General features: G+C 70.4%; 42 protein-coding genes, 1 tRNA gene and 2 pseudogenes (1 of these 45 only partly in view). 21 read left to right on the forward strand and 24 right to left on the reverse strand.

Annotated features, from left to right (window positions below; all coding sequences use genetic code 11):
- From AXW62_RS01270 to AXW62_RS45325, 7 genes and pseudogenes are all read left to right on the forward strand, one after another.
- Nucleotides 1-754, forward strand: partial view of an ATP-binding protein gene (locus AXW62_RS01270; protein WP_060942828.1) — the 3' portion only. It extends 251 nt beyond the left edge of the window; 754 of the gene's 1,005 nt are visible here — the last part of the coding sequence; its start codon lies beyond the left edge, outside the window; its stop codon occupies nucleotides 752-754.
- Between the two features lie 1,000 nt (nucleotides 755-1,754).
- Nucleotides 1,755-2,741, forward strand: a pseudogene (locus tag AXW62_RS01275) (carbonic anhydrase); the annotation flags it as partial.
- Nucleotides 2,742-2,857: 116 nt separating this feature from the next.
- Nucleotides 2,858-4,819, forward strand: a complete 1,962-nt coding sequence (gene acs, locus AXW62_RS01280; protein WP_060942858.1) for an acetate--CoA ligase — start codon at nucleotides 2,858-2,860, stop codon at nucleotides 4,817-4,819.
- A 353-nt stretch (nucleotides 4,820-5,172) separates the two neighbouring features.
- Nucleotides 5,173-6,564 (forward strand): Na+/H+ antiporter NhaA, encoded by a 1,392-nt coding sequence (gene nhaA / locus AXW62_RS01285; protein WP_030838023.1) that lies wholly within the window; start codon nucleotides 5,173-5,175, stop codon nucleotides 6,562-6,564.
- Nucleotides 6,565-6,731: 167 nt separating this feature from the next.
- Nucleotides 6,732-7,193, forward strand: a complete 462-nt coding sequence (locus tag AXW62_RS01290; RefSeq protein ID WP_030838021.1) for a phage holin family protein — start codon at nucleotides 6,732-6,734, stop codon at nucleotides 7,191-7,193.
- On the forward strand, nucleotides 7,190-8,116 hold the full coding sequence (locus AXW62_RS01295; protein WP_030838019.1) for an alpha/beta fold hydrolase: 927 nt from the start codon (nucleotides 7,190-7,192) through the stop codon (nucleotides 8,114-8,116). Before AXW62_RS01290 ends, AXW62_RS01295 begins: the two co-directional genes overlap by 4 nt.
- Before the next feature lie 154 nt (nucleotides 8,117-8,270).
- Complete coding sequence (locus AXW62_RS45325; RefSeq protein ID WP_079080366.1) at nucleotides 8,271-8,474, forward strand: hypothetical protein; 204 nt, start codon at nucleotides 8,271-8,273, stop codon at nucleotides 8,472-8,474.
- 153 nt (nucleotides 8,475-8,627) lie between these two features.
- On the opposite strand, the gene AXW62_RS01300 is transcribed toward AXW62_RS45325, so the two are convergent.
- Genes AXW62_RS01300 through nth form a run of 3 tightly spaced genes read right to left on the reverse strand, consistent with a single transcriptional unit; the run spans nucleotide 8,628 to nucleotide 11,368 of the window.
- Nucleotides 8,628-9,827 (reverse strand): MarP family serine protease, encoded by a 1,200-nt coding sequence (locus tag AXW62_RS01300; RefSeq protein ID WP_060942829.1) that lies wholly within the window; start codon nucleotides 9,825-9,827, stop codon nucleotides 8,628-8,630.
- A 12-nt stretch (nucleotides 9,828-9,839) separates the two neighbouring features.
- Complete coding sequence (locus AXW62_RS01305; RefSeq protein WP_030838016.1) at nucleotides 9,840-10,526, reverse strand: NUDIX hydrolase; 687 nt, start codon at nucleotides 10,524-10,526, stop codon at nucleotides 9,840-9,842.
- Nucleotides 10,523-11,368 (reverse strand): endonuclease III, encoded by an 846-nt coding sequence (gene nth, locus AXW62_RS01310; protein ID WP_060942830.1) that lies wholly within the window; start codon nucleotides 11,366-11,368, stop codon nucleotides 10,523-10,525. The genes AXW62_RS01305 and nth overlap by 4 nt, the downstream gene beginning before the upstream one ends.
- Nucleotides 11,369-11,616: 248 nt before the next feature.
- Between nth and AXW62_RS01315 the strand changes: the two genes are divergently transcribed.
- Nucleotides 11,617-12,291 (forward strand): Crp/Fnr family transcriptional regulator, encoded by a 675-nt coding sequence (locus AXW62_RS01315; protein ID WP_014061749.1) that lies wholly within the window; start codon nucleotides 11,617-11,619, stop codon nucleotides 12,289-12,291.
- Nucleotides 12,292-12,660: 369 nt separating this feature from the next.
- On the opposite strand, the gene AXW62_RS01320 is transcribed toward AXW62_RS01315, so the two are convergent.
- The 4 genes from AXW62_RS01320 to sp36 form a co-directional block, all read right to left on the reverse strand.
- Nucleotides 12,661-13,491, reverse strand: a complete 831-nt coding sequence (locus AXW62_RS01320; RefSeq protein WP_060942831.1) for an MBL fold metallo-hydrolase — start codon at nucleotides 13,489-13,491, stop codon at nucleotides 12,661-12,663.
- Complete coding sequence (locus AXW62_RS01325) at nucleotides 13,488-14,510, reverse strand: NUDIX hydrolase (protein WP_060942832.1); 1,023 nt, start codon at nucleotides 14,508-14,510, stop codon at nucleotides 13,488-13,490. The genes AXW62_RS01320 and AXW62_RS01325 overlap by 4 nt, the downstream gene beginning before the upstream one ends.
- 108 nt (nucleotides 14,511-14,618) lie before the next feature.
- Nucleotides 14,619-15,089, reverse strand: coding sequence for a RidA family protein (locus AXW62_RS01330; protein WP_060942833.1), 471 nt, complete (start codon nucleotides 15,087-15,089; stop codon nucleotides 14,619-14,621).
- Entirely contained in the window at nucleotides 15,089-15,247 is a 159-nt protein-coding gene (sp36, locus tag AXW62_RS42285) for a Sp36 family protein (RefSeq protein ID WP_017947820.1), read from the reverse strand. The genes AXW62_RS01330 and sp36 overlap by 1 nt, the downstream gene beginning before the upstream one ends.
- A 72-nt stretch (nucleotides 15,248-15,319) precedes the next feature.
- Between sp36 and bagA the strand changes: the two genes are divergently transcribed.
- Together bagA and bagB are read left to right on the forward strand one after the other, a co-directional pair.
- Entirely contained in the window at nucleotides 15,320-16,297 is a 978-nt protein-coding gene (gene bagA / locus AXW62_RS01335; protein WP_030829781.1) for an ATPase BagA, read from the forward strand.
- 52 nt (nucleotides 16,298-16,349) lie between these two features.
- Nucleotides 16,350-17,690 (forward strand): ATPase BagB, encoded by a 1,341-nt coding sequence (bagB, locus tag AXW62_RS01340; protein ID WP_060942834.1) that lies wholly within the window; start codon nucleotides 16,350-16,352, stop codon nucleotides 17,688-17,690.
- 747 nt (nucleotides 17,691-18,437) lie between these two features.
- Here the strand turns inward: bagB and AXW62_RS01345 are convergent.
- Nucleotides 18,438-18,773: a WhiB family transcriptional regulator gene (locus tag AXW62_RS01345; protein ID WP_030829787.1), complete on the reverse strand. Its 336-nt coding sequence runs from the start codon at nucleotides 18,771-18,773 to the stop codon at nucleotides 18,438-18,440.
- 386 nt (nucleotides 18,774-19,159) lie between these two features.
- On the opposite strand from AXW62_RS01345, the gene AXW62_RS01350 reads away from it, so the two are divergent.
- Nucleotides 19,160-21,436 (forward strand): transglycosylase domain-containing protein, encoded by a 2,277-nt coding sequence (locus AXW62_RS01350; RefSeq protein ID WP_060942835.1) that lies wholly within the window; start codon nucleotides 19,160-19,162, stop codon nucleotides 21,434-21,436.
- Between the two features lie 464 nt (nucleotides 21,437-21,900).
- Here AXW62_RS01350 and AXW62_RS01355 read toward each other — a convergent pair whose 3' ends face one another.
- Nucleotides 21,901-22,371: a GatB/YqeY domain-containing protein gene (locus AXW62_RS01355; RefSeq protein ID WP_060942836.1), complete on the reverse strand. Its 471-nt coding sequence runs from the start codon at nucleotides 22,369-22,371 to the stop codon at nucleotides 21,901-21,903.
- Between the two features lie 77 nt (nucleotides 22,372-22,448).
- On the opposite strand from AXW62_RS01355, the gene AXW62_RS01360 reads away from it, so the two are divergent.
- The 4 genes from AXW62_RS01360 (at nucleotide 22,449) to AXW62_RS01375 (ending at nucleotide 26,948) form a co-directional block, all read left to right on the forward strand.
- Complete coding sequence (locus tag AXW62_RS01360) at nucleotides 22,449-23,378, forward strand: metallophosphoesterase (protein WP_030829795.1); 930 nt, start codon at nucleotides 22,449-22,451, stop codon at nucleotides 23,376-23,378.
- 151 nt (nucleotides 23,379-23,529) lie between these two features.
- Nucleotides 23,530-23,603: transfer RNA gene (locus AXW62_RS01365), tRNA-Pro, on the forward strand.
- A gap of 658 nt (nucleotides 23,604-24,261) precedes the next feature.
- Nucleotides 24,262-26,439: a PrsW family glutamic-type intramembrane protease gene (locus AXW62_RS01370; protein WP_060942837.1), complete on the forward strand. Its 2,178-nt coding sequence runs from the start codon at nucleotides 24,262-24,264 to the stop codon at nucleotides 26,437-26,439.
- An 8-nt stretch (nucleotides 26,440-26,447) separates the two neighbouring features.
- Nucleotides 26,448-26,948 carry a hypothetical protein gene (locus tag AXW62_RS01375; RefSeq protein ID WP_060942838.1) on the forward strand — a complete coding sequence of 167 codons (501 nt, stop codon included), beginning with the start codon at nucleotides 26,448-26,450 and terminating at the stop codon, nucleotides 26,946-26,948.
- Nucleotides 26,949-27,292: 344 nt separating this feature from the next.
- On the opposite strand, the gene AXW62_RS01380 is transcribed toward AXW62_RS01375, so the two are convergent.
- The 3 genes from AXW62_RS01380 to AXW62_RS01390 all read right to left on the reverse strand — a co-directional run bounded on the left by AXW62_RS01380 (nucleotide 27,293) and on the right by AXW62_RS01390 (nucleotide 30,182).
- On the reverse strand, nucleotides 27,293-27,898 hold the full coding sequence (locus AXW62_RS01380; RefSeq protein WP_060942839.1) for a DUF6508 domain-containing protein: 606 nt from the start codon (nucleotides 27,896-27,898) through the stop codon (nucleotides 27,293-27,295).
- Nucleotides 27,899-28,035: 137 nt separating this feature from the next.
- Entirely contained in the window at nucleotides 28,036-29,619 is a 1,584-nt protein-coding gene (locus AXW62_RS01385; RefSeq protein WP_060942840.1) for a hypothetical protein, read from the reverse strand.
- Nucleotides 29,620-29,777: 158 nt separating this feature from the next.
- Nucleotides 29,778-30,182 carry a pyrophosphohydrolase domain-containing protein gene (locus tag AXW62_RS01390; protein WP_060942841.1) on the reverse strand — a complete coding sequence of 135 codons (405 nt, stop codon included), beginning with the start codon at nucleotides 30,180-30,182 and terminating at the stop codon, nucleotides 29,778-29,780.
- 372 nt (nucleotides 30,183-30,554) lie between these two features.
- Here AXW62_RS01390 and AXW62_RS01395 point away from each other — a divergent pair, with 372 nt between their 5' ends.
- The 4 genes from AXW62_RS01395 to AXW62_RS01410 all read left to right on the forward strand — a co-directional run bounded on the left by AXW62_RS01395 (nucleotide 30,555) and on the right by AXW62_RS01410 (nucleotide 33,187).
- Complete coding sequence (locus AXW62_RS01395; protein ID WP_060942842.1) at nucleotides 30,555-31,130, forward strand: TerD family protein; 576 nt, start codon at nucleotides 30,555-30,557, stop codon at nucleotides 31,128-31,130.
- 192 nt (nucleotides 31,131-31,322) lie between these two features.
- The gene (locus AXW62_RS01400) at nucleotides 31,323-32,129 is read left to right on the forward strand and encodes a hypothetical protein (protein WP_060942843.1); all 807 of its coding nucleotides are present in this window, start codon (nucleotides 31,323-31,325) and stop codon (nucleotides 32,127-32,129) included.
- On the forward strand, nucleotides 32,126-32,716 hold the full coding sequence (locus tag AXW62_RS01405; protein WP_030829812.1) for a TerD family protein: 591 nt from the start codon (nucleotides 32,126-32,128) through the stop codon (nucleotides 32,714-32,716). Before AXW62_RS01400 ends, AXW62_RS01405 begins: the two co-directional genes overlap by 4 nt.
- A gap of 54 nt (nucleotides 32,717-32,770) precedes the next feature.
- Nucleotides 32,771-33,187, forward strand: a complete 417-nt coding sequence (locus tag AXW62_RS01410) for a DnaJ family domain-containing protein (RefSeq protein ID WP_060942844.1) — start codon at nucleotides 32,771-32,773, stop codon at nucleotides 33,185-33,187.
- Nucleotides 33,188-33,277: 90 nt separating this feature from the next.
- On the opposite strand, the gene AXW62_RS01415 is transcribed toward AXW62_RS01410, so the two are convergent.
- Nucleotides 33,278-33,664: a VOC family protein gene (locus AXW62_RS01415; RefSeq protein WP_030829818.1), complete on the reverse strand. Its 387-nt coding sequence runs from the start codon at nucleotides 33,662-33,664 to the stop codon at nucleotides 33,278-33,280.
- 335 nt (nucleotides 33,665-33,999) lie between these two features.
- Nucleotides 34,000-34,770, reverse strand: a complete 771-nt coding sequence (locus AXW62_RS01420; RefSeq protein ID WP_060942845.1) for a VOC family protein — start codon at nucleotides 34,768-34,770, stop codon at nucleotides 34,000-34,002.
- Between the two features lie 296 nt (nucleotides 34,771-35,066).
- Here AXW62_RS01420 and AXW62_RS01425 point away from each other — a divergent pair, with 296 nt between their 5' ends.
- Nucleotides 35,067-36,344 carry a cytochrome P450 gene (locus AXW62_RS01425; RefSeq protein WP_060942846.1) on the forward strand — a complete coding sequence of 426 codons (1,278 nt, stop codon included), beginning with the start codon at nucleotides 35,067-35,069 and terminating at the stop codon, nucleotides 36,342-36,344.
- Between the two features lie 370 nt (nucleotides 36,345-36,714).
- On the opposite strand, the gene AXW62_RS01430 is transcribed toward AXW62_RS01425, so the two are convergent.
- Nucleotides 36,715-37,089, reverse strand: a complete 375-nt coding sequence (locus AXW62_RS01430; RefSeq protein ID WP_030829826.1) for a nuclear transport factor 2 family protein — start codon at nucleotides 37,087-37,089, stop codon at nucleotides 36,715-36,717.
- 107 nt (nucleotides 37,090-37,196) lie between these two features.
- Between AXW62_RS01430 and AXW62_RS01435 the strand changes: the two genes are divergently transcribed.
- On the forward strand, nucleotides 37,197-39,044 hold the full coding sequence (locus AXW62_RS01435; protein ID WP_079115411.1) for a S9 family peptidase: 1,848 nt from the start codon (nucleotides 37,197-37,199) through the stop codon (nucleotides 39,042-39,044).
- On the opposite strand, the gene AXW62_RS01440 is transcribed toward AXW62_RS01435, so the two are convergent.
- From AXW62_RS01440 to AXW62_RS44980, 9 genes and pseudogenes are all read right to left on the reverse strand, one after another.
- Nucleotides 38,950-39,840, reverse strand: a complete 891-nt coding sequence (locus AXW62_RS01440; RefSeq protein WP_037646062.1) for an SURF1 family protein — start codon at nucleotides 39,838-39,840, stop codon at nucleotides 38,950-38,952. The genes AXW62_RS01435 and AXW62_RS01440 overlap by 95 nt on opposite strands.
- A gap of 567 nt (nucleotides 39,841-40,407) precedes the next feature.
- Nucleotides 40,408-41,871 (reverse strand): DUF4232 domain-containing protein, encoded by a 1,464-nt coding sequence (locus tag AXW62_RS01445; RefSeq protein ID WP_107406193.1) that lies wholly within the window; start codon nucleotides 41,869-41,871, stop codon nucleotides 40,408-40,410.
- On the reverse strand, nucleotides 41,868-42,443 hold the full coding sequence (locus tag AXW62_RS01450) for a SigE family RNA polymerase sigma factor (protein WP_030829843.1): 576 nt from the start codon (nucleotides 42,441-42,443) through the stop codon (nucleotides 41,868-41,870). Before AXW62_RS01450 ends, AXW62_RS01445 begins: the two co-directional genes overlap by 4 nt.
- 503 nt (nucleotides 42,444-42,946) lie before the next feature.
- Nucleotides 42,947-44,056 carry an aspartate-semialdehyde dehydrogenase gene (locus AXW62_RS01455; protein WP_060942848.1) on the reverse strand — a complete coding sequence of 370 codons (1,110 nt, stop codon included), beginning with the start codon at nucleotides 44,054-44,056 and terminating at the stop codon, nucleotides 42,947-42,949.
- The gene (locus AXW62_RS01460; protein ID WP_030829846.1) at nucleotides 44,053-45,333 is read right to left on the reverse strand and encodes an aspartate kinase; all 1,281 of its coding nucleotides are present in this window, start codon (nucleotides 45,331-45,333) and stop codon (nucleotides 44,053-44,055) included. Before AXW62_RS01460 ends, AXW62_RS01455 begins: the two co-directional genes overlap by 4 nt.
- Nucleotides 45,334-45,826: 493 nt before the next feature.
- Complete coding sequence (locus AXW62_RS01465; protein ID WP_060942849.1) at nucleotides 45,827-46,492, reverse strand: DUF5063 domain-containing protein; 666 nt, start codon at nucleotides 46,490-46,492, stop codon at nucleotides 45,827-45,829.
- Nucleotides 46,485-47,084: a recombination mediator RecR gene (recR, locus tag AXW62_RS01470; RefSeq protein ID WP_030829853.1), complete on the reverse strand. Its 600-nt coding sequence runs from the start codon at nucleotides 47,082-47,084 to the stop codon at nucleotides 46,485-46,487. Before recR ends, AXW62_RS01465 begins: the two co-directional genes overlap by 8 nt.
- 363 nt (nucleotides 47,085-47,447) lie before the next feature.
- Nucleotides 47,448-47,783, reverse strand: coding sequence for a YbaB/EbfC family nucleoid-associated protein (locus AXW62_RS01475; protein ID WP_079105524.1), 336 nt, complete (start codon nucleotides 47,781-47,783; stop codon nucleotides 47,448-47,450).
- A 204-nt stretch (nucleotides 47,784-47,987) separates the two neighbouring features.
- Nucleotides 47,988-48,422: pseudogene (locus AXW62_RS44980) on the reverse strand (DNA polymerase III subunit gamma and tau); the annotation flags it as partial.

Here is a 48,422-nt window from a genome sequence, read left to right on the forward strand (position 1 = left end):
CAAGACCACCCCGCCCGGCGAGGGGTCGCGGCTGCTGCGGATCGGCGAGGACAACCCCGTCTTCCAGGCGTGCGCCCGGACCCTGTCGCTCGACGACGGCACGGTGCGGCTGATGGCGACCGGTCCCTTCACCGAATCCGATCTCGGTGTCGCCTGCTACCACTCCAAGGTCGGGGCGATCGAGCTGTGCCTGAACCATCTCGTCGACGGACGCGGAGAGTTCATCGTCGTCGACATGACGGCGGGCAGCGACTCCTTCGCCTCCGGCCTCTTCACCCGCTTCGACATGACGTTCCTGGTGGCCGAGCCCACACGCAAGGGCGTCTCCGTATACCGCCAGTACAAAGAGTACGCCCGGGACTTCGATGTGGCGCTCCGGGTGGTCGGCAACAAGGTGCAGGGCCCGGACGACCTGGACTTCCTCCGTGCGGAGGTGGGCGATGACCTGCTGGTCGCCTTCGGCCACTCCGACTGGGTCCGGGCGATGGAGAAGGGACGTGCGCCCCGGTTCGAGGAACTGGAGCAGGCGAACCGCGAGGCACTGCGGACGCTGCAGGACGCGGTGGACGCCTCGTACGAGCGGCGTGACTGGCAGCGGTACACCCGTCAGATGGTGCACTTCCATCTGAAGAACGCGCAGAGTTGGGGCAACGCGAAGACGGGCGCCGATCTGGCCGCCCAGGTCGATCCTGCCTTCGCGCTGGAGGAGTTCGCGCCGGAGAAGGGCTCGGCCGCTACTCCCGCTCCCGCTTAGCCGCATACGGGTGCTCGGACGTCCGCTCGCGCGCCGGCCCGCGGTCGGACGTCCACTCGCGCTTCCGCGTGTGGCGCCTCGGATACGCGCTTCCCTTCGGAGACACGGCTCCTTTCGGGCCTGCGCTTCCCCTCGAACGTGCGCTTCCCCTCGGACATGCGTCTCCGACCGCGCGGAAAGGGGAGAACAGCTTCTGTTCGTCCTGGCCGGCGCCGCCCCAGGAGGAGGCGACGAACTGCGGCGGTCTCTCCCCCGGTTCGAGCGGCTCGGCCTTCGGCCGATGGGGCTGGGGCCGGTACCGGAGGTGGACCCGGCGTCGATGAGCCGCCCGTCTCCGAGCCTCGTCCGGATGGTCCAGCGCCTCCGGACCCTTCCGCGGACCGCCCTCGTGGCGCGACCGGCGCGGCACTGTCCGGCCCACGGGTGTGGGTGGAACCACCCGAGTAGTCGCCCTCGCGCGACCGAGGGCAAGACATCAGGGATTGATAAGTCATTTAAATTACTATTCACCCTATAGGTGGAATACAATCCACTTCCTCCCAAAAAGCTTCCCGGCGACTTTACTCGGCATTACTATTCATTTACCAACGCTTGGGACTCGGTTCCGCAGTACGCCGTGACCCACGGCCGCGTCCTTGTCGGCGACCGCGAAGCCCCGGAGGAGACGGGAATGTTGAAGCTCTTGGGCCGGATGCACCGGATCTCCCACCGCAGAGATCTCTCCGCCTCGATCACCCTCTTCCTGCTCACCGTTCCTCTCGCACTGGGAATCGCGCTGGTTGGCGGCGTCCCGCTCCGGGCCGCAGTCATGGCGCTCGTCATAGCCGGAGTCATGGCCGCCGCGGCCATCGCGGTCGTCCTGCGCACGGCGCTCCGTCGCCCCTCGGACTCGGGGCACCTCTCGAAGTCCGAGCACCCCTCGAAGTCCGAGCACCTCGCAGACTTCGGACGCCCTCCGGACTCCAAACGCCTCCCGGACTCCGGGCGCCCCTCGGGCACCGGGCAGGCGGTTGCCGTAAGGCGGTCCGGGCGACTGGCCGAGGAGGCGGGCGCCGCCCTGGCCTGCCGACCGTGGACGCCTTGGCGTGATCACCGGTGCACCCGCCCCGCCCCAGCGGCCGCAGGAGCCGGCGGAGACGCGGGTGGCCGGCTGCTCGGCAAGGACGCAGGCGATCAGTTGCTCGGCGGGGTGAGCGCTTTCCAGCGACATACGGCACCGCTGGTCCGCGATGAGCTGGCCCGACTCGCACGGGAAGGGCAACGACCCAGCCAGCTGTTCCTCACCTGCGCCGACTCCCGCCTGGTGACCAGCATGATCACCTCCAGTGGCCCCGGCGACCTGTTCACCGTGCGCAATGTCGGCAATCTGGTGCCACCGCCGGGCGCCGACGGCTCGTGCGACTCGGTGAGCGCGGCGATCGACTATGCGGTGGAGGTGCTGCGGGTCAGCAGCATCACGGTGTGCGGGCACTCCGGATGCGGTGCGATGCAGGCGCTGCTCGGCTCCTCGGCCCAGATCCTCTCTCCCCCGGCCCTGGCCGGGGCACCCGGCGACGGGGACCGGGCGCCGCTGACGCGCTGGCTGCGCCACGCCGGACCGGCGCTGGCCCGGATGGAGCGGATCGGCCGGCTGGGGCGAGGCGAGGTCGCCCTGGCGGGCCGGCCGGTGGCCGACGATGTGGAACGGCTCGCATTGGTCAACGTGAGACAGCAACTCGACCATCTGATGGAGCACGCCTGTGTGGCACGGCGGATGGCGGAGGGCGGGCTGACGCTCCAGGGCATGTATTTCCACGTGGCGGAGGCCCAGGCGTATGTCCTGGACACCGGTTCGGGGACGTTTCTGCCCGTCCGCCCGGACCGGGGCGCACCGATGACCGCCGCCCGCCCCGCCACCGCGGCCCCCGCTCCGTCCGGAAGCCACCTTTCCGGCGTCGCGGAACGGAGGAGCGACCGCGTTCAGGGGGCTCTGGAGCCGGGACGGTGAGGCATACGGGCAACAGGTCTAAACCAATTTTCGGCGGACAACCCTTGTCAGGGCGTGCCGTGGGCTGATGAGCTATGGCCTGGGACACAACGGACACCCTGGGAATGGGAGATGTCGTGAGTAACGAAAGCCTGGCCAACCTTCTTCGGGAGGAGCGTCGCTTCGCGCCGCCCGCCGAGCTTGCCGCGGACGCCAATGTCACAGCCGAGGCGTATGAGCGGGCGAAGGCGGACCGCCTGGGCTTCTGGGCCGAGCAGGCCCGTCGGCTGTCCTGGGCGACCGCGCCGACCGAGACGCTGGACTGGTCGAACCCGCCGTTCGCGAAGTGGTTCGCCGACGGCAAGCTCAACGTGGCGTACAACTGCGTCGACCGCCATGTCGAGAACGGCCTGGGCGACCGGGTGGCCATCCACTTCGAGGGCGAGCCCGGCGACACCCGCTCCCTCACCTATGCCGATCTGCAGCGGGAGGTCTCCCAAGCGGCCCATGCGCTGATCGAGCTGGGGGTCCGGACCGGCGACCGGGTCGCCATCTACCTGCCGATGATCCCGGAGACCGTGATCGCGATGCTGGCCTGCGCCCGTATCGGCGCCCCGCACTCGGTGGTCTTCGGCGGCTTCTCGGCCGACGCTCTCGCCACCCGCATCCAGGACGCCGACGCCCGCGTCATCATCACCGCCGACGGCGGCTACCGGCGCGGCAAGGCATCCGCGCTCAAGCCCGCCGTCGACGAGGCACTCACCCGGCCCGGCACCGAGAACGTGCGCAGTGTGCTGGTCGTCCGCCGCACCGGCCAGGAGGTGGACTGGAACGAGGGCCGCGACGTCTGGTGGCACGAGATCGTGGGCCGCCAGCCGGAGCAGCACACCCCCGAGGCGTTCGACGCCGAGCACCCGCTGTTCATCCTGTACACCTCGGGGACGACCGGGAAGCCCAAGGGCATCCTGCACACTTCCGGCGGCTACCTCACCCAGATCTCCTACACCCACCACGCCGTCTTCGACCTCAAGCCGGAGACCGACGTCTTCTGGTGCACGGCGGACGTCGGCTGGGTCACCGGCCACTCGTACATCGTCTACGGCCCGCTCTCCAACGGCGCCACCGAGGTGCTCTACGAGGGCACCCCGGACACCCCGCACCAGGGCCGCTGGTGGGAGATCGTCCAGAAGTACGGGGTCACCATCCTGTACACCGCCCCGACCGCGATCCGCGCCTGCATGAAGTGGGGCGACGACATCCCGGCCAAGTTCGATCTCTCCTCGCTGCGGATCCTCGGCTCCGTCGGCGAGCCCATCAACCCCGAGGCATGGATCTGGTACCGCAAGCACATCGGCGCGGACAGCACGCCCGTCGTCGACACCTGGTGGCAGACCGAGACCGGCGGCATCATGATCAGTCCGCTGCCGGGCGTGACCGCGACCAAGCCCGGTTCGGCCCAGGTCCCGCTGCCGGGCATCGCCGCCACCGTCGTGGACGACGAGGCCAACGAGGTGCCGAACGGCCATGGCGGCTATCTGGTGCTCACCGAGCCGTGGCCGTCCATGCTCCGCACCATCTGGGGCGACGACCAGCGCTACCTGGACACCTACTGGTCCCGCTTCGACAAGCGCTACTTCGCGGGCGACGGCGCCAAGAAGGACGACGACGGCGACATCTGGCTGCTCGGCCGGGTCGACGACGTGATGCTGGTGTCCGGCCACAACATCTCCACGACCGAGGTCGAATCGGCGCTGGTCTCGCACCCCAAGGTCGCCGAGGCGGCGGTCGTCGGCGCCACCGACCCGCAGACCACCCAGGCCATCTGCGCCTTCGTGATCCTGCGCGGTGGCGCGGCCGAGGACGAGCGCCTGGTCGAGGAGTTGCGGGCGCATGTCGCCAAGCAGCTCGGCCCGATCGCCAAGCCCAAGCGGATCCTGCCGGTGGCCGAGCTGCCCAAGACCCGGTCCGGCAAGATCATGCGCCGGCTGCTGCGCGATGTCGCCGAGAACCGGGCGCTGGGCGATGTCACCACGCTCACCGACTCCTCCGTGATGGAGTTGATCCAGAGCAAGCTGCCGTCCGCCCCCAGCGAGGACTGATCACACCGCTGGCGGGATCACAGCGACAGCAGCTGAGCGAGAGCGCATGAGCGAGGGGCGCCCCACCAGCGGGGCGCCCCTCGCTCATGCCGCCTCTCGCTCGTTCTCGCTCACTCCACGCCCTCGCTCATGCCGCCCTTCGCTCGTTCTCACTCACTCCACGCCCTCGCTCATGCCACGCCCTCTTCGCCAGATCCGCGCCCCTCCCCGTTCCGTTTGTCTCGTTGATCACGGATGGGACGGGTGGCTGTCGCGTAAAAGTTGCGACAAGATGAGGGGTGGAGCGCCGGGAAGTCTGGTCGGCATACGCCATACGTGTATCCGCACCACCGACCTGCCCAGGAGGCCCGCCCGTGGCCGCGCCCACCAGCCGCAAGTTCCTCGGACGCCAGTCGCTGCCTGAGCGGACGTTCATCACCGACGCGCTGCGTACCGAGACCGTCGGCGGTGTGATCCTGCTCGTGGCCGCCATCGTGGCGCTGATCCTCGCCAACACCCCGCTCAGCGGCTTCTACGGCGACATCAAGGACTTCTCCTTCGGGCCCGGGGCACTGCATCTGCATCTCCCGGTCGCCTCCTGGGCCACCGATGGCCTGCTCACCATCTTCTTCTTCGTCGCCGGTATCGAGCTCAAGCGCGAGCTGGTCGCCGGTGAGCTGCGCGACCCCAAGGCGGCCGCGCTCCCCGTGATCGCCGCCGTCTGCGGCATGGCCATGCCCGCGATCGTCTATGTCACCGTCAGTGCGAGCGGCGGGGGCAGCCTCACGGGCTGGGCCGTGCCGACCGCCACCGATATCGCCTTCGCGCTCGCCGTCCTCGCCGTGATCGGCACCGCGCTGCCCGCCGCCCTGCGCGCCTTCCTGCTCACCCTCGCGGTCGTCGACGACCTCGGCGCCATCCTGATCATCGCGGTCTTCTTCACCCAGCACATCAACTTCGTCGCCCTGGGCCTGTCCTTCGCCGGTCTCGCCCTCTTCTGGCTGCTGCACCACAAGGGCGTACGGGGTGCCTGGGTCTATGTCCCGCTCGCCGTCGTGATCTGGGCGCTGATGCACGCCAGCGGTGTGCATGCCACCATCTCCGGCGTCGCGATGGGCCTGATGCTGCGCTGCACCGTACGGGAGGGTGAGGAGCACTCCCCGGCCGAGCGCGTCGAGCACCGGATGCGTCCGCTGTCGGCGGGCCTGGCGGTACCGCTGTTCGCCCTGTTCGCGGCGGGTGTGCCGCTCTCCGGCAACGCCGTCGCGGACGTCTTCACCCGCCCCGAGACGCTCGGCGTCGTCCTCGGCCTCATCGTGGGCAAGGCCGTCGGCGTCTTCGGCGGCTCCTGGTGCGCAGCCCGCTTCACCCGGGCCGAGCTGAACGAGGACCTGGTCTGGGCGGATGTCTTCGCCGTGGCCACCCTCGCCGGTATCGGCTTCACCGTCTCGCTCCTCATCGGCGAACTCGCCTTCGTCGGTGACCCCACGCTCACCGAGGAGGCGAAGGCGGCGGTCCTCATCGGCTCGCTCTGCGCCGCGCTCCTCGCCGGAATCCTCCTCAAGCTGCGCAACACCAAGTACCAGCGGCTGTGTCAGGAGGAGGAACGGGACGAGGACATGGACGGCATCCCGGACGTCTACGAACTGGACAGCCCCGCATACCACCTGCGGATGGCCGCCATTCACGAGGCGAAGGCCGCCGAACACCGGCGGCTTGCCGAAGTGGCCGCCGCGAACGACTCCGGCGACGATGGTCCGGCATGATCTGAGAGGCTTGACGCCCGTAGAAACGCGCAGAAGACGTAGCAAGGACGGACGGCGTACCAAGTGACGACGTGCCAAGCACGGACGACGTGGCAAGCACGGACGGCGTACCAAGCGCGGATGACGCGGCACGAGCGGAAGACGCACAAGAGCAGAGGGAGATGGCGATGAGCGCAGCCGACGACGGCGGCAACCGCAGCCTCGGCCAGCTGGTGGCGACGGCGACCACCGAGCTGTCGGCGCTGGTGCACGACGAGATCGCGCTGGCCAAGGCCGAGCTCCGGGTGGGAGCCAAGAAGGCCGCGGTCGGCAGCGGCGCCGGGATGGCGGCCGGGGTGCTGCTGCTCTTCTCGCTGCCGGTGCTGAGCTTCGCCCTCGCCTACGGCATGCGCTCCTGGACCGGCCTCGGCCTCGCCTGGTGCTTCCTGATCGTGGGCGGTATCTACTGGCTGTTCGCCGGGATCCTGGGTCTGCTGGCGCTGGTGAAGTTCAAGAAGGTCAAGGCGCCCAAGCGGTCGATCGCCTCGTCCAAGGAGACGGCCGCCGTACTGGGGAACGTCAAGCCGCATCCGCGTGCGGCGAGCGATGGCGGACGCCCCGCGCGAGATGTGACACGCTCATCGGCATGACCGCCCCTGACACCTCCGCGTCGGTCGTACGGCTCGACGGCCCGTGGACCCACCGGGATGTCGCGGCCAACGGCGCGCGCTTCCACATCGCCGAGCTGGGTGACGGCCCGCTGGTCCTGCTGCTGCACGGCTTCCCGCAGTTCTGGTGGACCTGGCGGCAGCAGCTGCCCCTGCTCGCCGACGCCGGCTACCGCGCGGTCGCGATGGATCTGCGCGGAGTGGGCGGCAGCGACCGTACGCCCCGTGGCTACGACCCGGCCAATCTCGCCCTCGACATCACCGGTGTGATCCGCTCGCTGGGTGAGCCCGACGCCGCGCTGGTCGGCCATGACCTGGGCGGATACCTGGCGTGGACGGCCGCTGTGATGCGGCCGAAGCTGGTACGGCGGCTCGCGGTGGCCTCGATGCCCCATCCCCGCCGCTGGCGCTCGGCGATGCTGGCGGACGTCAGGCAGAGCGCGGCCAGCTCCCATGTGTGGGGCTTCCAGCGGCCCTGGCTGCCCGAGCGCCAGCTGGTCGCGGATGGCGCGGCGGCCGTGGGGCGGCTGATCCGGGACTGGTCCGGGCCGCGGGCTCCCGAGGCCGAGGCGGTGGAGGTCTACCGGCGGGCGATGTGCATCCCCTCGACCGCGCACTGTTCGATCGAGCCGTACCGCTGGATGGTGCGGTCGCTGGCCCGGCCGGACGGCTTCCAGTTCAACCGGCGGATGAAGCGGCCGGTGCGGGTGCCGACCCTGCATCTGCACGGTTCACTCGACCCGGTGATGCGCACCCGCAGCGCGGCGGGCTCCGGGGAGTACGTGGAGGCCCCCTACCGCTGGCGGCTCTTCGACGGGCTCGGTCACTTCCCGCACGAGGAGGACCCGCTGGCCTTCACCACCGAGCTGATCAACTGGCTGAAGGACCCCGAACCCGACCGCTGAGCGCGATCGGATGTACGCATGGCGTACGCGTTCCGAGGGCACCTCCACGGGTAGCCGAACATCAGTTTTTCGAACAGCCAATTGCCTGGAGCATAGGCCAATTGCCGCAGCCAGCGGCGATTACGGACCTTGGGTCAGGGGCAGACACCGCAGTATGGGCTGGACGCACGACTACCGTGACGCACCAAACGGCCGCGGCCCCGAGGCCGCCGCCACTGCCAATGCCGCGCTGGGCGTTTCCGAGCGGGGCGGCTCCGGGCCTACCCAAGGCCATGACCCGAACATCGGGATTCCCCGCATCATCCGCCGCCGGGCCCGGTGGGTCTCGGCACGACTGCGCCATCCACGCAGCCGCTAGCAGTACCTCCGGAGCGGCGCAGTACCTCCGGAGCGGCCGGGGCACCGGCGACACACCGCGAACCCCTGGTACCCGCCCGGCACCACCGGCATCACCCCGCTTCGGAGGGCGCACCCGTGCCCGGCCGGAGGACACACCCCCTGGGCAGAACGGCTAGAGGGCACACCCCTGGCTGTCCACCGGCTGGTCGGCCGTACGCCCCTTCTCGACGTCCTGGCGCACCTCGTCCGCCGTCAGCGCGTACCCGGTGTCCGCGTCGTCGAGGGACTTGGCGAAGACCACGCCGTACACCCGCCCCTGCGGGGTGAGCAGCGGACCGCCGGAGTTGCCCTGCCGCACGGTCGCGTACAGCGAGTACACATCGCGGTGCACGGTGGAGCGGCGGTAGATGTCGGGGCCGTTGGCCTCGATACGGCCGCGGACCCGGGCGGCGCGCACGTCGAAGGCGCCGTTCTCCGGGAAACCGGCGACGATCGCGTCGTCGCCGGTGCGTGCGTCGTCCTGGGCGAACTGGAGCGCCGGGGCGTGCAGGGACGGCACGTCGAGGACCGCGATATCGCGCTTCCAGTCGTAGAGCACGACCTTGGCGTCATAGAGCCGGCCCTCGCCGCCTATCTGCACGGTCGGGTCGCTGACGCCGCCGACGACATGGGCGTTGGTCATGACCCGGTTCGGGGCAAAGACGAAGCCGCTGCCCTCGAGGACCTTTCCGCAGCTGGGGGCGGTGCCGACGACCTTCACGATGCTCTGCTGGGCGCGCGTGGCCACCGGGGACCGGGCGAGCGCGGGGTCGGGCTGCGGCACCGAGGTGATCGGCTCCTTGGCGAAGGGCGAGAAGACCTGCGGGAATCCGTTCTGCGCGAGCACCGACGAGAAGTCGTTGAACCAGGTGTTGGCCCGCTCCGGGACGACGCGGGAGACCCCGATGAGCACCTTGGAGCCCCGGACCTCCTTGCCCAGGGTGGGGAGCGAGGTCTGGGCCACCAGGGAGCCGATCAGCCAGGCGACCAGCAGCATCGCCAGGACGTTCACCAGCGCGCCGCCGGTCGCGTCCAGGGCGCGCGCCGGCGACCAGGTGATGTGCCGCCGCAGCTTGTTCCCCAGGTGGGTGGTGGCGGCCTGGCCGACCGAGGCGCACACGATCACCAGGACGATCGCCACCACGGCACCGACAGTGCCGGGCGAGGACCGGTCGGTCGTGCCGTCCCAGATGAGCGGCAGCAGATAGACCGCGACCAGCCCGCCCCCGATGAACCCCGTCACCGACAGCACGCCGACGACGAAGCCCTGGCGGTAGCCGATGACCGCGAACCATACGGCGGCGAGCAGCAGCAGGATGTCCAGCACGTTCACCGGAACACCGTCTCACGCGCGCCAGTCGAGTGGGACGTGCTTGGCGCGGTCCCAGGGTCGCTCCCACCCCGCGTAATGGAGGATGCGATCGATCACTCCGGCGGTAAAACCCCAGACCAGAGCGTTTCCGACCAGAAAGGCCGGCCCCCGGTGGCCGCTGGGGTGAACGGTCGTGGCGCGGTTCGCCGGATCCGTGAGATCCGCCACGGGCACCGTGAAGACCCGGGCGGTCTCGGCGGGGTCCACCGGCTCGACCGGGCTGGGCCGGCGCCACCAGCCCAGCACCGGGGTGACGACGAAACCGCTCACCGGGATGTAGAGCCGCGGCAGCACGGCGAAGACCTGGACCCCCGAGGGGTCGAGCCCCGTCTCCTCCTCGGCCTCGCGCAGCGCCGCGCGCAGCGGACCCTCCTCGTCCGGGTCCCCGTCCTCCGGGTCCAGGGCCCCGCCGGGGAAGGAGGGCTGCCCGGCGTGCGAGCGCAGCGATCCGGAGCGCTCCATGAGCAGCAGCTCGGGGCCTCCGGGGCCCTCGCCGAAGAGCACCAGCACGGCGGAGGGGCGGCCTCCGCCCTGCGGGGGCGGCAGGAACCGGCTCAGCTGGTGCGGCTCGATCGTCTCGGCCACCCGTGCCACCGGCAGCAGCCACTCGGGCAGCCCGTGGGCGCTGACCTCCACGCCCCCGCCGTAGGTGCTCGTCACTCGGCCGCTCCCAGGGGGGCGGCGGGACGGCCGGGGTAGTCGGCCGGCGGGCGCAGGCGCTGGCCCGGCTGGCCGCCCATCTCGTACTTCAGCAGCTTCTTCGCCTTGTCCGGGTCGGTCTCGCCCTCGCCGTACGCCGGGCAGAGCGGAGCGATCGGGCAGGCGCCGCACGCGGGTTTGCGGGCGTGGCAGACGCGGCGGCCGTGGAAGATGATGCGGTGCGAGAGCATCGTCCACTCGCTCTTGGGGAAGAGCGCGGCGATCTCCGCCTCGACCTTCTCCGGGTCCTCCTGGGCGGTCCACTTCCAGCGCCGCACCAGCCGCCCGAAGTGGGTGTCCACGGTCAGGCCCGGCACCCCGAAGGCATTGCCGAGCACCACATTGGCCGTCTTACGGCCGACGCCGGGGAGGGTGACCAGGTCCTCCAGACGGCCCGGGACCTCGCCGCCGAACCGGTCACGGAGGGCGGCGGACAGACCCAGCAGCGATTTGGCCTTGGCGCGGAAGAAGCCCGTGGGGCGGATCAGCTGCTCCAGAGCCTCCGGGTCGGCCGCCGCCATGTCCTCGGGCGTCGGATAGGCGGCGAAGAGCGCGGGGGTGGTCTGGTTGACCCGCAGATCGGTGGTCTGGGCGGACAGGACCGTGGCCACCAGCAGCTGGAAGGAGTTCTCGAAGTCCAGCTCGGGATGGGCGTACGGATACACCTCGGCGAGCTCGCGGTTGATGCGCCGGGCGCGGCGGACGAGGGCGAGCCGGGACTCGGGACGGGCACCTTTGGGACCCTTGGCCGATTTATGCGGTTGTGCGGCTTCTGTCGACTCGGTGGATCCTTGTTCGCCCACAGCGGAATTGCGAGGTGCGGTCACCCGTGCGGCCCCCTTGCCCTGTGCTCTCACCGGCGTATTGGACACCCGGCCAGCCTAAGCCCAGCCACTGACATCCGCTCCGGCCAGCCCGAAGAGGCCCCCAATCGGACCCCTGCCGCACAGCTCAGCAGGCCAGTGCGTCAAACTTGTGATTGATCGCACTGTTTTACCGTCCGGCATCATGGGGACGTCGGTCCCCTGTGCATGTCGACAAGGAGAGACTCGTGGACGACGTTCTGCGGCGCGCCCCGCTCTTCGCGGCGCTCGATGACGAGCAGGCCGCTGAGCTGCGCGCCTCCATGGGAGAGGTCACCCTCGCGCGGGGTGACGCGCTCTTCCACGAAGGGGACCCCGGCGATCGCCTGTACGTGGTCACCGAGGGCAAGGTGAAGCTCCACCGCACCTCTCCCGACGGCCGCGAGAACATGCTTGCCGTGCTCGGCCCCGGCGAGCTGATCGGCGAGCTGTCGCTCTTCGACCCCGGTCCGCGCACCGCCACCGCCACCGCCCTCACCGAGGTCAAGCTCCTCGGCCTCGGCCACGGCGACCTCCAGCCGTGGCTGAACGCCCGGCCCGAGGTCGCCTCCGCGCTGCTGCGCGCGGTGGCCCGGCGTCTGCGCAAGACCAACGACCAGATGTCCGACCTGGTCTTCTCCGACGTCCCGGGCCGGGTCGCCAGGGCCCTGCTGGACCTGTCGCGCCGCTTCGGTGTGCAGTCGGAAGAGGGCATCCACGTCGTCCACGACCTGACCCAGGAGGAGCTGGCCCAGCTGGTCGGCGCCTCCCGCGAGACCGTCAACAAGGCGCTCGCCGACTTCGCGGGCCGCGGCTGGCTGCGGCTGGAGGCGCGTGCGGTGATCCTGCTGGACGTCGAGCGGCTGGCCAAGCGCTCCCGCTGACGCCGGACGGGCGGATCCCGTAGGAGCCCCGGCGCGGAACGGCAGGGGCTTCCCGGAAACGGATCGTGGGGCCGCGCCGGGACCCGGCGCGGCCCCACGGCGGTGCGGGCCCGGCGCGGCCCTACGGCGGTCCCGGCCCCGGTCGGGTCCTACGGCGGTCCGGGCCCCGGTCAGGCTTACGGCGCCGGATGGAGCCCATACGGCGTCCCGCCCCGGGCGAAGCCCCTGACGTTCCGCGCCGGGCACCCCACGGTCTTCCGGAGAGAGCCGCCGCCCCCCGGAACCCGCTGAGCCGGAGAAAGCCATCTCCCGAACCCGAGCCGGAGAGAGCCGCCGCCTCCGGAGAATGCCTCCGGCGGGGGCGCGGTCTCAGATCAGCCCGTGCTCCCGCAGATAGTCCAGCTGGGCCCGGGCCGACAGCTCCGCCGCCGGCCACAGGGAGCGGTCCACGTCGGCGTACACATGCGCCACGACCTCCGCGGGCGCCCGGAAGCCGTTTTCGACCGCCGTCTCCACCTGGGCGAGCCGGTTGGCGCGGTGCGCGAGGTAGTACTCCACCGCGCCCTGCGCGTCGTTCAGCACCGGCCCGTGGCCCGGCAGGACCGTGTCCACCCCGTCGTCCACCGTCAGCGAGCGCAGCCGCCGCAGCGAGTCCAGGTAGTCGCCGAGCCGCCCGTCGGGGTGGGCGACGACGGTCGTGCCCCGCCCGAGCACCGTGTCACCCGTAAGGACCGCGCCATCGGCCGGGAGGTGGAAGGACAGCGAGTCGGCGGTGTGGCCGGGGGTGGGCACCACCCGCAGCTCCAGACCGCCGGTGGTTATGACGTCGCCCAGCTCCAGCCCCTCGTCCCCCAGCCGCAACGCCGGATCCAGGGCCCTTACGGACGTCCGCGTCAGCTCGGCGAAGCGCGCCGCGCCCTCGGCGTGGTCCGGGTGGCCATGGGTGAGCAGCGTCAGCGCGATCCTTCTGCCCGCCCGCTCGGCCGTCGCGATGACCTCCTTGAGGTGCGTGTCGTCGAGCGGCCCGGGGTCGATGACGACGGCGAGGTCGGAGTCGGGCTCGGCGACGATCCAGGTGTTGGTGCCGTCCAGCGTCATGGGCGAGGCGTTCGGCGCCAGGACGCAGACGGTCCGGTCGGTGGCCGGGCCGCCGATGGCACCCCCGCGCGGCTGACCGGGAAGAGCGGATGCGTCGGTCATGTGGAAGATCCCCCCGTGGCGCCCGGAATGTGCTTGGTGAACTCATCATGGCCCGGCCAGCTCAGCACCAGTTCCCCGTTCTCCACCCGCGCCTGGGCCAGGACCGGTGTCAGGTCCCGGTCCGCCGCCGCGGCCAGCGCCTCGGCGACCGAGCCGTGGGCCCTGAGCTGACGCAGCGTCGCGATCGTGGGCGGCATCATCAGCAGCTCGCCCCGGTCGTAGCCGTCGGCCGCGTCGCCCGGACGGATCCAGACCGTACGGTCCGCCTCCGTGGAGGCGTTACGGGTGCGCTGCCCCCGCGGCAGCGCGGCCACGAAGAACCAGGTGTCGTAGCGGCGCGGTTCGAACTCCGGGGTGATCCAGCGCGCCCAGCAGCCCAGCAGGTCCGAGCGGAGCACCAGCCCCCGGCGGTCCAGGAACTCCGCGAAGGACAGGTCCCGGGCGACCAGCGCCGCGCGGTCCGCCTCCCAGTCGTCCCCCGTCGTGTCCGCGACCACGGTGTGCGGCGTCGGGCCCGCGAGCAGGACCCCCGCCTCCTCGAAGGTCTCGCGGACCGCCGCGCACACGATGGCCTGTGCCTGCGTCGCCTCGCCCGGGTCCAGCCCCAGCCGCCGCGCCCACTGCGCCCGCGAGGGACCGGCCCAGGTGACCATGCGCTCGTCGCGCGGGTCCACCGAACCGCCGGGATACGCGTACGCGCCTCCGGCGAAGGCCATGGAGGCGCGTCTGCGCAGCATGTAGACGGCGGGCCCGCCGGGGCCGCCCGCCCCGTCCCGTACGCCCTCCACGGGCGCCTCAGCGCCTTCCGGGGCGCCCGCGGCCTCCGGCGCCGGCGCGGGGTTCTCCGGTGCGGGCTCCCCGCCCCTGCCCCCGTCGCCGTCCCGTCCGACCGGTCCGTCCCGCAGCAGCAGCACGGTGGCGGCCCGGCGCGGTGTCACCGGTGTGAGCTCACCGGCCGACAGGAGGCGGATGCGCTCCGGCCATTCGGGCGGGTACCACTGGCCATTCGTAGTGGACATGGCCGGATGCTATGCGCTCACGGGCTGATGTTCGAGTGGCCCCGTCGGCGCCGCGCCGGGGCCGGTCAGCGCGGCGGCGTCACACCGGCCCGCCCACGGATCCGCGCCCTAGTCCGCGACCTCGACCTGGATCTCGACCTCGACCGGCGCGTCCAGCGGCAGCACCGCCACGCCCACCGCGCTGCGGGCGTGCACGCCCGCGTCGCCCAGGGCCTCGCCCAGCAGCTCGCTCGCACCGTTGACGACACCCGGCTGGCCGGTGAAGTCCGGCGCCGAGGCGACGAAGCCGACGACCTTCACGACCCGCACGACCCGGTCGAGATCACCGACGACCGACTTCACGGCGGCCAGCGCGTTCAGCGCACAGGTGCGCGCCAGCTCCTTGGCCTCCTCGGAGGTCACCTCCGCGCCGACCTTGCCGGTCACGCCCAGCTTGCCGTCGACCAGCGGCAGCTGGCCCGAGGTGTAGACGTACGGGCCGGTGCGGACCGCGGGCACGTACGAGGCCAGGGGCGCGGCGACCTCGGGCAGCGTCAGGCCGAGCCCGGCGAGCCGGCCCTCGACGGCACCGCTCCCCATCAGCTCTTCTCCCGCTTCAGATAGGCCACCAGCTGCTCCGGGTTGTTCGGCCCGGGGACGACCTGGACCAGCTCCCAGCCGTCCTCGCCCCAGGTGTCCAGAATCTGCTTCGTGGCGTGTACGAGCAGCGGTACGGTCGCGTATTCCCACTTGGTCATGGGGCCGACTGTAATGCCTCTCCGCCGGGCCCTGGTGCGTAGCCCGAGGGGCGACTGGTTAGGCTCCCCAATGTGAGCAGGCTCCATGTCGTCAGTGGCAAGGGCGGAACCGGCAAGACCACGGTCGCCGCCGCACTAGCGCTGGCCCTCGCGGCCGATGGCAGGCGAACCCTGCTGGTCGAAGTCGAAGGCCGTCAGGGCATCGCGCAGCTCTTCGAGACCGAGCCGCTGCCCTACGAGGAGCGGAAGATCGCCACCGCGCCGGGCGGCGGGGAGGTGCACGCCCTGGCGATCGACCCGGAGTTCGCACTTCTGGACTACCTCCACATGTTCTACAAGCTGGGCTCGGCCGGACGCGCGCTCAAGAAGCTCGGCGCGATCGACTTCGCGACCACCATCGCCCCGGGACTGCGGGATGTCCTGCTGACCGGCAAGGCGTGCGAGGCGGTGCGCCGCAAGGGCAAGGACGGCCGCTTCGTCTACGACTCCGTGATCATGGACGCGCCGCCCACCGGCCGCATCACCCGCTTTCTGAACGTCAACCACGAGGTGGCGGGGCTGGCCCGGACCGGCCCGATACACAACCAGGCACAGGCCGTGATGCGCGTCCTGAAGTCGCCCCAGACGGCGGTCCACATGGTGACCCTGCTGGAGGAGATGCCGGTCCAGGAGACCGCGGACGGCATCACGGAGCTGCGCGCCGACGGCCTTCCGACCGGCGGGGTCATCATCAACATGGTGCGGCCCGCGATCCTCGACCAGGAGGCCGTCGAGGCCGCCGCCAACGGGCAGCGCACGGCCGTCGCCAAGGCGCTGTCCCAGGCGGGCCTGGGCGGGGCCCGCCGCGGCGGCACGGCCGAGCGGCTGGTCGACCCGCTGCTGGAGCAGGCGCGCGAGCACGCCGAGCGGGTGGAACTGGAGCGGGCGCAGCGCGCCGAGCTGACCGGCCTGGGGCTGCCGCTGCACGAATTGGAGCTGCTCACGGACGGCGTCGACCTGGCCGGGCTGTACCGACTGGCGGCGGACCTGCGCAAGCAGTGGCCGACGTGAGCGGCGCCCGCCGTAAGGGCGCCCGGACAACGAGTCGTACGCGGGAGGCGGCATGAGCATGGACGTGGCACCCCGGCTGGACACCGACGCCCTGCTGGACGATCCGCAGACCCGCATCGTGGTGTGCTGCGGCTCCGGCGGGGTCGGCAAGACCACCACCGCCGCCGCCCTGGGCGTACGAGCCGCCGAGCGCGGCCGTAAGGTCGTCGTCCTGACGATCGACCCGGCCCGCCGGCTCGCCCAGTCCATGGGCATCGACGCGCTCGACAACGTCCCGCGCCGGGTCGCGGACGTCGGCGGCGCGAACGGCGGCGAACTGCACGCCATGATGCTGGACATGAAGCGGACGTTCGACGAGTTCGTCGAGGCGCACGCCGACCCCGAGCGCGCCCGTGCGATCCTCGCGAACCCCTTCTACCAGTCGCTCTCGGCGGGTTTCGCGGGCACGCAGGAGTACATGGCCATGGAGAAGCTCGGCCAGCTGCGGGCCCGCGACGAATGGGACCTGATCATCGTCGACACCCCGCCCAGCCGGTCCGCACTGGACTTCCTGGACGCGCCGAAACGTCTTGGCTCCTTCCTGGACGGGAAGTTCATCAAGGTCCTGATGGCCCCGGCGAAGGTCGGCGGCAAGGCCGGGATGAAGTTCCTGAACGTGGGCGTGTCGATGATGACGGGCACGGTCAGCAAGGTGCTCGGCGGGCAGCTGCTGCGCGACGTGCAGACGTTTGCTGCCGCGATGGACACCATGTTCGGCGGGTTCCGTACTCGCGCGGAGGCCACCTACCGGCTGTTGCAGGCCCCCGGGACGGCCTTCCTGGTGGTGGCCGCGCCCGAGCGGGACGCGCTGCGGGAGGCAGCGTACTTCGTCGAACGGCTGGCCGCGGACCAGATGCCGCTGGCCGGGCTGGTCCTGAACCGGGTGCACGGCAGCGGGGCCGAACAGCTGTCGGCGGAACGGGCCTTGGCCGCCGCGGAGACCTTGTGCCTGGCCGACGACCCCGCGGACCCGGACGATGCGTCACTCGCGCACACCGCGGAGGACAGCGATCCGGCCAAGAACACCACCGGGGCAGAAAATCTTGCCGACGGCGGATTTGTCGATCATCACTCAGGGAATGCTCAAGCGCGGAACCCCTCGGCAGCGGACCCCGACGTCTCCCCCACGTCGGCGGAGCGGCTCGCCGCGGGACTGCTTCGGCTGCACGCGGAGCGTATGCAGGTGCTCGGACGTGAGCAGCGCACGCACGACCGCTTCACGGCGCTCCACCCCGAGGTTCCGGTGGCCCAAGTGGCCGCACTCCCAGGCGACGTACACGACTTGGCAGGACTGCGGGCGATCGGCGAACGCCTCGCGGTCCCGCCGGAGCGGACCAAGCGCGCGGCGGGTTGAGTCGGTGCCGGACCGGCTCTCGGCCGCCCGCGCACGGAGGAGACGCACAACAGGTAGCCACGCGGCACGACGGACAGCGGTGACGGACCTCGGTGACCGACAGCGGTGATCGGCCGCGTTGATCGACCGTATTGATGGACCACGGCGACAGACACGCACACACGCAGCACGCACACACGCACGCACAAACGAGGACCCGGATGACCGGTTCTGGTGCCCAGTCGGACCCGAGTGAACCAGTCCCGGTCGGACCCGGGCAGCACAGCACCACCGAATGGGACCGGGACCGATGCCGTACGACCCGGTACCGATGGGACCGGTGCGGCGCATGACGGGCCCCGACGACGACCACCGAGGCGGGCGCGCATACGGGCACCCGTAGCGGCGCTCCGTCGAACGCGGCCGCCCTGCGGCGACACACAGGCGCAGACAAGGCCACGGCCATCGACGGCGGACCAGCCCCCGGCCCGCGCCGACGCGTCACGCCGTGTCGCCCACGCCCCCATCGAGCCGGCCGCCCGAGCCCCCGTCAAGCCATGCCGCTCGCGCCCCCACGGCAGGCCGGTCACGGCCTTGGCCGCAACCGCGCTCGAAGGCGTGCGCGTACCCGTACCCGCCCCTGGCGGGGCGCGCCCGTACTCGCCCCCCGCTCGTAGCCATGGCGACGAGAGGTGGGTGAGGTGATGGTGAGGCGAGACGCTGCCACTGGCAGCCCGTCAGACGGCCGCCGGCGGACCGCCGCCCGGTCTATCCGACCGCGGCGAAGCGCTCGTACTCCTCGTCGTCGAAGGGCAGAATGCCCGCGCTGCGCTCGTACTCGGTGCGCGCGGTCTCCAGGAGCCTGCGCCAGGAGGTCACGGTCGGCCGGCGGCGCAGCAGCGCTCGCCGCTCGCGCTCGGTCATCCCTCCCCACACGCCGAACTCCACGCGGTTGTCCAAGGCATCCGCAAGGCACTCGGTGCGCACCGGACATCCGGTGCAGACCGCTTTGGCCCTGTTCTGTGCCGCGCCCTGGACGAACAGTTCATCTGGATCAGTAGTGCGGCAGGCGGCCTGCGCACTCCAGTCGGTTACCCAGCCCATGCTGGCGCCGTCCTCTCCCGAATCGGAGCTCCCCCACGGCGACAAACGGCATATTCACCGTCGCCAGTTGAGGACGTTACGGAAGCGAGACAAGGCGCAACACCCCCTGCAGGCCCAATCTTGGATGGTCCGAACGGACTATGGGTACGCGGCAGATCACCCAACGGAGTGAGCTGACGACATTTGCGATCACTAGTGCAAACCCGGGCAGTTCACCCATCGAACAGCGGGCAGCTCATGACAGGGGCCGCAATCCGGACAGCTCTCATCACTCAGGTGAGCGAGAGGTGGAGGTGTGGCTCAGCCGCACATCTGCGACTGGCGTGAAACAGCTTATGCGAACACTCGGTCCCCTGTCCGGCGATTCGACACGTAGGCTGCCTCCTATGGGAAACACGCGCTCGAGCGGCGGACTGTCCACCGCTCAACAGGCCGCCAAGTTCCTCGGCGTCAGCGCGCTGGCCGGTGCCGTGATGGCCGGGCTCGCGCTTCCCGCCGTCGGGGCGCTCGGCCTCGCGGCCAAGGGAACGGTCGAGGAATTCGACGGAATTCCGGCCAATCTCAAGACACCGCCGCTCAGCCAGCGGACGACGATCCTGGACGCCAAGGGCGGGGAGATCGCGAAGGTCTACTCCCGCGACCGGACGATCGTGAAGCTGAAGGACATCTCCCCGTACATGCGGCAGGCGATCGTCGCGATCGAGGACGCCCGCTTCTACCAGCACGGGGCGGTCGACCTCAAGGGCGTGTTGCGCGCGCTCAACACCAACGCGCAGGGCGGCGGGGTCTCCCAGGGCGCCTCCACCCTGACCCAGCAGTACGTGAAGAACGTGTTCGTCGAGGAGGCGGGCGACGACAAGGAGAAGGTCGCCCAGGCCACCAGGCAGTCCATCGGCCGGAAGATCAAGGAACTGAAGTACGCGATCAAGGTCGAGAAGGAGCTGGGCAAGAAGCGGATCCTCGAGAACTACCTGAACATCACCTTCTTCGGGCAGCAGGCGTACGGCATCGAGGCGGCTTCACAGCGCTACTTCAGCAAGTCCGCCAAGGACCTGACCCTGGAGCAGGCGGCGCTGCTGGCCGGTCTCGTCCAGTCCCCCAGCCGGTACGACCCGATCAATGCCCCGCAGACCGCCAAGGCACGCCGCGACACCGTGCTGCGGCGCATGGCCGACGTGAAGGACATCACCCCGGCGCAGGCCGCCGCGGCCCAGAAGAAGCCGCTCGGCCTCAAGGTCAGCATGCCCAGGAGCGGCTGCATCACGGCCGTCAAGGGCGCCGGGTTCTTCTGTGACTACGTCCGCAAGATCCTGCTCAACGACCCGACCTTCGGCAAGACGGCGGCGGCGCGCGCCAAGCGCTGGGACCAGGGCGGCCTGACGATCCGTACGACGCTGGAGCCGCAGGCCCAGAAGTCGGTCCAGAATTCGATCAAGTCGCATGTCTACCAGTCCGACCCGGTGGCCACCGCGGTGACGCTCATCGAGCCGGGCACCGGCAAGGTGCTGGGGATGGGCCAGTCCCGGCCGTACGGCTTCGGCGAGAACGAGACCCAGATCAACCTCTCCGCGGACAGGTCCATGGGCGGGTCGAACTTCGGCTTCCAGGTCGGCTCCACGTTCAAGCCGATCACCGCCGCGGCCGCGATCGAGCAGGGCAAGAAGCCGTACCAGCGTTACTCCTCGCCGTACAAGATGAAGTACCCGAGCCCGGTCACCACCTGCGACGGCACCTGGAGCAACGACGAGGGCGCGACCGTCGAGAACGAGAACGAGAGCGAGGTCGGCCCGTACGAGATGAAGGAGGCGACCGCCAAGTCGGTCAACACCTACTTCGTCCAGCTGATCAGCGACATCGGGGTCTGCCCGGTGACGCGGATGGCCGACAAGATGGGGGTGAAGCGCGCCGACGGCAAGGACCACAACCAGGTGCCCTCCCTCACCCTCGGCTCCGAGGGCTTCTCGCCGCTGACGATGGCCAACGCCTACGCGACCTTCGCCAACCGCGGTGTCTACTGCTCCCCCATCTTCATCGAGTCGATCACCGACTCGAACGGCAAGGCGCTGAAGGTCCCGGAGTCGAAGTGCTCCCGTGCGATGTCGGAGAAGACCGCGGACACCATCAACACGCTGCTGCGCGGGGTGGTCGAGGACGGCACCGGCAAGCAGGCCGGGCTCCAGAGCCGTCCGAGCGCCGGTAAGACGGGCACGACGGACGAGCGGCGGGCCGCGTGGTTCGTGGGCTACACCCCGAACCTGGCCGGCGCGGTGTGGGTCGGCGGCCCGGGTGCCAAGGGCGTCACCATGGAGAACATCACCATCGGCGGCGTCCCCCACGACAAGGTCTACGGCGCGGACACCCCCGGCCCGATATGGAAGGACGCGATGAGCGGCGCACTGACCGGCAAGCCGGCGCCGAACTTCGTGAAGGTGCCGGTCAAGGACCCGAGCCAGCACAAGCCCGCCGACGACAAGAGGCGTCACGACCGTAAGCCGAGCCGTGACAAGGGCGGCGACGGCGGAGGCGACAACGGTGGAGGCACCAACGGCGGCCAGGAAGACCCGTGGCCGGACATCTCCCTGCCCTCGGACCTGACCGGCGGCAACGGGAACGGCGGGAAGGGCAACGGAAACGGAAACGGCGGTCGGCACTGGCCGCGCTAGCGGTGACAGCGCCTGAGCGCTGAGGGGGCCGGACAGAGATGTCCCGGCCCCCTTTTTTCCGTCCGAGCGCCTTACGGCTGCGCTGTTCGCCCTGCGCTGTTCGGCTTACGGCTGCGCTGTTCGGCTTGGCGGGGCCGTACGGCTCGGCGGGGCCGTTCGGCTCGGCGGGGCCGTTCGGCTTGGCGGGGCCGTTCGGCTTGGCGGGGCCGTTCGGCTTGGCGGGGCCGTTCGGCTCACGGCCGAGCTGTTGACGGCGGAGCTGTTCGCGCTACGGCCGAGTGGTGAGCGCACGGCGTTGCCGTACGCCTTACGACAGCCGGCGCGGGCCGGGGGCCGCGGGGCGCGCCGGACGTCCTGCCGCCGTACGGCAACGCCGTATGACCCACGACCGCCGCGTCGGCGAGATGACACGCTGGGTACTCGCTGGACTGCGGTGCGCGACAGAAAGGGTGCTGTCCCGTGGGCTACCCGCCCGCGAGCTGCCGCTTCACCGCGGCGGCGACCCGGCCGCCCTCCGCGCGCCCGGCGATCTTCGGGTTCACGATCTTCATCACGGCGCCCATGGCGCGCGGGCCCTCGGCGTCGCCCGCCGCGGCCTCCCGCACCGCCTCGGCCACCAGGGCGTTCAGCTCGTCGTCCGTCAGCGGCTTCGGCAGGTACTCGGCGAGTACCTCGCCCTCCGCCCGCTCCCGCTCGGCCTGCTCCGCGCGGCCACCCTTCTCGAACGCCTCGGCCGCCTCACGGCGCTTCTTGGCCTCCCGCGCGACGATCTTCTCCACCTCGGCGTCGGACAGCTCACGGGCGCTCTCGCCCGCGACCTCTTCCTTGGTGATCGCGCTGATGGTGAGCCGGAGAGTCGAGGAGCGCAGTTCGTCGCGCGCCTTGATCGCCGTGGTGAGGTCGTCCTGCAGCCTGGACTTGAGCGTGGTGGTCATGGCGTCGAGTCTGCCAGCACTGGCCGGGAATCACCCGAAGATTTCTCCCCCGGCGGCGTTCTGCGACCATGGACGACATGCGCGCGCGATACGGAGTACCCCTGGGAATCACGGCGGTCGGCGCAGCCGGCCTCGCCTACGCCGTCGGCTTCGAAGTCCGGTCCTTCAGGCTCCGGCGGATCACCGTCCCGGTGCTCCCGCGCGGGATGCGGCCCCTGCGCGTCCTGCAGGTTTCCGACATCCACATGGTGAGCGGACAGCGCAAGAAGCAGCGCTGGCTCCAGTCCCTCGCCGGGCTGCGCCCCGACTTCGTGGTGAACACGGGGGACAACCTGTCGGACCCGGAGGGCGTGCCGGAGGTCCTGGACGCGCTGGGCCCGCTGATGGAGTTCCCCGGCGCATACGTCTTCGGCTCGAACGACTACTACGGACCGAAGCTGCGCAATCCCGCCCGCTATCTGATGGAGAAGGCCAGCGGCCGACACGGGCTGAACGGCAACCCCCCGGCCGTCGGCGCCATCCACAACCCATGGACGGAACTCCGCGACGCCTTCGACGCGGCCGGGTGGGTCGGGCTGTCGAACACCCGCGGCCGGCTGAAGCTGGAGGACATCGAGATCGCCCTCACCGGCCTCGACGACCCCCACATCAAGCGCGACCGCTACGCCGAGGTGGCCGGCGGCCCGGAGTCGGGCGCCGACCTCTCCCTCGCCGTGGTCCACGCCCCGTACCTGCGCGTCCTGGACGCCTTCACCGCCGACCGCTACCCGCTGATCCTCGCCGGCCACACCCACGGCGGCCAGCTCTGCATCCCCTTCTACGGCGCCCTGGTCACCAACTGCGACCTCGACACCCGCCGGGTCAAGGGGCTCTCCCAGCACCATGCCGGTGGCCACACCTCTTACCTCCACGTCTCCGCGGGCTGCGGCACCAACCGCTACACCCCGGTCCGCTTCGCCTGCCCCCCGGAAGCCACCCTGCTCACGCTGACCCCCCAGACCCCCTGAGCCCGGCCCCTCCCGCCCGGACCGGCCGAACCACCCGAACCACCCGAACCACCCGGACCACCCGGGCCGCCCGGCACGCCCCGACCTGCGGGACCTCGGAAACCGGATTTCGTCTCTGGCCGCAGGTCCGCTAAAGTAGAGCTCGTTGCTTCGGGGTGTAGCGCAGCTTGGCAGCGCGCTTCGTTCGGGACGAAGAGGTCGTGGGTTCAAATCCCGCCACCCCGACTGAAGAAACACCAGGTCAGGGGCCTGATTCGCGAAAGCGGGTCGGGCCCCTGACTCGTTTCCGGGGCCCTTTGCGAGCCGTTTGGGAGCCGACCCCAAAACCCGGCTCCCTGACGGCTCCCATTCGTCCTCCCGGAGGCGACGCCTTGCCGACGCTTCTCCCCACGGCCGGTGCCGGGCGTCGGGCAGGCAAGGAGGACAGGATGGGGCTCGTTCTCTTCCCCGGAGACGGCAACGTGACCAGTCCGGGTCTCTCCTGGTCCTACACCGGCTTCAACGTGTTCAGGGGAGTGGCTGGCCCAGGCGGAGTGACTCACGGAAGGCTGCTCGGTTGCTGTCCGGCGCACAGCCCGCACGCCAGAGCTCGCGTATTGCCAACGGGGCACCGATCTACCTCGACGACAAGCCCTACGGTGTTCTGCGAGCCGGAACCCGAGCAGATGGATTGGCAGCGGTGGCGAGGCTTGAAGGATCTCGTGGTCTTCGCCGCAACCCGCGACGAACGCAACCGCATCGCCGTCGCGGCCCCGAATGGCGTCCGCATTGTCGTCCTCGGGCAGCCAGGTTCTTGAACGCCGCGGGACCGACAAGCACGGCGCAAGAAATCCTTGTACGCCGTCCAACGGGCCCTTAGGCTCGCGCCCTTGAGCTGACAGCTATGGGGGAGCTGGGCATGGCGGTATTGATGATGACCGCGACGGTGTACGGCGTGGTGCAGCTGCTGGTGTTGTCATCGCCGACGCGTTCGGTGCGGGTCTCCACCGTACTGCTGGCGATCGCAGTGGGCGTCTACGGCTGCGGCATCGTGACCGTGCTGCTGGAGTACGCGTATACACGCACCGTCTCCGACCAACCCCATGGCGGGACGCTGCTCGACACCGTGAAGACGGCCAGTTACACCGTCGACCCAGTCATGGAAGAGCTGATCAAGATCACGCCTCTGCTGGTGGCGGCGTGGAACGTCAAGATCCGCCGCCAGTGGGGCCTGACCGACTACGTGGTCACCGGCGCAGCGCTGGGTGCGGGCTTCGGGCTACTGGAGGCAGTGGCCAGGTTCGGGCTGGACGCGGCCCGGGCCATCAGCCACCCGGGCGGTGGCTGGGTGATCCCCGACAGCCTGCAAGCGCCCTGGATCCCTGGCCCCGATCAGGTCTTCGCTGCGTGGTTCCCTGCCCCCTTCACCACCCTGGACTTCGGCGGTGCCCACCCGGCCGCTGACACCAGTCCCCATCTCGTCTACACCGCCGCCGCGGCCCTGGGGGTTGGCATCCTCATGCGTGGTCGCCGCTGGCTGCGGGCCCTGGGGCTGGTGCCCATCGCCACTGCCTGTGCTCACCACATGCTCGCCAACTACGCGGCCGCGCAACCCGGCGCCCGGGACACCCAGTCACTGGTCGAAGACCTCAACGGCATCCTGTGGACTATCCCGCTGGCCGTGCTGGCCATCGCTATGGGGGCCGACATGTGGCAGATCCGACGTGCCAAGCGGACGGTCCCAGGCGTACTGCTCCGCGAGGAGAGAGCCGGACGCACCGGCTTTGCCGCCTTGACCGGATACGGGCTGTGGTGTGTTCCCTGGTCAACGCTGATCGCACTGCGCTTCGCCCGCATGCGCCGGGCCCTCTTCTACTCGGCAGCCGGCACCCCGTACGCCGACAGCGCTCCTCTGCACCGCACTGTCGCCTGGACCACCGCACAGATCGACGCCACCGACCACCAGCACGCCTGGCAAGGCGTCGGACCGCGAACCGTCCGCCAGGCCGCCCGCACATTAAGGGACCGGCGGAGAGGGTGGTTCATTCTCATCTCCTTGGTCCTGATGCTCCCCGCCTTGGTCTTCCTCGGCGCGGGATCCTTCCCCGCTGCCGCCGAACTCCAGCAACGCTTCACCACCAATGACGGGCCCGCTGTCCTGATGGCCTTCGGTATCGCCGCGCTGCTGTGGACCACCTGGACCCTCACCAGACTCATGCGTATCTGGCAGGCAACCAGCACGCTCCCCCTCGCCGACGCCCATGCCGTGATCCGCTTCCGCATCTGGACCGCGCTCGGCAGTCTCATCGCAGGCACAGCGCTCCTGCTTCGCATGCACCAGGAAGGGCTCGGCGCCGGCGACAAGCTCTTCCGCAACTTCCACCTGTTGGAAGCGCTCAACAACTTCCTCGCTTACCTCGGCTTCGCGCTCATCCTCCTGGCCCTCCTCGCCCTCTTCCCGCCGGGCGGTGGACTCGCCTTCGCAGGTGCCGGCGTCGCAGCGGGCACGATCACCGTCGAAGCCGCGATCCACGCCACCGCGCTGGGAACGCTCGGCATCGTCCTCATGACCGCCGCGGGTGGTGGCGCGCCGACCGACGGGCCGCCCGAGGGACAGGCGGATGCCGGGAGCCAGAGTGGCTCGCGCCCCACGTCGGAAGAGCCCAACCCCGTCACCGAGGAGCAACAGCAATCCTTCAATCAGAGCCAGCAGCATCTGAACGGCCTCAGCAAGCGGAAACAGGCAGACGAGGTCGGCAGAGGATTCGAAAAAGACGGTCAGAAATACAAGCCTGAAGCGCCACTGCTCAAGACCGGCAAGCACGGCGTTGACTGGTCCGAAGGAACGGCTCGCGCGATAAGAGACGGTCGGCCTCAAGGGCAGTTCGGCAGCGCAGCGGACGTCAAGTACGCAGCGGAACGCGGAGCCGAACTAGGGCCGAATAAGACAGGATTCTTCAGGCTACCCGAAGGGCACAACTGCATAGAGTATCTTCCAGACGGCACGACGCGCACACCGAACAGCATTTTCGTCAAGGTGTACCCCAACGGTAAGGTCCACGCCTACCCGCTCACTCGATAGGAACAAGCATGAGCTTCCGGCTGCAAGCAGGAAACCCTGAGACCCTGAAGGTTGGGCAAGCCGACGACATGGCGGACGCGACAGGGCAGATGTACCCCATGGAGACCGAAGACGCCATCCTATTCTGGAACCGGGTACCCGTGCGACTTGAATACCGTTACGACATTCCCGTCTTGCTTGATGACCTCATCCCACTGCTCGAAGAAGTCCAGAATCCGAGATTCTCTCAAACGCAAGTCCACTGGGGGTCCGACACGTTCTCCACCGAATGGAACATCGTTCGCGACGGGGATTCCCTCAGGATCGATTCGCACTGGGACAGCACCCATGGAAGCTACGAGTTTCTTCTCAACGACCGGAGCCGGTTGACCGTAGAAATCGCTACCTTCGTAGCCGAGTGGCTGAAAGTGCTACGCCGGATCACATCCGACCTCATCATCTGCCGTGTGCGCCTGGAAGATGATGACATCGCGGTCCGGGCGAAAGCGTTGCTGTCGAAGTCGAGCTGACCTTCCAAGGAGGTGGATACGCAAGGCTCTCCGGGTACAAGGCCGAGGCCCCGGCAAGGATGGGTACGTGCCCACCTCCCTCGCCGAGCAGGCCCTTGCCCGCCACGGCGAGATCTCGGTGTCCATACCGCCGTCGGTCCGGCCGCACGTCCCGCCGGTCGTCGATCGGGGTGCCGCTGGTGTGATCCAGGCGGCATCGTGGCCGTCGGGTCCGCCGCGGCCGGTGAGTACGCGGTGGTTCAGGTGGTCAGCACGAACGCACGGACGAGGTGCCGGGTCGGCGGCCCCGGTGGGCGATCGGGGTCTCCCGGTTCGATCGGGGCCTCGGGTTCACCCGTCGCGTCTCAGGTTCGGCCGTCGTGTCCCTGCTCCGCCGCGTACCAGGCGCAGAGCGATGTACCCACGGCGTCGATGAGGCCGTCCCGCGCCGCCTGGGCGATGGTCCCGTCGCTGAACCTCTCGCCCCGTACGATCGCCGTCGCGGCCCGCATGGCGTCGGCGGGGCTCAGCCGTCCGTCCGGTGGGAGGGTGGGCGGCGGATTGTCGATCCACAGGTACGCGGGCGTCACGGCGCCGACGGCGACCAGCGCGCGGATGACGCGGTTGAGCCGCTCGCTGTGGATCGGGTAGCCGACTGTCCAAGTGCCGCTCGGATTCTGGCGGGCCGGGCGCCACTGAACGTCGCGGTCCTCGTCCGTCAGCTCGGCCAGCCCCTGCCCCAGCTCGTGCCAGGCGTGGCTGTTCGCGCGGTCGAGCCGGGCGAGCAGCCGCCGGTCATCGGCCTCGGTGATCCTCCCCGCCAGTTCGGTGAGCGCCGTAAGGCTGGCGGCGGCCGCCAAGGATCCCGGGACGATATGGCTGGGCCTCCTCGGGTCCGAGCCCCGCACCAGTTCGGCCAGCGCCGCCGTCGGCGCCAGCCCCCGCCCCTTGGCCTCCCCCAGCCTCGCCAACCACTCCTGCCCCTCATCCAGCCTCACCGGATCCCCGCCGGGCCGCGGGCACCACCCGGCCGCGCCGTCCTCGTCATTGGCCCACAGGTAGCCGATCGGCTCCCCGCGGGCGTTGGCCAGAGTGACTCATCGGTGACTTACTGGCGGCTCAGGGAGCGGGTGATGCCCGCCGCGATGGTGGTGGCCAGGATCCAGCCGGTGACGATGAGGGCGTAGGAGAGCCACTGGGCCCAACCCTGCGGCGCGAAGGCCGACTGCTGACCGAAATCGGCGATCGGCAGCAGCAGGTCCACGGTGTAGAAGACGGGGTTGAAATCGGGCGCCTCGTCGGCCTTCAGGGGACGGGGGTGGACCAGGGCGAAGGCGGTGGCGCCGGTGAGAAGGAGAGCCAGCAGCCACCCGGCGGCGCGCATGGGCCGGAAGCCGTAGCCGACCGTGATGTCCTGGAGATGGCCCCAAGCCCTGGCGTACCGGGGCAGGGTGCGGCGATGCCGACGGAGCTTGGCGAGTTGCACGGTGCGGGCGGCGGCGTCATCCCCCGCGATGCGGTAGGCGGCGGTCAGCTGCTCGTAGGCATACGGCAGATAGCCCGACTCCTCGCGCTCCAGCACGGGCAGACGCTGTTCGGCGGGCAGGTCGGGGGTGAGCCTGCGATAGCTGAGGCCGTCGATCCTGACCCGGTCGGGCCAGGTCTCCGGGGCGATGTGCAGCAGATCGACCTGGGAACCGCGGAGGTTCACCACGCCCTCGATCGGGGCGGCCTCGCGCAGCCACAGCTCACCGATCACACAGCTGCTGGCGCGCAGGGCCTGACCGCCCGGGTTGCGGAGCCGGGCGTGCGCGAGGTTCAGGTGACGGGGGATCCTGGCGCCGCTGACGTTGACGCGGCCATGGGCGCGCAGCCGCATGGCGCGCAGGTCGGTGCCGACCGACAGGGTTTCGGCGTGCAGGGCGTCGTGGCCGGGGTGGTGCAGTACGGCGTCGTTCAGGTTGACCTCACCGGTGACGGTGGCCCCGTTGAGCCGGACCTGACCGTGGCAGACGAGTCCGGTGGCCGCTATGTCGTTGCCCACGCTCACCTGGTTGAGCTCCAGCGCCGGTTCCTGGAGCGCGGTGGGGTCCGGGGGGTCGGGGGCGTGCGATCCGTGGGAGCAGTCGGGGCCGTCGGAGGCGTTGGGGCCGTCGGGGCCGTCGGAGCAGTTGGGCACATCGGAAGGATCAGGGTCGTCCGGGGAGCCGCCGAGACGCGCGCCGTCGAGGAAGACCGCTCCGGCGATCTGTGATCCCGCGAGCCTTACGGGCCCCGCGATACGGCAGCGGCTCATCCGCAGCACCCCCTCGACGCGGAGCGCTGCCGCGGTGAAGGCGGGCAGCACGGAATCGCTGAGCACCAGGGCACGAAGCTGGGCTCCGTAGAGCATCGGGCCCTCGGCGAAGTAGCAGGACCGCAGCCGTATGGAGTGCTGTACCACTCCGTACCTGAGATCGAGCTGCCCGGTGATACGCGCACCCGCCAGCTTCAGTCCCGCTATCTCCCCGGCCCGGCTGTCGCCGTCGACCAGCAACGCCCGCAATACCTCGGCCCTTACGGTCCGTTCGGGCCCCCATGCCGCACCGGCCGCCGGGTCGTCCTCTGGGCCCTCGCGCAGATCCACACCCTCGCCCAGCGGGAACGCCTCCCGGACACGGCGCTCGGCTGGGGTCAGGTCGGTGATCTCCATCGGCGGGATGGTGGCGCGGGGGTGTTCTGGGTGTCAACCGGCCGGCTGCCGGCCGACCTCCGAGAGCAAACGGCTCCGGCCGCCACGAGAGCAGTCGGCTGCCGGCCGACATGAGGGGAAGGTGTGCCCATGGCCGGTAACGCGCTGTGGGCGGCGAACTACTCGGGCACGCCGGTCCAGCCCTGGCGGCGCAGGACGGCCGCGACGTCGGGGGCCTGGTAGTGGTCGCCCTTGAGGACCTTGCCGTCGGCGCGCAGGGTGGGGCGGCCGTCGGGGCCGAGTTTGGTCATATTGGCCCGGTGGATCTCGGCGATGACCGCGTCGAGGTCGATGCCGTGGACCAGTGCGGTGCCGTAGGCGACGTAGACGACATCGGCCAGCTCATGGGCGAGATGGTCGAGGGTGCCGTGAGCGCTCGCGTCGGCTACTTCGGCACACTCCTCGGCCAGGAGGTGCTGGCGGTGGGCGGCGAGTTCCGGTGCGACCTCGGTGGGGGTCGTACGGGCGTCCAGGCCGAAGGCCAGGTGGAATTCGCGGATGAGGTCGGCGGGAGAGGGGCGCATCCGTCCGATCGTACGTGGGGGGCTGCGCGGGGTCGTACGTGCGGGGTCGTGGGTGTGGAGTCGTGCGTGTGGAGTCGGGCGTGTGGAGCGGTCCGGGGTCGTAAGTGGGCGCTGTGCGGGGTCGTAAGTGGGCGCTGTGCGGGGTCGTGCGCGGGGTGTTGTGCGGGGTGGTGCGGGGTGGTGCGGGGGCGTGCGTGAGAGGTGGTGTGCGTGCCGGGGCGGTCGGGGGGTGGGCGGTGGCCGGTACGGGGCCGGACGGGCGTATGGCCGCCCGCCCCTGCCGGATCACGCCAACCCCCGCGCCTCACGCTCCGCTTACTTCTACAGTGCTGTAGATTTTTACTCCGGTCCATCGAGCACCAGGAGGAGATCGTGGGAGTTTCCCTGTCCAAAGGCGGCAACGTCTCGCTGAGCAAGGAGGCGCCGGGCCTGAGCGCGGTCATCGTCGGCCTGGGCTGGGACGTGCGGACGACGACGGGGGCCGACTACGACCTCGACGCGAGCGCCCTGCTCTGCGACGAGGCCGGGAAGGTCGCGTCCAACCAGCACTTCGTCTTCTACAACAACCTCACCAGCCCCGACGGCTCCGTCGAGCACACCGGCGACAACCTGACCGGTGAGGGCGAGGGCGACGACGAGGCCATCAAGGTCAATCTGGCCGCCGTGCCCGCCGAGATCGCCAAGATCGTCTTCCCGGTCTCCATCCACGACGCCGAAAGCCGCGGCCAGAACTTCGGCCAGGTCCGCAACGCCTTCATCCGGGTGGTCAACCAGGCCGACAACGCCGAACTCGCCCGCTACGACCTGAGCGAGGACGCCGCGACCGAGACGGCGATGGTGTTCGGCGAGCTCTACCGCAACGGCGCGGAGTGGAAGTTCCGTGCGGTCGGCCAGGGATACGCCTCGGGTCTGGCGGGCATCGCCTCCGATTTCGGCGTCAACCTCTGACCCCGCCCCTCTGACCCTGCCCCCGCCCCCCTCCTCCGGCCGCCGGGACCGGCCTCCCCCCCTGAGTCAGGCCCGGCGTCCGGTTCACACGGCGCGCACAGCCCAACACAGCCGCACAGCCCACACAGCTCGCACAGCCAGCTCACACGGTTCGGACGGTTTCGACGGTTCGGACGCATCGAGGAAGCGGACATGACCGCCTCACCCGGGTTACAGGCCGAGGACAGGCCCGACTTCGAGCGGGCGCTGCACCAGGCGCTGCGTACCGCGGAGATCCGCGAGGCCCTGGGAGGCAGCGGGTCCAGCGGGGGCACGGATATCCAGCGGCTGCGCTCCCAGGCGCTGGTGGAGAGCGAGGCGATCGCGACGGCCGCCGCGCCCGAGTACGCCGCCTACCTCCGGCAACGCGCCGCTGCTGCGACGGCCGCCTCCACCTCGCCCGACCCGTCCGCCGCAGCCGTCACAGTCGCCTCGGCCGCCTCGGCTGTCCGCACCGCCCCGTTCACCACGGCAGGCGGCCGCGGGCTGCTGCCGGCGCTCGCCGTCCTCACACCGGCGCTGGCCGGCGCCTCGGCCGCGGCCTTTCTGCTCCTCGGCGGACTGCTGCGGCTCTCCGGCTCCCAACGCGAGACGGCCGACGCCCTGTTGACGGCCGGGCTGACCAGCGCGACGATCGCGGCGGTCACCCTGGCGGCGGGGATGGTCTGCCTGGTCGTCACGGCCGTACGCCACCGCAGCTCACCCCCCGACCGGCAGCCGCGCCCCCATCGGCGTCCACACGCACACCCACATCCGCACCCGCACCCGCACCCGCACCCACCTTCGGGCTCCCATCCGCCATACGCCTGGCGCCAGGATGACGCGGCCGTGGCCACGGCCCGCGACGCATGGCTGAGGGCCCTCCTCCACCGCGGCATCCTGCCGTTTCTGCGCGACCGGCTGAAGATGTCGCACACACTGTCCCGGACGAGTCAGAAGAGCGAGAAAGGAAGCACATGACCGTAAATCTGGCCAAGGGCCAGCGGATCAGCCTGAGCAAGTCCGACGGGGGCGAGCTCAGCGCGGTGCGCATGGGCCTGGGCTGGCAGGCCGCGCCGCGCAAGGGGTTCCTCGCCCGGTTGACCGCCAAGGAGATCGACCTGGACGCCTCGGCCGTGCTCTTCGCCGGTCGGGAAGCCGTCGACGTCGTGTTCTTCCAGCATCTGATCAGCAATGACGGATCGGTCCGGCACACCGGTGACAACCTCGTCGGCGGCGCCGGTCAGGGTGGCGACGACGAATCGATCCTGATCGATCTTCAGCGCGTTCCGGCCCATGTCGATCAGATCCTGTTCACGGTGAACTCCTTCTCCGGACAGACCTTCGCCGAGGTGCAGAACGCCTTCTGCCGTCTGGTCGACGAGACCAACGGACAGGAACTGGCCCGCTACACCCTGAGCGGCGGCGGTCCCTACACCGCCCAGATCATGGCCAAGGTCCACCGTGCGGGCGGGGCGGGCGGAGCCTGGCAGATGTCGGCGATCGGCGCGCCCGCCACCGGTCGGACATTCCAGGATCTGCTGCCGGTCCTCTCCTCCCACCTCTGACAGGGCGGGAACGGCCTGTGGCGCGTTTCGTGGGGCCTGGGGGAGAATCTCAGGGTGACCGAGCGAAAGCCACCAGGCATCAGCTTCGAAACGTGGGCCGACCGGCAGATCCGCGAGGCGGAGGAACGCGGCGCGTTCGCCGACCTTCCGGGAAGGGGAAAACCTCTTCCCAGCCTCGACAAGCCCTACGACGATCTGTGGTGGGTCAAGGAGAAGATGGCCCGCGAGAATCTGTCGTTCCTGCCACCGACACTCGTCTTGCGCAAAGAGGCGGAGGACGCGCTCGCCGCCGTGGACGAGGCGCCGTCGGAGCGGGTGGTGCGGGAGATTCTCTCGGGAGTCAACGACAAGATCCGTGAGGCGATCCGGCGGCCCCCGCCCGGCCCGCCGCTCAATCTTCTGCCCTTCGACATCGACGAGATCGTCCGGGAATGGCAGGAGCGCCGGGGCGGTACGGCGGACGAGGGCTGACCAACGGGCCGGGTGGAAGACAGGAGACAAAGGCGGCGGGCCGGGGCGCATGCGCCCCGGCCCGCCGGCGTGGTTCAGGGCCTCCCCGGACTACCCCTCATTGCCGTACGGGCGGGTGATGATCTCCATGCCATGACCGGCCGGATCCATGAAGTACAGCCCGCGTCCACCGTGATGGTGGTTGATCTCGCCCGGCTGCTTCAAATGGGGATCGGCGTAATAGGTGACCCCCTGCTCCCTGATCCGCTCGAAGGCCGTGTCGAATTCCTCGTCCGAGACGAGGAAAGCGTAATGCTGCATGACGATCGACTCGCCGGGAATGGTGGCGAAGTCCAGGGTCACTCCGTTACTGGTTTCGACCGGAACGAACGGGCCCCATGCTTCTCCTACTTCGAGGCCGAGAATGTTGGCCAGGAATTCCGCGGATGCGCGGTTGTCCAGAGAATGGATGATCGTGTGATTCAACTCGACTGACACTGTGGAATGCCTCCGTTGGGCAATCTCACGGGCACCTCCATGCCTCACCCGGCCGGTGACCGACACGCGATGCCGTATCTAGGATCCTAGGCGGGACCGCACACGGCCGTCGAGGCCCGTGGCCCCCAGGGGCCAGGCTCCGCCCCGCTCGCGATCGCCGTCGTCACCGGGCGTGCCGAGCGCCCCTACCGTGCTTCCGGGGGTTCAGCCCGTCTTCGGTCCGCGGGTCCGGCCCCGCATCGGTCCGCAGGTCCGGCCCGGCTTCGGTCCGCGGGTCCGGCCCGGCCTGAGCCCGCGGGTTCAGTCCGGCTTCAGTCCACGGGTTCGGTCCAGCCTCAGTCCGTGGAATCCCCGGCGGCGGGTTCCTTTCTCACGGCCGCCACGCTGAAGATCCCGCCCTCCGGGTCGCGCAGCGCCGCGATGCGCCCATAGGGGGTGTCGGTGGACGGGGAGAGGACCCCGCCACCGAGCTCCGCCGCGCGTTCGGCGACCTCGTCGACGTCCTTCACGCAGAAGTAGACCCGCCAGCGGGGCCGGACGTTCGGGTCCGGGGCGGCCTCGATGGCGCCGCCGCGCAGCCCCGCGACCGCCTTACCGTCGATATGGAGGACCACCCGGTCGTGTTCGAAGCGGACATCGCAGCGCTCCCGCTCCTGGCTGTCCCACCCGAAGACCTGCCCGTAGAAGAGCGCCGCCTCGAAGGCGTCGCGGGTGCGCAGCTCCAGCCATACGGGCGCGCCGGGTCTGCGCTCGCCCCACCAGGCGGAGGTCAGGTCGCCCTCCCAGATGCCGAAGTTGGCCCCGTCCGGGTCGGCCGCCCAGGCCACCCGGCCGCTGCCGAACTCCAGCGGCCCGACCGCGACCGTGCCACCGCGCTCCTGGATGCGCGAGGCCACCTCATCCGCGCTGTCCGCCGCGAAGTACGTGGTCCAGGTGACCGGGAGGGTCACCCCCGCCGACGGGGACGAGGCGCCGATACCGACGGTCGGTACGCCGCCCTCGGTGTACGCGACGGTGTAACGGCCGTGCCCCTGCCGGGTGGGACGGAAGCCCCAGCCGAAGAGCTCTCCGTAGAAGGCGTGCGCGCGGTCCAGATCCGCCGCCATGAGACTCACCCAGCACGGCGCGCCCTGGACGGCACGGAACCTCTCCCGCAAGGCCGCTCACCTCACTCGTATCCTTGGGGACGCCGCAGCCGTCCCGCGCGCAGCCGTGCGCAGCCGTCATCGCTCGCGCCTCATGCTCGATATCTCCACTTTCCTCCGATTTTGCGGATGGCGCCACCTTCATGGGCCCCGGCGCGCCCGCCCAGGGTGGTCTCAAGCGCGCTGTGGCGCATCACACCGGGGCGCGTCCGGCACCGGAGCATGGCCGGCCGGCCGAGGCAGGGCAGTATTGCGCCATGTCGAATCTCCGCTCAAACATCGTCTCGTGGCTGGGTCGCAAGTATTTTTCGAGAATTCAGAAAAACGGCTTCGACCTGTCCAAGATGTCGTTCCTCCCGGATGCCACGCTGGCGCCGCTGAGGCGTGACGGCCTCGATCCCGTGGCCGATCTGTCCCGAACCAGGGCAAAGGAGCCCATTAGTAAGATATGGCTGCCTTTCGGCATTAATGCCTGGCTTGTCACCGGATACGACGAGACCAAGGCGGTGCTCGGAAAGGCGAAGGGGTTCAGCTCCGACTTCACCAACCTCGCGGAACGGAACATCGGCGTCGCCCCGCAGCAGAATCCGGGAGGTCTCGGTTTCAGCGATCCACCGACGCATACGAGACTGCGGCGCCTGCTGACGCCCGAATTCACCATGCGGCGGCTCAGCAGGCTCACCCCGCGCATCCACTCCATCGTGGAGGAGCGCCTCGACGAGATGGCCGTGGCCGAGGGCCCGGTGGATCTCGTACAGGCGTTCGCCCTCCCCATTCCCGCGCTGGTCATCTGCGAGCTGCTCGGTGTGCCGTACGAGGACCGCGAGGACTTCCAGCGCCACAGCACGGCTCGGTTCGACCTCTTCAGCGGCGCGAACGCCTCCTTCGGCGCGATGTCGGACTCGCTCACCTATCTGCACGGAATCGTCCGGAAACAGCGTGAGACGCCCGGCGACGGGCTGCTCGGCATGCTGGTGAAGGAGCACGGCGACGAACTCGACGACCAGGAGCTGGCCGGGCTCGCCGACGGGGTGCTGACCGGTGGTCTGGAGACGACCGCGAGCATGCTGGCGCTCGGCACGCTCGTACTCCTCCAGGCCCCCGAACACTTCGCGGCGATACGCGATCAGGACGAGGTGGTGGACTCGTTCGTGGAGGAGCTGCTGCGCTATCTCACGGTGGTGCAGGTGGCCTTCCCGCGGTTCGCCCGCGAGGACATGGAGATCGGGGGCACCCGGATATCCGCCGGCGACCTGGTGCTGTGCTCGCTGAGCGGGGCCAACCGGGACGAGAAGCTGGGCCCGGACATGGAACGGGTCGATCCGCACCGACAGGTCCCCTCGCATCTGGCCTTCGGCTACGGCATCCACCGCTGCATCGGCGCCGAGCTGGCCAAGATGGAACTCCGGGCCGCCTATCCCGCGCTCATACGGCGGTTCCCGGAGATGCGGCTCGCGGTACCGGCGGAGAAGCTCTCGTTCCGGAAGCTGTCCATCGTCTACGGCGTGGATGCGCTGCCGGTGCTGCTGAGGTAGCGGAAACCGGGGAGGGGACGGGCCAACGGGGAAGGCGGCGGGGGCAGGGGGTGGAGGGGGTGGAGGGGCGGGAGTTCGTACGGAAGAGTCCGGTCGGAAGAGCGCGGACGGAAGAGCCTGGTCGGTACGGTCCCAAGACTCCGGTCGGTACGGTCCCAGAACTCCGCTCGGTACGGCCGGGAGAGTCCGGTCGGTACGGCCGGGAGAGTCCGGTCGGTACGGCCGGGAGGGTCCCTCGGGAGAGTGCGGGTCCGCTCACCGGAAACACCCGCGCGTACTCAAAGACACTCAAAGACACTCTCAGACGCGCTGAGACGCGCTGAGACGCGCTGAGACGCGCTGAGACGCACTCAGAGGCACCCGGAAGCACTCAGAAGCGATCGGCCATCTGCTCACGTTCGCGCGGGGGCTCGTACGGCGTGGGCCAGAAATCGGTGATCGTCTGGATCCGGCCGTCCGGCGCGGCCGTGAAGAAGCTGATCGCCTGCGTCTCCTCCTCGTCCACGCTGAAGCGCACCCAGGAGACCGCCTGCTCGCCGTCGGCGACGACGCGCTCGATCTCCAGGCTCCACTCGCCGACGCACTCGGCGTTGAAGCGGACCACCGCGTCCCGGCCGAGCACCCGCTCGCGGGTCTGCGGAAGCTCGTAGCGGACGTCGTCGGCGAGGGTGGCGCCGAACGCCCGCCAGTCCCTGGCCTGGGCCGTTGCCCAGTACGTCTCCACCGTCGCGCCTATGTCGGCCATCGGCTCCCCTCCCGGTGTGCGGCCGCCGTCCATCCCGCCGGGAACGTTATCCACAGGCGCGGGGCAACGCCAGCACGTATGTCGGGGTGCGGCGCAGAATGGTGGGCATGACTGAGAGCACGGAGTCCATGCCGGACTGGGAAAAGCGCTTCCGGGCGCCGCGAGTGGGGCTGCCCGACTGGGCGGAGGAGGCCCCGGACCGCTCGCTGTTCGTCTCGAACGCCACGGGCACGTACGAGCTGTACGCATGGGACCGGGCGACCGGTGCGCAGCGGCAGGTCACGGACCGGCCGAACGGGACGACCGACGGTGTCCTGTCCCCGGACGGCCGGTGGATCTGGTGGTTCTCGGACACCGACGGCGATGAGTTCGGGGTGTGGCTGCGCCAGCCGTTCAGCGGCGGCGAGGGGGACGAGCGCCCGGCCGACGAGCCCGCGACCCCCGGTCTTGAGCCCTCCTACCCGGCGGGGCTCGCCCTGGGCCGCGACGGCACGGCGGTCGTCGGGCGCTCCACCGACGAGGACGGCTCGACCATCCATGTGGTGCGGCCGGGCCGCGAGCCCGAGGAGATCTACCGGCACCGCGAATCCGCCGGAGTGGGCGACCTCTCCCATGACGGGACGCTGATCGCGATCGAGCACACCGAGCACGGCGACGCCATGCACTCGGCGATCCGGGTCGTGCGGCTGGACGGGACGGCCGTCGCGGAGCTGGACGACACCAAGGGCGGCGCCGAGGAGCTGGGCCTGTCCGTGATGGGCTTCGCGCCCGTCGAGGGGGACACCCGGCTGCTGGTCGGGCACCAGCGGCGCGGCCGTTGGGAGCCGATGGTGTGGGATCCGCTGACCGGTGTGGAGACCGCGCTGGCGATCGACCTGCCCGGTGACGTGGGGGCGGGCTGGTTCCCGGACGGATCGGCGCTGCTGGTCGAGCACAGCCACCAGGCGCGCAGCGAGCTGTGGCGGTACGACCTCGCCTCCGGCGAGCTGGTCCGCCTGGAGACCCCGGCGGGGACGATCTCGGGTGCCACGGCGCGTCCGGACGGCACGGTGGAGTTCCTGTGGTCGTCGGCCGAGAAGCCGCCCCAGGTGCGGTCCACGAGCGGGCGGACCGTGCTGGACCCGCCCGGTTTCACGGCCCCGGAGTCGGTGCCGGTCACCGACGCCTGGGTGGACGGCCCGGGCGGGCGGGTGCACGCGCTCGTGCAGAAGCCCGCGGGCGAGGGCCCCTTCCCGACGGTCTTCGACATCCACGGCGGGCCGACCTGGCATGACAGCGACGCCTTCGCGGCGGGCCCCGCGGCCTGGGTCGACCACGGCTTCGCCGTGGTCCGGGTCAACTACCGCGGCTCGACCGGCTACGGGCGGGCGTGGACGGACGCGCTCAAGCACCGCGTCGGGCTGATCGAGTTGGAGGACATCGCGGCCGTGCGGGAGTGGGCGGTGGCCTCCGGGCTCGCCGACCCCGAGCGGCTGGTGCTGGCCGGCGGTTCATGGGGCGGCTATCTCACGCTGCTGGGGCTCGGCACCCAGCCGGATGCCTGGGCGGTGGGGCTGGCCGCGGTCCCGGTCGCGGACTATGTGACGGCGTACCACGACGAGATGGAGGCCCTGAAGGCGATGGACCGCACCCTGCTGGGCGGCACCCCGGAGGAGGTGCCGGAGCGGTTCGAGGCGTCGTCCCCGCTGACCTATGTGGACCGGGTGCGGGCGCCCGTCTACATCTCGGCGGGGGTGAACGACCCCCGCTGCCCCATACGGCAGATCGAGAACTATGTGGAGCGGCTCGAGCAGCGCGGCGCCCCGCATGAGGTCTACCGCTATGACGCGGGGCACGGCTCGCTGGTCGTCGAGGAGCGGATCAAGCAGTTGCGCTTGGAGATCGAGTTCGCTCGGCGTCATCTGGGCTCCGGTCCGGATCCGGCGCCGTCGGAGCCGTCGGCTCGGGCGGTGTGATGCCGAGGGCCAGGTCGCGGGCCGTCTCGGCCTCGCGACGGAACAGCCGGAACCACATGAAGAGCACGAAGCCGGCGAAGACGAACCACTCCCCGGTGTAACCCAGGTTCTGGAACGCCTTGATGTCGAGCCCGGTGCCCTCCGCCGCCCTGGGGGGCACCGGCTTCAGGGCCCCGGGAGCCTCGGAGGAGGTGACCCAGGCGTCGTACACCTGGTACGGCACCAGGTTGACCAGGGAGGCAGCGCTGATCATGCCCAATTGGCCGCGGGGGAGGCCGCCGCGTGTGTTCACCCCGTCGCTGCCCTGGTGCTCGGACGCCTGCAGCGCCCCGGTGACGGTCACCTCACCGGAGGGGGGCGCGGGCACCTTGGCGGTGGCCGCCGGATCGTCGGCGTCGCCGGGGAGCCAGCCCCGGACGACGGGCAGCGCCTTGTTCCCGTCCTTGCCCCCGTCCCCGTCCTTGCCCCCGTCGACGCGGAGCAGGGTCAGCACATAGAAGCCGTCGCGGTCGTCCAGCCGCCGGTCGGGCACGAGGAGTTGATGGGCGGTGTCGTATCGGCCGGTCGCGGTCGCCCGCTCCCCGGAGGTCTTGGCGGTGACCGGCAGCAGATCGCGCAGCGGCCGGGCCGCGGCCCGCTGCTCAGCGGACGCCTCGTTCCGCTGCTCGTTATGGGTGTTGACGCGCGTCTCGAAGCGGCTGAGCTGCCAGCTGCCCATGAAGAGGCAGACCGGGATCGCCAGCAGGGTGAACACGTTGATCACCCACCAGCGGGGTGTCAGCAGAAACCGATACACACCCCCACGGTACGGGCTTCACGTCGGGGCCCCGGCGGCGGGGCCGCCCCATACACCCCCGCGCCCCGGCCTCGTACGCCCCCGCGCCCCGGTCCCCGGCACCCGCCGTGGCGCCGCGTGGCACTCCGTGGCGCTCCCTGGCCCGCCCGGACCGCTGCGGAACCTCCCCGGGCGCGGGGCCCCGGAAGGCCACCACCCCGGGAGCCTCAGCCACACGCCGGAGCTTCGGCCGACCGCCCCGGGGCGGTCGGCCCTCGGCGAGAGCCCAGCCGCCCCGCCGGGGCCCCGGCCACCGCCCCGGGGCTCAGCCGCCACTCGGCTCCGGAGCTTCGGGCACCGACCGGGAGCTCGAGCCACCGCCCGTGGCTGCGGCCGCCGACCGGGAGCCCGAGCCACCGTCCGTGGCTGCGGCCGCCGACCGGGAGCCCGAGCCACCAGCCCCGCACCGTCCCGGAGCGCCAGCCACCACGCCCGTACGCCACGGGGCGTCGGCCACCACTCCGGAGCTGGGGCTGCCGACCCGGAGCTCCGGCCACCATCCGTGGCTGGAGCCGCCGTTCGGTGGCCCTAGGGGGCCGCCAGCAGACCGGTACGGTAAATCGTTCCGGCGCAGGCGTCGCCGATCGTCACACTCGCCGCGGCCGGGTCGCCCGCCTCCGGGGTATGGCTGACCAGGACGCTCGCGTCCTGCGGCTCACCGCCACCGCCCGGGGTGCCGCCTGGATCGCCCGTGCTGGGGCCGTCCTGCGGCCCGTCCTGGGCCGCGTCCGTGGTCGGATCGGGGGTCGGTGTGCCGGTGGTGGAGCAGCCGCTGGTGCCGCCGCCCGACGCCGGGATCCAGGCGAACTTGACCTCGTACGCCTGGCCCGGCTTGAGGATGAGCGTGCCCGGCTGGGTGGAGGGGTCGGGCAGCCCGGCCGCCGCGTCCCCCGCCGTATGGTCGACGACGAAGATCTGCGAGGAGTTCGCACCGCCCTGGGCGCTCACGCCCACCGATCCGCTGCCCTCGACGGTGCAGGTCTCGTTCGAGGTGTTCACCACGCGGAACGAGCCGTAGACCCGGCCCTCGGCGTCCGCCGCCCCGACCGACCCGGCGCCACCGCTGGTGAGCTGGGTGCGGCTGCAGGTGGGGGAGGTGGCGTTCAGCGTGTTGGAGGGGTCGGGGGCGGTACCGCCGGAGCCGCCGTCCTCGTGCTTCGGCGGCTTGTGCTTCCCCTTGTCCTTGTCCTTGCCCTTGTCGCGCTTGTCCTGCTCGACCGTGTCGGCGGGCCCGTCCGAGCCCTTGCCGCCGCTGCCCTCACTGTGCCGACCGCCGTTGGTCCCGGGGGTGCGGTGGCTACTGGCGGCGTTGGCCGGGCGGTCGTCCGCTCTGTCGCTCTGGGTCGCGACGTGCACCAGCGCCGGTACGGCCGCGCAGCCGAGCACCACCGTCGCCACGGCCCCGACCAGGGCCTGGCGCCGCCGCGCACGGCGGGCGGGCACGGCGCGCCGCAGATGGTCGAGGGAGTCGGGAGACGGTTCGAGCTCGTCGACGGCGCGGTGCAGCAGCCGCCGCAGCGCCTCCTCGTCCTCACCGCCGGGTTCGTCGTCGTCCAGTTGGAGGCGGAGGGGCGTCACCCGCCCAGGGCCGGACCCGGCGGCCTTACCGGAGTCACCGGCCGCAGAGGGTCCTGGGGAATTCGTGGGCTCGCCGGACTTCCGGGCGGCCGGGAACCGCCTGGTCTCCCCCGACTGCCCCGCTTCCGCCGGTTCCCTGGTTTCCGCAGGTTCCCTGGCCGCCGCCTCCGCAGGCTCCCTGGTCTCCGCGGACTCCCTGGTCTCCGCAGAGTCCCTGGCCTTCGCCTCCGTCGACTCCCCTGCCTCCCTGGTCTCCGCCAGTTGCTTGGCCTCCCCGACCTCCTTGGTCTCCGCGGACTCCCGGGTCTCCGCCTCCGTCGACTCCCCGGCCTCCGCGGACCCCGTGGATTCGGGCTCGTGGCGGTGCCGCCGGCCGGGTTCACCCGGGTCCGGCGTAAATGTGGTGTGGTTCATGCCGGAGCCTCCATGGCGACGCGGAGCGCCGCGATGCCGCGCGAGCCGTATGCCTTGACCGAGCCGAGCGATATGCCCAGCGTCTCGGCCACCTGGGCCTCGGTCATATCGGCGAAGTAGCGCAGCACGAGAACCTCGCGCTGGCGGCGCTGAAGTCCCCTCATCGCCTTGATCAGTTGATCGCGTTCGAGCTGTTCGTACGCCCCCTCCTCGGCACTGGCCATATCGGGCATCGGCTTGGAGAGCAGCTTCAGCCCGAGAATGCGCCGACGCAGCGCGGAGCGGGAGAGATTGACGACCGTCTGCCGCAGATAGGCGAGGGTCTTCTCTGGATCCCGGACTCTCTTGCGCGCCGAGTGCACACGGATGAACGCTTCCTGCACGACGTCCTCGCAGGACGCGGTGTCGTCGAGGAGGAGCGCGGCGAGACCCAGGAGCGACCGGTAATGGGCGCGGTAGGTCTCGGTGAGGTGATCGACTGTGGTGCCCGCTGCCATCGCGTCGTCAGTGTCCTCGCGCCCTGTGGTGATGTGCGCGGGGCGGGCCGTCGGCCATGGCGCGATCACCGGCATGCCACCTGGAGTGCGTGAGCGCGGGGGGCGTACCGCCACGCTGCCGCGCCCTGAAACCGTTGCGATGCCGAATACCTCTGCCACGCCTGTTGGACACGCCGCCCCCTGTCAGGGTTGTACGCGTGAGGCACCGCGTTTGACGATGCGTTCAATGCCCCCATGCGCACCAACTCTTCCCTAATGCCCCAGTTGTCCCAGCGCCCACTGCGGGGCGGCTGGAAAGACGCTCCCCGCCTGCTGCTGGTTGCAGCGGACGGGGAGTGAAACATCCATCAGATCAACGGCCCAGCTCAGCTGGTCCAGGCCAGTGACACGCGCACAGGATATTCACATCTATCGGGCGGCGCACTGCCGAAACGTCACTTTAAGACCGTCCCTCACCTTACGACGACCCGGCCCTCTCACTTGCGGTGGGTCCTCCTTGCCGGTGGACCCTCCTCGCCGGTGGACCCTGCTCGCCGGTGGACCCTCCTCGCCGGTGGACCCTCCTCGCCGGTGGGTCCTCACCTGGCCGCGGCCCCGGCGGCCAGCTCGGCCGCGACGACCTCCGCGATCTGCGCGGTGTTCAGCGCCGCGCCCTTGCGCAGGTTGTCACCGCAGACGAACAGCTCGAGCGCCTTCGGGTCGTCCAGCGACCGCCGTACCCGGCCCACCCAGGTGGGATCGGTGCCCACGGCGTCGGCGGGGGTCGGGAACTCGCCCTCGGCCGGATCGTCGCACAGCACCACCCCGGGGGCGCCCGCCAGGATCTCGTGTGCCGCCTCGACCGTCACCTCGTTCTCGAACCGCGCGTGCACGGCCAGCGAATGCGTGGTGATCACAGGCACCCGCACACAGGTCGCGGCGACCCTCAGCTCCGGCAGCCCCAGGATCTTGCGGGACTCGTTCCGCACCTTCAGCTCCTCGGAGGACCAGCCGTCCTCCTTGAGCGAACCGGCGAACGGCACCACGTTCAGCGCCATCGGCGCCGGGAACGGCCCGGTGTCGCCCACCGCCCGCCGTACGTCCCCGGGCTGGGTGCCCAGCTCCGTACCGGCGACCAGCGTGAGCTGCTCGCGCAGGGTGTCGATGCCTTCCTTGCCCGCGCCGGAGACCGCCTGGTACGAGGAGACGATCAGCTCGCTCAGCCCGAACTCGGCATGCAGCGCGCCCATCGCGACGATCATCGACAGCGTGGTGCAGTTGGGGTTGGCGATGATGCCGCGCGGGCGGACACGGGCCGCGTGCGCGTTCACCTCCGGCACCACCAGCGGGACGTCGGGGTCCATCCGGAAGGCGCCGGAGTTGTCGACCACCACCGCGCCCTTGCTCGCCGCGATGGGCGCCCACTGCGCGGAGACCTCGTCCGGTACGTCGAACATCGCGACGTCGACGCCCTCGAACGCCTCCTCGCTCAGCGCGACGACCTCGACCTGCTCACCCCGCACGGTCAGCTTCCGGCCGGCCGAGCGGGGCGAGGCGATCAGCCGGATCTCACCCCAGATATCGGCGCGCTCCGAGAGGATCGAGAGCATGACGGTGCCGACGGCGCCGGTGGCACCGACGACCGCGAGGGTCGGCTTGTCGCCACCGGCGGAACCGGCAGCACCGGCGGCACCGCCGGAGCGGATCATCGGCCGGTCCCTCCGTAGACCACCGCTTCGTCGCTCTCGCTGTCCAGACCGAAGGCGCTGTGCACCGCCACCACGGCGTCCTTCACATCGTCGGCGCGGGTGACGACCGAGATGCGGATCTCGGAGGTCGAGATCAGCTCGATGTTGACCCCGGCGTTCGACAGCGCCTCGAAGAAGGTCGCGGTGACCCCCGGGTTGGTGCGCATACCGGCACCGATCAGGGAGATCTTGGCGATCTGGTCGTCATAGCGCAGCGAGTCGAAGCCGATCACCGGCTTCGCCTTGGTCAGCGCCTCCATCGCCCGGTGGCCGTCCGTCTTGGGCAGCGTGAAGGAGATGTCGGTGAGCCCGGTCGACGCGGCGGAGACGTTCTGCACCACCATGTCGATGTTGATCTCGGCGTCGGAGATGGTGCGGAAGATGGCCGCGGCCTCACCCGGCTTGTCCGGCACCCCGACGACCGTGACCTTGGCCTCGGACGTGTCGTGCGCGACCCCGGAAATGATCGCCTGCTCCATGCCTTCTTCTCCTTCTCCCGCTTCCGGCCGGTTGCGCACCCAGGTGCCCTGGTGGCCGGAGAACGACGACCGTACGTGGATGGGGATGTTGTACCGGCGCGCGTACTCGACACAGCGCAGGTGCAGCACCTTGGAGCCGCTCGCGGCGAGCTCCAGCATGTCCTCGTACGGGATCTCGTTGATCTTGCGAGCCTTCTTCACCACCCGCGGATCGGCGGTGAACACGCCGTCCACATCGGTGTAGATCTCGCACACCTCGGCGTCCAGGGCCGCGGCCAGCGCGACCGCGGTGGTGTCCGAACCGCCCCGGCCGAGGGTGGTGATGTCCTTGCTCTCCTGGGACACGCCCTGGAAGCCCGCGACGATCGCGACCGCCCCGAGCTCGAGCGCGTCACGGATGCGCCCCGGCGTGACGTCGATGATCCGTGCTTTGTTGTGGACCGCGTCGGTGATGACTCCCGCCTGGCTGCCGGTGAACGACAGCGCCTCGTGCCCCAGGTTTTTGATCGCCATCGCCAGCAAGGCCATGGAGATCCGCTCTCCCGCGGTCAGCAGCATGTCGAACTCACGGCCGGCAGGAATCGGGGATACCTGTTCGGCGAGATCGATCAGCTCGTCCGTCGTGTCGCCCATCGCGGAGACCACGACCACCACCTGGTGGCCGTTCTTCTTGGCTTCCACGATTCGCTTGGCAACCCGCTTGATGCCTTCGGCATCGGCAACGGAGGAGCCTCCGTACTTCTGCACGACAAGGCCCACGTGCGCTCCTCGCAGCTCTCAATAATGCGGTCGGCTCAGTCTAACGAGCGGCCGGAATTCGCCCTTCTAATATCACATAGCGAGACGAAAGCCTCACATAGTGACCAGAAACGGCCAGGGGTATCAAGCGGCGCACCGTCCACGCGCCAGCGAGATTCCCCGCAACCCTCCCACCCGCTCAGCGAGCAACCCTGCCCGCTCACCGGCAAAGCACACGGGAACGTAACTCAGCTCACAGGCCCACGACCGCTCCGTGGCCGTCCGCGGAGCGGTCGTGGGCCCGCCCGTGCCCGCTCGTGGGTCGGCTCCGCGGGTCACTCGTGGGACGGGTCCGCGCGTCGTCGTGGATCGGCTCCGCGCGTCGGCTCGCGGGACGGTTCCGCGCGTCGCTCACGGGTCGCTCGTGGGCCGTTCGTTGGCAGGTTCACGGGCCCGCGCACGGCCCGTAGGGCGTGGCCGGCCGGACCCACGGGACGGTCGGGCCGGGCGTCCCTCAGCGCTGCCCCGAGCGCAGGCCGAGCGGCGCCGCGATCTCCGCCGCCATCACCCGGCCGGCCTCCTCCGCGAGCTCCTCGTCCCCGCCCGCGTTACTGTCCGTGTCCAGACCGTCCAGTTCGTCCAGCGGGCTGTCCAGCCGTACATGCGCGACCAGTGACTGCAGCGCACGCAGGGCCGCCGAGGCGGTCGTCCCCCAGTTGGAGAGGTACGAGAACTGCCACCACCACAGCGCCTCGCTGATCCGGCCCTCGCGGTAGTGCGCCATCCCGTGCCGCAGATCGGTGACGATTCCGGCCAGATCGTCGGAGATCCGGCAGGCGACGGGCTGGCTGCGCGGCACGTACGGGTCGAAGACCTCCGAGTAGACGTCCACCGGCTCCAGCAGCTGGGCGAAGCGCTCACGCAGCTCATCGACGTCCGGCTCCGGGCCGGCGTCCGGTTCGTACCGCTCGTCCGGAACGAAGTCCTCGTGCGCGCCGAGCCTGCCGCCCGCGAGGAGCAGCTGGGACAGCTCGAGCAGCAGGAACGGCACAGCACTGTCCGGCTCGTCCCCCTTGGCGACTTCGGTGACCGCGACGATGAAGCTCTCGATCTGGTCGGAGATCTGGACCGCGAAGTCGTCCGGATCCGGGTGGGCGTCGTGCAGCGTTGCGTCAGACATCGAGAAGTCTTCTCCCTTCGAAGGCACGACCCAGCGTGACCTCGTCGGCGTATTCCAGGTCTCCACCGACAGGGAGGCCGCTGGCCAGGCGGGTGACCTTCAAACCCATGGGTTTGATCATGCGCGCGAGGTAGGTGGCGGTGGCTTCGCCCTCCAGATTCGGGTCGGTGGCCAGGATGAGCTCGGTGACCGTCCCGTCCGCGAGCCGCCCCAGCAGCTCCCTGATCCGCAGGTCGTCCGGGCCCACGCCCTCGATGGGGCTGATCGCCCCGCCGAGCACGTGGTAGCGCCCCCGGAACTCACGCGTCCGCTCGATCGCGACGACGTCCTTCGGCTCCTCGACCACGCAGATGACCGCGGGGTCGCGACGGGGGTCCTGGCAGACTCGGCACTGTTCGGCCTCGGCGACGTTCCCGCAGACCGCGCAGAACCGCACCTTCTCCTTGACCTCGGTCAACGCGTGCGCGAGGCGACGGACGTCGGTGGGCTCGGCCTGCAGGATGTGGAAGGCGATCCGCTGCGCGCTCTTGGGACCGACGCCGGGCAGCCTGCCCAACTCGTCGATGAGGTCCTGGACCACGCCCTCGTACACGCCTTCATCCAATCTCGCGCCGCTGCGCGGTGGCTGTACTTCACATGAATATTCGGTTTCGCCGCGCCTCCCCGGCCGGGGCCGGAAAGTGCGGCGAGCCCGATGGGCTCGTGGAGCCCGGTGAGCCCCGCGGACCTGGGAGGCCGTCGAGCCCGGCGGCCTCCGGGGCCCGGTGAGCCCTGAACCCGGCGGGCTGGGCGGCGGGCTCTGGGGCCCGGCGGGCTCCCGCGCCCGGTGGGTCTGAGGAACCCAACGTGCCTTGAGAACCCAACGTGCCCTGGGAACCCCACGCTCCGCGGGAACCCCCTGCGCCCCGGGAACCCGATGGGATCGGGCACCCCGAGGACCCGGGGAGTCCGTGGATCAGAACGGAAGCCCCGGCATACCGCCCAGCCCCTGGGCGAGCGGGCCGAGCTTCTGCTGCTGGAGCTCCTGCGCGGAGTTGTTGGCGTCACGGATGGCGGCGACGATTAGATCCGCGAGGGTCTCCGTGTCCTCAGGATCCACGGCCTTGGGATCGATGACCAGGCCCTGCAACTCACCGGCACCGGTCACGGTCGCCTTCACCAGGCCACCGCCCGCGGAACCCTCGACATGAGTCCGGGCCAGCTCCTCCTGGGCCGCGGCGAGGTCCTGCTGCATCTTCTGAGCCTGCTGCAGCAACTGCTGCATATTCGGCTGACCACCACCGGGGATCACGGCTTCGCTCCTGGCTCTCGACAGTCGTTCTCTTCGATAGCCCGAGCCTACGTGCTCCCTGAGCGCCTTGCTCTACGCCGTACGGAGGAGACGCGGGGAGGGCGGGGAGATGTAAGGACGCCGCGAACCACAGGTGTCCACCGCGGTCGCGCTGGGCGCGGGCCGGTGACCACGCCCACCTGCTCGTTTGCTCGTTTGCTCGTTCTACTCGTTGACGATCTCCTCGACCACCGTGGCACCGAGCTCGCGGATGATCAGGTCGTGGCCGCTCAGCGCGGTGTCGTCCAGATCCGGGTCGTCCTCGGCCGGCATGTCGTCCTCCAGCGAGACCCGCGGAGGCTCGGGCTCGCGGTACGCCGGCTCGGGGGGCGGGCCGGCGTCCACAGGACCGGACGGCGAAGCGGGCGCGGCCGGGGGCGGAGAGGCGGGCGCGGGCCGGGGCGCGGGCTGCCGTGGCGGCGCGGGCTGGCCACCGCCGCCACCGGCACCACTCCCGCCGCCGAAGCCACCGCCACCGCTCCCGCTGCCGAAGCCACCGCCCGCGGCGCCACCGCCTCCGCCGTAGCCGCCCGGACCGCCAGGGCCACCGGGACCACCGGGACCGCCTGGGCCGCTGCCCTGCTGCCCGGCGCCGCCGGA

Source organism: Streptomyces hygroscopicus subsp. hygroscopicus, from assembly GCF_001553455.1.
GTDB classification, from domain to species: Bacteria; Actinomycetota; Actinomycetes; order Streptomycetales; family Streptomycetaceae; genus Streptomyces; species Streptomyces hygroscopicus.

Bases quoted from the DNA above. Each gene is read 5' to 3' on its own strand.
- AXW62_RS01290 (WP_030838021.1), top strand. From the start codon at position 6,732: ATGAGCGCAGCCGACGACGGCGGCAACCGCAGCCTCGGCCAGCTGGTG.
- AXW62_RS01295 (WP_030838019.1), top strand. From the start codon at position 7,190: ATGACCGCCCCTGACACCTCCGCGTCGGTCGTACGGCTCGACGGCCCG.
- AXW62_RS45325 (WP_079080366.1), top strand. From the start codon at position 8,271: ATGGGCTGGACGCACGACTACCGTGACGCACCAAACGGCCGCGGCCCC.
- AXW62_RS01320 (WP_060942831.1), bottom strand. From the start codon at position 13,491: ATGACCGACGCATCCGCTCTTCCCGGTCAGCCGCGCGGGGGTGCCATC.
- AXW62_RS01325 (WP_060942832.1), bottom strand. From the start codon at position 14,510: ATGTCCACTACGAATGGCCAGTGGTACCCGCCCGAATGGCCGGAGCGC.
- AXW62_RS01330 (WP_060942833.1), bottom strand. From the start codon at position 15,089: ATGGGGAGCGGTGCCGTCGAGGGCCGGCTCGCCGGGCTCGGCCTGACG.
- sp36 (WP_017947820.1), bottom strand. From the start codon at position 15,247: ATGACCAAGTGGGAATACGCGACCGTACCGCTGCTCGTACACGCCACG.
- bagB (WP_060942834.1), top strand. From the start codon at position 16,350: ATGAGCATGGACGTGGCACCCCGGCTGGACACCGACGCCCTGCTGGAC.
- AXW62_RS01345 (WP_030829787.1), bottom strand. From the start codon at position 18,773: ATGGGCTGGGTAACCGACTGGAGTGCGCAGGCCGCCTGCCGCACTACT.
- AXW62_RS01350 (WP_060942835.1), top strand. From the start codon at position 19,160: ATGGGAAACACGCGCTCGAGCGGCGGACTGTCCACCGCTCAACAGGCC.
- AXW62_RS01355 (WP_060942836.1), bottom strand. From the start codon at position 22,371: ATGACCACCACGCTCAAGTCCAGGCTGCAGGACGACCTCACCACGGCG.
- AXW62_RS01360 (WP_030829795.1), top strand. From the start codon at position 22,449: ATGCGCGCGCGATACGGAGTACCCCTGGGAATCACGGCGGTCGGCGCA.
- AXW62_RS01370 (WP_060942837.1), top strand. From the start codon at position 24,262: ATGGGGGAGCTGGGCATGGCGGTATTGATGATGACCGCGACGGTGTAC.
- AXW62_RS01375 (WP_060942838.1), top strand. From the start codon at position 26,448: ATGAGCTTCCGGCTGCAAGCAGGAAACCCTGAGACCCTGAAGGTTGGG.
- AXW62_RS01385 (WP_060942840.1), bottom strand. From the start codon at position 29,619: ATGGAGATCACCGACCTGACCCCAGCCGAGCGCCGTGTCCGGGAGGCG.
- AXW62_RS01390 (WP_060942841.1), bottom strand. From the start codon at position 30,182: ATGCGCCCCTCTCCCGCCGACCTCATCCGCGAATTCCACCTGGCCTTC.
- AXW62_RS01400 (WP_060942843.1), top strand. From the start codon at position 31,323: ATGACCGCCTCACCCGGGTTACAGGCCGAGGACAGGCCCGACTTCGAG.
- AXW62_RS01405 (WP_030829812.1), top strand. From the start codon at position 32,126: ATGACCGTAAATCTGGCCAAGGGCCAGCGGATCAGCCTGAGCAAGTCC.
- AXW62_RS01420 (WP_060942845.1), bottom strand. From the start codon at position 34,770: ATGGCGGCGGATCTGGACCGCGCGCACGCCTTCTACGGAGAGCTCTTC.
- AXW62_RS01425 (WP_060942846.1), top strand. From the start codon at position 35,067: ATGTCGAATCTCCGCTCAAACATCGTCTCGTGGCTGGGTCGCAAGTAT.
- AXW62_RS01430 (WP_030829826.1), bottom strand. From the start codon at position 37,089: ATGGCCGACATAGGCGCGACGGTGGAGACGTACTGGGCAACGGCCCAG.
- AXW62_RS01435 (WP_079115411.1), top strand. From the start codon at position 37,197: ATGACTGAGAGCACGGAGTCCATGCCGGACTGGGAAAAGCGCTTCCGG.
- AXW62_RS01445 (WP_107406193.1), bottom strand. From the start codon at position 41,871: ATGAACCACACCACATTTACGCCGGACCCGGGTGAACCCGGCCGGCGG.
- AXW62_RS01450 (WP_030829843.1), bottom strand. From the start codon at position 42,443: ATGCCGGTGATCGCGCCATGGCCGACGGCCCGCCCCGCGCACATCACC.
- AXW62_RS01455 (WP_060942848.1), bottom strand. From the start codon at position 44,056: ATGATCCGCTCCGGCGGTGCCGCCGGTGCTGCCGGTTCCGCCGGTGGC.
- AXW62_RS01465 (WP_060942849.1), bottom strand. From the start codon at position 46,492: ATGTCTGACGCAACGCTGCACGACGCCCACCCGGATCCGGACGACTTC.